The organism is Lentibacter sp., assembly GCF_029254145.1.
Lineage (GTDB): Bacteria > Pseudomonadota > Alphaproteobacteria > Rhodobacterales > Rhodobacteraceae > Lentibacter.
In genome coordinates this window covers 1-40,633 of sequence record NZ_JAQWYD010000088.1, presented here as the reverse complement: position 1 = coordinate 40,633, position 40,633 = coordinate 1, and the positions used below count along the sequence as shown (strand labels likewise).

The 40,633-nt window shown below is 51.1% G+C and carries 40 protein-coding genes, 1 tRNA gene and 1 pseudogene; 13 read left to right on the top strand and 29 right to left on the bottom strand.

Annotation, left to right across the window (positions count from 1 at the left end):
- The 9 genes from P8O11_RS10700 to P8O11_RS10660 form a co-directional block, all read right to left on the bottom strand.
- Positions 1–229, bottom strand: a 229-nt coding sequence (locus P8O11_RS10700; protein WP_300294094.1) for a glutathione S-transferase N-terminal domain-containing protein, incomplete at its 3' end; no start/stop codon positions are given.
- Between the two features lie 64 nt (positions 230–293).
- Positions 294–1,238 (bottom strand): glutathione S-transferase family protein, encoded by a 945-nt coding sequence (locus P8O11_RS10695; RefSeq protein ID WP_300294093.1) that lies wholly within the window; start codon positions 1,236–1,238, stop codon positions 294–296.
- A gap of 130 nt (positions 1,239–1,368) precedes the next feature.
- A complete protein-coding gene (locus P8O11_RS10690; RefSeq protein ID WP_300294092.1) occupies positions 1,369–2,238 on the bottom strand; it encodes an NAD(P)-dependent oxidoreductase in 870 nt (289 codons plus the stop codon).
- A gap of 24 nt (positions 2,239–2,262) precedes the next feature.
- Positions 2,263–3,234, bottom strand: coding sequence for a D-glycerate dehydrogenase (locus P8O11_RS10685; RefSeq protein WP_300294091.1), 972 nt, complete (start codon positions 3,232–3,234; stop codon positions 2,263–2,265).
- Entirely contained in the window at positions 3,231–3,425 is a 195-nt protein-coding gene (locus tag P8O11_RS10680; RefSeq protein WP_300294090.1) for a hypothetical protein, read from the bottom strand. Before P8O11_RS10680 ends, P8O11_RS10685 begins: the two co-directional genes overlap by 4 nt.
- A 14-nt stretch (positions 3,426–3,439) precedes the next feature.
- The gene (locus P8O11_RS10675) at positions 3,440–4,780 is read right to left on the bottom strand and encodes an amidase (protein ID WP_300294089.1); all 1,341 of its coding nucleotides are present in this window, start codon (positions 4,778–4,780) and stop codon (positions 3,440–3,442) included.
- On the bottom strand, positions 4,777–6,144 hold the full coding sequence (locus P8O11_RS10670) for a TRAP transporter large permease subunit (RefSeq protein ID WP_300294088.1): 1,368 nt from the start codon (positions 6,142–6,144) through the stop codon (positions 4,777–4,779). The genes P8O11_RS10675 and P8O11_RS10670 overlap by 4 nt, the downstream gene beginning before the upstream one ends.
- Positions 6,141–6,767, bottom strand: coding sequence for a TRAP transporter small permease subunit (locus P8O11_RS10665; RefSeq protein ID WP_300294087.1), 627 nt, complete (start codon positions 6,765–6,767; stop codon positions 6,141–6,143). The genes P8O11_RS10670 and P8O11_RS10665 overlap by 4 nt, the downstream gene beginning before the upstream one ends.
- A 120-nt stretch (positions 6,768–6,887) precedes the next feature.
- Complete coding sequence (locus tag P8O11_RS10660) at positions 6,888–7,982, bottom strand: TRAP transporter substrate-binding protein (protein WP_300294086.1); 1,095 nt, start codon at positions 7,980–7,982, stop codon at positions 6,888–6,890.
- A 545-nt stretch (positions 7,983–8,527) separates the two neighbouring features.
- Here P8O11_RS10660 and P8O11_RS10655 point away from each other — a divergent pair.
- Positions 8,528–9,268 (top strand): annotated as a pseudogene (locus tag P8O11_RS10655) (transposase); the annotation flags it as partial.
- Positions 9,269–9,426: 158 nt separating this feature from the next.
- Here the strand turns inward: P8O11_RS10655 and P8O11_RS10650 are convergent.
- Positions 9,427–10,203 carry an IclR family transcriptional regulator gene (locus tag P8O11_RS10650; protein WP_300294085.1) on the bottom strand — a complete coding sequence of 259 codons (777 nt, stop codon included), beginning with the start codon at positions 10,201–10,203 and terminating at the stop codon, positions 9,427–9,429.
- 85 nt (positions 10,204–10,288) lie between these two features.
- Between P8O11_RS10650 and P8O11_RS10645 the strand changes: the two genes are divergently transcribed.
- The 3 genes from P8O11_RS10645 (at position 10,289) to P8O11_RS10635 (ending at position 14,010) form a co-directional block, all read left to right on the top strand.
- Positions 10,289–12,421: a malate synthase G gene (locus P8O11_RS10645; RefSeq protein WP_300294084.1), complete on the top strand. Its 2,133-nt coding sequence runs from the start codon at positions 10,289–10,291 to the stop codon at positions 12,419–12,421.
- 21 nt (positions 12,422–12,442) lie between these two features.
- A complete protein-coding gene (locus P8O11_RS10640; RefSeq protein ID WP_300294083.1) occupies positions 12,443–12,880 on the top strand; it encodes a heme-binding protein in 438 nt (145 codons plus the stop codon).
- 206 nt (positions 12,881–13,086) lie between these two features.
- A complete protein-coding gene (locus P8O11_RS10635; RefSeq protein WP_300294082.1) occupies positions 13,087–14,010 on the top strand; it encodes an XdhC family protein in 924 nt (307 codons plus the stop codon).
- A 76-nt stretch (positions 14,011–14,086) separates the two neighbouring features.
- Here the strand turns inward: P8O11_RS10635 and P8O11_RS10630 are convergent, their stop codons facing one another.
- From P8O11_RS10630 to P8O11_RS10595, 8 genes are all read right to left on the bottom strand, one after another.
- Positions 14,087–14,866, bottom strand: a complete 780-nt coding sequence (locus tag P8O11_RS10630) for a xanthine dehydrogenase family protein subunit M (protein WP_300294081.1) — start codon at positions 14,864–14,866, stop codon at positions 14,087–14,089.
- A gap of 13 nt (positions 14,867–14,879) precedes the next feature.
- Positions 14,880–17,249 carry a xanthine dehydrogenase family protein molybdopterin-binding subunit gene (locus P8O11_RS10625; protein WP_300294080.1) on the bottom strand — a complete coding sequence of 790 codons (2,370 nt, stop codon included), beginning with the start codon at positions 17,247–17,249 and terminating at the stop codon, positions 14,880–14,882.
- Positions 17,250–17,272: 23 nt separating this feature from the next.
- The gene (locus tag P8O11_RS10620) at positions 17,273–17,758 is read right to left on the bottom strand and encodes a (2Fe-2S)-binding protein (RefSeq protein ID WP_089887917.1); all 486 of its coding nucleotides are present in this window, start codon (positions 17,756–17,758) and stop codon (positions 17,273–17,275) included.
- 36 nt (positions 17,759–17,794) lie between these two features.
- Positions 17,795–18,331: a CoxG family protein gene (locus P8O11_RS10615; protein ID WP_300294078.1), complete on the bottom strand. Its 537-nt coding sequence runs from the start codon at positions 18,329–18,331 to the stop codon at positions 17,795–17,797.
- Positions 18,332–18,845: 514 nt separating this feature from the next.
- Positions 18,846–18,922: transfer RNA gene (locus P8O11_RS10610), tRNA-Arg, on the bottom strand.
- 43 nt (positions 18,923–18,965) lie between these two features.
- A complete protein-coding gene (locus P8O11_RS10605) occupies positions 18,966–19,913 on the bottom strand; it encodes a Hint domain-containing protein (protein ID WP_300294077.1) in 948 nt (315 codons plus the stop codon).
- A complete protein-coding gene (locus P8O11_RS10600; protein WP_300294076.1) occupies positions 19,914–20,306 on the bottom strand; it encodes a toxin-activating lysine-acyltransferase in 393 nt (130 codons plus the stop codon).
- 220 nt (positions 20,307–20,526) lie between these two features.
- Positions 20,527–20,838 (bottom strand): ETC complex I subunit, encoded by a 312-nt coding sequence (locus P8O11_RS10595; protein ID WP_273499535.1) that lies wholly within the window; start codon positions 20,836–20,838, stop codon positions 20,527–20,529.
- Between the two features lie 180 nt (positions 20,839–21,018).
- On the opposite strand from P8O11_RS10595, the gene uvrB reads away from it, so the two are divergent.
- Positions 21,019–23,217, top strand: a complete 2,199-nt coding sequence (gene uvrB, locus P8O11_RS10590) for an excinuclease ABC subunit UvrB (protein WP_300294075.1) — start codon at positions 21,019–21,021, stop codon at positions 23,215–23,217.
- Positions 23,218–23,451 carry a YdcF family protein gene (locus P8O11_RS13780; RefSeq protein WP_367186873.1) on the top strand — a complete coding sequence of 78 codons (234 nt, stop codon included), beginning with the start codon at positions 23,218–23,220 and terminating at the stop codon, positions 23,449–23,451.
- A gap of 215 nt (positions 23,452–23,666) precedes the next feature.
- Here the strand turns inward: P8O11_RS13780 and P8O11_RS10585 are convergent, their stop codons facing one another.
- The gene (locus P8O11_RS10585; protein ID WP_300294096.1) at positions 23,667–23,837 is read right to left on the bottom strand and encodes a hypothetical protein; all 171 of its coding nucleotides are present in this window, start codon (positions 23,835–23,837) and stop codon (positions 23,667–23,669) included.
- Positions 23,838–24,009: 172 nt separating this feature from the next.
- Positions 24,010–24,468, bottom strand: a complete 459-nt coding sequence (locus tag P8O11_RS10580) for a GatB/YqeY domain-containing protein (RefSeq protein ID WP_273486185.1) — start codon at positions 24,466–24,468, stop codon at positions 24,010–24,012.
- Positions 24,469–24,612: 144 nt separating this feature from the next.
- Here P8O11_RS10580 and carA point away from each other — a divergent pair, with 144 nt between their 5' ends.
- Complete coding sequence (gene carA, locus P8O11_RS10575) at positions 24,613–25,767, top strand: glutamine-hydrolyzing carbamoyl-phosphate synthase small subunit (RefSeq protein WP_300294074.1); 1,155 nt, start codon at positions 24,613–24,615, stop codon at positions 25,765–25,767.
- A 215-nt stretch (positions 25,768–25,982) separates the two neighbouring features.
- Positions 25,983–27,785: a glycosyltransferase family 2 protein gene (locus tag P8O11_RS10570; protein WP_367186872.1), complete on the top strand. Its 1,803-nt coding sequence runs from the start codon at positions 25,983–25,985 to the stop codon at positions 27,783–27,785.
- On the opposite strand, the gene P8O11_RS10565 is transcribed toward P8O11_RS10570, so the two are convergent.
- Complete coding sequence (locus tag P8O11_RS10565; RefSeq protein WP_089887895.1) at positions 27,732–28,379, bottom strand: GntR family transcriptional regulator; 648 nt, start codon at positions 28,377–28,379, stop codon at positions 27,732–27,734. The two genes, P8O11_RS10570 and P8O11_RS10565, sit on opposite strands and share 54 nt — an antisense overlap.
- A 98-nt stretch (positions 28,380–28,477) precedes the next feature.
- Here P8O11_RS10565 and P8O11_RS10560 point away from each other — a divergent pair, with 98 nt between their 5' ends.
- From P8O11_RS10560 to P8O11_RS10550, 3 genes are all read left to right on the top strand, one after another.
- Positions 28,478–29,122 carry a pyrimidine 5'-nucleotidase gene (locus tag P8O11_RS10560; RefSeq protein ID WP_300294072.1) on the top strand — a complete coding sequence of 215 codons (645 nt, stop codon included), beginning with the start codon at positions 28,478–28,480 and terminating at the stop codon, positions 29,120–29,122.
- A gap of 85 nt (positions 29,123–29,207) precedes the next feature.
- Entirely contained in the window at positions 29,208–29,408 is a 201-nt protein-coding gene (locus tag P8O11_RS10555) for a hypothetical protein (protein WP_300294071.1), read from the top strand.
- A 59-nt stretch (positions 29,409–29,467) separates the two neighbouring features.
- A complete protein-coding gene (locus P8O11_RS10550; RefSeq protein WP_300294070.1) occupies positions 29,468–30,670 on the top strand; it encodes a UbiH/UbiF family hydroxylase in 1,203 nt (400 codons plus the stop codon).
- On the opposite strand, the gene P8O11_RS10545 is transcribed toward P8O11_RS10550, so the two are convergent.
- From P8O11_RS10545 to P8O11_RS10535, 3 genes are all read right to left on the bottom strand, one after another.
- Complete coding sequence (locus P8O11_RS10545; protein ID WP_300294069.1) at positions 30,667–31,791, bottom strand: aminotransferase class V-fold PLP-dependent enzyme; 1,125 nt, start codon at positions 31,789–31,791, stop codon at positions 30,667–30,669. The two genes, P8O11_RS10550 and P8O11_RS10545, sit on opposite strands and share 4 nt — an antisense overlap.
- Positions 31,792–31,864: 73 nt before the next feature.
- Positions 31,865–32,320: an Lrp/AsnC family transcriptional regulator gene (locus P8O11_RS10540; RefSeq protein WP_300294068.1), complete on the bottom strand. Its 456-nt coding sequence runs from the start codon at positions 32,318–32,320 to the stop codon at positions 31,865–31,867.
- Entirely contained in the window at positions 32,317–32,772 is a 456-nt protein-coding gene (locus tag P8O11_RS10535) for an Lrp/AsnC family transcriptional regulator (protein WP_300294067.1), read from the bottom strand. Before P8O11_RS10535 ends, P8O11_RS10540 begins: the two co-directional genes overlap by 4 nt.
- Positions 32,773–32,907: 135 nt before the next feature.
- Between P8O11_RS10535 and ilvC the strand changes: the two genes are divergently transcribed.
- Positions 32,908–33,930, top strand: a complete 1,023-nt coding sequence (gene ilvC, locus P8O11_RS10530; protein ID WP_089887882.1) for a ketol-acid reductoisomerase — start codon at positions 32,908–32,910, stop codon at positions 33,928–33,930.
- 119 nt (positions 33,931–34,049) lie between these two features.
- Positions 34,050–34,964: a DMT family transporter gene (locus P8O11_RS10525; protein WP_300294066.1), complete on the top strand. Its 915-nt coding sequence runs from the start codon at positions 34,050–34,052 to the stop codon at positions 34,962–34,964.
- On the opposite strand, the gene glmM is transcribed toward P8O11_RS10525, so the two are convergent.
- From glmM to P8O11_RS10500, 5 genes are all read right to left on the bottom strand, one after another.
- Entirely contained in the window at positions 34,961–36,304 is a 1,344-nt protein-coding gene (gene glmM / locus P8O11_RS10520) for a phosphoglucosamine mutase (protein ID WP_300294065.1), read from the bottom strand. The two genes, P8O11_RS10525 and glmM, sit on opposite strands and share 4 nt — an antisense overlap.
- Positions 36,301–37,311 carry a dihydropteroate synthase gene (gene folP / locus P8O11_RS10515; protein WP_300294095.1) on the bottom strand — a complete coding sequence of 337 codons (1,011 nt, stop codon included), beginning with the start codon at positions 37,309–37,311 and terminating at the stop codon, positions 36,301–36,303. Before folP ends, glmM begins: the two co-directional genes overlap by 4 nt.
- Before the next feature lie 44 nt (positions 37,312–37,355).
- On the bottom strand, positions 37,356–38,279 hold the full coding sequence (locus P8O11_RS10510; protein WP_300294064.1) for a dihydroneopterin aldolase: 924 nt from the start codon (positions 38,277–38,279) through the stop codon (positions 37,356–37,358).
- Between the two features lie 95 nt (positions 38,280–38,374).
- The gene (locus P8O11_RS10505) at positions 38,375–39,007 is read right to left on the bottom strand and encodes a cell wall hydrolase (protein ID WP_300294062.1); all 633 of its coding nucleotides are present in this window, start codon (positions 39,005–39,007) and stop codon (positions 38,375–38,377) included.
- A gap of 165 nt (positions 39,008–39,172) precedes the next feature.
- A partial coding sequence (locus P8O11_RS10500) for a putative PEP-binding protein (RefSeq protein ID WP_300294061.1) occupies positions 39,173–40,633 on the bottom strand: 1,461 nt, incomplete at its 5' end.

The following is a 40,633-nucleotide window of genomic DNA, read 5'->3' as shown; positions in this document are numbered from 1 at the left end:
TGTCCGCCAGATACATCATGATCGCGCCGGACTCCATTAATTGAAGACCGGTCTCTTGATCGACGATCGCGGGGATGCGGTTGTTCGGTGCGATTTTTAGGAAATCAGGCGCGAATTGCTCGTCCTTGGTGATGTCGATGGCATGCACTTTGTAAGGGACGCCAAGTTCTTCGAGGAGGATCGAAACCTTGCGTCCATTTGGTGTCGTCCATGTGTAGAGATCAATCATCTAACCGCCTTTTCCATCTGATAGTTTACGTTTAACATCTTTTGTTCTTTGGTATCGGACTGCTTCACAGCAAGTGTATCCGATAGCCGGATCGTGGGAAATGAACGCATACGGTACCCACATCCTCAGCCGAGCGTTCGATGACTAGCGTCTCGGCATCGGCGTAGCGCAAGGTTCCTGCGACGGGTTGCTCGCCGCCATTCACATCTGGCTGCACAGTTACCGACTGCCCAACCGAAAGCCCCTGTGGATCATGTCGCGCGACGCCGGTCTTAGCGATCGGTTCTAAGCTCTTTGCCCGCGAAATGGCATCCTGCGGATCCATTTCGTAGCAGGTCCCATGACCAATGCCCTGGATATTGGACTCCCATCGGACAAGGTCTTTGAATTCCGACAGAAATGACGGCCCGTCGGCCCATCGGCCCCGTAAAAACCAGACCACGTGGTAGAACTGTGCGTCAATTGCTGCCGGCTTTGGACCGAGCAAGAATGCACGACCGTCAGACATTTGCGTGTTCAGCCATGACAGTGGCGCGCGCACTTGTGACACTAGATGAGGCAGGTCGGCGTTGGCTTGTTTCAACGCTGCCGCCCAATCCTCTCCGAGGTAGAGCCGCCCACGATCCGCCGCAAAATCCTTGTCCAGCTGATCGCCAGCCGCACCCAGAATATGGCGCACAGTTTGGTCGAACAGAGCCCCGTCTGTCCATCGGCTGAGACACCACATCAAGCCCTGATCTGACGTGGGCATGAAGGTCGGAGAAGGGAAACGGCGTTCAAGCTCGCGGATGATACACTGACTGTCACAGTAAATGTCTGCACCAATCTGCATGACAGGCGTGCGTCGATAACCGCCGGTCAGCGCCGTCAACATTGGTTTGGGTGGTAGGCGCGGAATTTCCACCTTGCGCCACGTAAGTCGTTTGATGCCAAGGGCAACCCGAACTTTTTCGGCAACAGGGGATTGCGGGTAGGCGTGGAAGATTACCTCGGACTTTGGATCAAACAATTTGTATTCCTTCTCGGAAGCCGGGTTCGACCATGACTTCAACCCTAGTTTGGGATTGGGTGGTCAGCTGCATGACGTCTATGACTTCGGGCAACTTGATGCAGAAAACGGGTATGGCTTCTCCTTATCTTCAGAAACCTTGCAAACGCTTAAACAGTGCCGAAGTATCCCAACGCCCCCCGCCCATTTTTTGCACGTCCTTATAGAACTGATCGACCAACGCAGTTACCGGAAGGCTGGCGCCGTTCTCGTTTGCAGCCTCAAGGCAGATGCTAAGATCTTTACGCATCCAGTCCACCGCGAATCCATGCTCAAATTGATCGTCCAGCATTGTCTCAAAGCGGTTAATCATCTGCCAGCTTCCAGCAGCGCCTTGACTGATCACCTCGACCACGTCAGCCCCAGAAAGGCCTGCTTTGCTTGCAAAGTGCAGCGCCTCTGACAATCCTTGAACCAACCCGGCGATGGCTATCTGATTAGCCATTTTGGTAAGTTGTCCCGAGCCGCTTTCGCCGATGCGGCGCACGAGCTTTGCGTAGATGTTCATGACGGGTTCGGCACGGTCAAAATCACTTTGATCGCCGCCGCACATGATAGACAGCTGGCCGTTTTCTGCGCCGGCTTGACCACCAGAAACTGGAGCATCTACAAAACTGAAACCATTGGTTTTGGCAGCGGAATACAGCTCTGCAGTTACCTTGGCAGACACTGTTGTGTGGTCTACAAACAGCGCCCCAGAATCCATCCCCGCAAACGCACCTTCCTTGCCGAAACATACCGCACGTAGATCATCATCATTGCCAACACATGCCATAATCATTTCAGCACCTTTGGCAGCTTCGGCAGGAGTTGCCGCACTACGGCCGGCGTTTTGTTTTGCCCATGCATCTGCTTTTGCGGCGGTTCGGTTGAATACCGTCACGTCGTGGCCTGCTGCGGCCAGGTGAGCAGCCATAGGGTAGCCCATTACACCAAGGCCAAGGAATGCAATTTTTGTCATGTGATGTACCCTTATAATAGTAGTTTAAAGAAGATCGCCCGGCAGTTTCCCAGCAAAAAAAGCGTCAAGATTGTCCAATGCGCGAAAGCCCATGGCATCGCGGGTCTGGCGTGTCGCGCTGCCAATGTGGGGCAGCATGAAGATATTGTTATGCGCTGCAAAAGCAGGGTTTCCACCCGGTTCGACCTGAAAACAATCAAGGCCTGCTGCAGCGATCCTGCCCGTGCCAAGGGCCGCCAGCATGGCATCCTCGTCTATTAGCACACCGCGTGCGGTATTCACAATCACAGCTCCCATGGGCAACAGGCCAAAGCGGTCTGCATTCATTAAGTTGGTTGTATCAAGCGTTGCGGGGCAGTGTAGCGAGAGAAAATCAGAAACCTCTAGCAGACTTTCCACCCTATCATGATAGGTCGCTCCTTTTGCCTGGTCAGCAGGCAACTGAGAACGGTTATAATAGTGGATTTCCATATCAAACCCACGTGCTTTGGTAGCAAAGGCGCGGCCGACACGTCCCATCCCAATAATACCAAGTCGGGCACCCGTGACCTGTTTGCCTACCATAAATGCCGGTGACCAACTATCCCATGCTCCGGTGCGCACAATTTTGTCGCCGGCGACAGCATGGCGTGCCGCACCCAGCATCAGCAGCATCGCTAGCTCTGCCGTGGCGTCCGACAGAACATCGGGTGTGTTGGTTACCGCAATGCCACGCCCCTGAAGGGCAGGCAGGTTACAATGATCTACACCAACGGAGTGGTTGGCGATGATTTTCAGACGGTCAGAAAATTGCGCGACAACTTCAGCGCTGAAATGCTCGGAGTGGCAGGGAATGATCGCATCAAACTCCGCACTAGCAGCGATCAGTTGTTCAGCGGTTCCGGGGAGATCATCATGGTTAATGACCACATCATAGTCTCTCACGGCGCGCTCTAGCGTAGCGTCAGACAGACGGCGGGTGATCCAAAGGCGTGGTTTGAGACTGACATTACTCATTTCTTACGGATACTTTCTTCGTAGAAGTCGTAAATGGCCATACAACACACCACGATGGCGATGATCATAAATGGTGCACCACCTATGAAACCAGCAAAACCGCTTGATATACTCTGAGACAAGCCCCCGACAAAAATACACAAGCTCGCCGTGCCAAACAGGGCCACAATTAATTTCGTGATGTATGACATGGTGTTTCCTTTTGTTATTCGGCTATTTCAGCAACATGGGTTTGGAGCCAGCGCGCCGTACGCAACAGCCTGTCGTCTTTTTCAGTGGGGCCAATCAGTTGCACACCAATGGGCAGCCCCGTTTCCCCGACCAGCATCGGCAGGCTAACACACGGCAGTCCCGCCAGCGTCCACAGTGTGCAAAAAATCGGATCGCCCGTTCCATTACCAAAAGTCGGGGCTTCACCTGCCGCCGAGGGCGCTATAATGGCATCGTAGTCCACAAAAAAAGCTTTAAAGAACCCTTCTGCAGAGGCTTTGACGGCCAACGCATCGTCATATTGCGTTTTGGTTATGGCGCGCGCGCGGGTAATAATCGGTTTCAGAGTGTCGCTGATCTGGTCCCAATGCGCATCGAACACCGCTGCTTGGTGCTTGGCGATTTCATATTCGTGAATAGTGGCCTGAACGGCGACAAGATCAGACAGTGTGTCCGCCGCCGTCATGCGCTCCACCGATGACCCAAGAATTTCAAGAACTGCATCAATCCCATCCAAAGCATCGCTAGACAAGCGGTCGTTGAACGGTAGATCAATCCACGCCAGTGCGGGCGTTACAGGCACGTCTGCTGCCGCCCCTTCAGACATATTAGGGCGTGGCCGCGCAAAACTCACAACGTCGCGTTGATCGTACCCACCAATAGCGTCGGTCAGCAAAGCAACATCTACGAGCGAGCGTCCAAAGCACCCGATCTGATCTAGCGACACCGACGTTTGCAAAAGCCCGTCACGCGAAATCACACCGCGCGTTGGTTTGAACCCAAAAATCCCGCAAAACGAAGCCGGTCGAATGACCGACCCATTGGTCTGGGTTCCGATCGCCAAAGGAACATGCATCGCTGCCACCGCCGCCGCCGACCCGCTTGATGATCCACCGGGGGTGTGATCGGTGTTATGTGGATTGCGCGTCTCGTTAGCATGAACAAACGCGAATTCAGTAGTCACAGTTTTACCCATGATCACAGCACCCGCCTCCCGCAGAAATTCAACAATGCGCGCTACTCGATCTGTCTGGCGACCTTCAAAGATCAAGCTACCGCGCTGAGTAGGCATTTTAGCAGTGTCGATGATGTCTTTCAGCCCAACAGGAATGCCGTGCAATGGACCCGTTGCCATCCCTGCAATGCGGATACGGTCACATTCTGCAGCTTGCGCCAATGCCGCGTCTTCATCTAGAAACGCCCATGCCTTGATCGCTCCGTCCGTTTCAGAAATCCTCGCGAGGCAGGATTTCACCAGCTCAACCGACGTTAGCCGACCCGAGGCAATGGCTACCAATGCCTCGGACGCTGTTAAGGTATACCAGTCATTTTTCACGGGATGTACGTTCCAAAGAGATAATCAGGGAACCACAGCGCGATTCCAGGAAATGCGTACATCAAGCACATCGTCAGGATCACAATCCCCAAATACGGCATTATACCACGGAAAATGTCCATCAACTCGATCTGGTTTTTCAACACTCCTTTTAGATAATAGGCCGACATGGCCATAGGTGGTGTCAGGAACGATGTTTGCAGGTTCAATGCGATCAACATCGCAAAGAAATACGGGTTCACGCCGAATACTTCGAGAAGTGGCAGAAAGATCGGTACAAATATGATCAGGATTTCAGACCATTCCAGCGGCCAACCCAACACAAAGATTATCAACTGCGCGAGGACCAAGAATTGCCATGGCTCCATATCAAGACCACCAACAAAGTCAGCAATAATGTCATGCCCACCGAGGTAAGAAAACACTGATGCAAACGTCCATGATCCGACGAACAACCAGCACACCATTGCTGTGGCTTTGGCAGTCAAGAACACACTTTCTTTCAGCTTGGTCCACGTCATCGACCGGTAAAGAATCGCCAAGACAATGCCACCAAGTGCACCCATTGCAGCCGCTTCGGCGGGGGTTGCCAGACCCCCAAGGATCGAGCCGAGAACCAGCGCGATCAACACGGTCAGCGGTACAAAAGATTTCAGTAGATCAAGATAGATTTCACGCGGCGGGGGCGGGTTTTCCATAGATGGTTTTGGGGCCAACGCAGGATTAAAATATACCCGCACGATCACGTAAACAATATACAAGCCCGCCAACAAAAGCCCCGGAAACACCGCAGCAGCATAAAGGCGTAGCGGTGACAGGTCCGCAATCGCAGCGTAAACGATCAACATGATGGAGGGCGGGATCAAAATACCAAGCGTACCACCCGCACAAATCACACCTGAGGCAAAGCTTTTATCATAGTTAGCATTGGCCATCGCAGGAAAGGCCAGCAGGCCCATCAGCGTCACAACTGCGCCTACAATACCGGAGGCCGTGGAAAACACCGCACAGGTCAACAAAGCAGCAATCGCCAGCGACCCGGGCAAATTCCGCGCGGCCATATAGAGCGAGAAAAATAGCTTATCGATAATGTTGGCGCGTTCCACCACATAGCCCATGAATAAAAACAACGGGATCGCCACAAGGATCGGATTTTCCATCACGGAATAGGTGTTCTGGTTCAGTAGGTAGAAGATATTATTATTAAAAATATCGCTGAAAACCTCAACTGATCCTTCACGATAATAGGCATAATATCCAAAGCCAACGCCCATTGCGAGCAGCGTAAAGGCAATCGGAAAACCAAACAGAACCAGAACAATAAACAGCGCCAGCATCAACAGCGCAACTTCGGGATTTGTCATCTTTTTATCTTTCTAGAAGCGCTTCGAACTATTTTTTTGTTTTCAGGAGCTAACGAGTTGATCGTTCCAAAATCAGCGTCAGTCAGCAAGTCTTCTGTCTCACGCACATCGACCAGTCGTTCGGGCCACACACCAGTGCGGAACACCATTACACAACGCAATAGTTCAGCCACACCTTGCAAGGCGAGAAGAAAACCGGCAATCGGGATAAGTGATTTAAAGAAATAAATCTGTATACTGGCGGGACTGTTAAAACTTACTTCTTTGTAACGCCAGCTGTCGGATGCGATTTCCCAGCCATACCACGCCAACGCGATCACGCCTGGAAAGAAGAAAAGTAAATACAATACAAAATCCAATGACGCTTGCACCTTCACCGGAAACAAACGGTATATCACGTCTGCGCGCACATGGTTGTCTTGAGCCAAAGCATAAGCGCCACACATCAAAAATAATGCGCCATACATCTGGATCATCATGTCAAACGCCCAGACTGTAGGTGAGTTGAGGACGTAGCGCACAAACACCTCGTAAGACACAGATAGTGTCAAGATCAGAATGCACCAGCCGAAGGCACGACCGACCCAAAGGCTTAGGCCTTCAATTGCATAGACAAATTTCATGTGTTTACTACTCTCTCCAGAGATCAATCGGGCATCCTTTGTGGCACGCGCCCAATCACATCAAGTGAGCAATATCCAGGCGCCAATGCGCCGCCTGGATATTGCTAAATCTACTCGCGCTTAAGCGAAATAGTGATCATATGCCAGTTTGTAGTCCGGCTGGTTAAGGTTCAGATACCCCATCACTTCTTTGGCATATGCCTTTTGTGATTCCATCACACGCGCAAAGAACGGATCTTCGGATGCGATGCGGTCAGCAACCTTGTCCCATGCCGCCAGCTGAGCTTCTAGAACAGCCTGCGGTGTGCGATGAACGTTCACGCCGTCTTGCTCCTGAAGCTTTATGAGGTCATCGGAATAACGCTTGGTGTTGCCCCAATAGAAGCCAGAGTTTTCAGCCATGGATGCGTTACGGATGATTGCCTGATGCTCAGTCGACAAACCGTTCCAGAGGTCTTTGTTGATAGTAACCTCAAAGCACTCCTGACTCTGATGATAGGATGCAAGCATGTAGTCTTTAGACACATCCTGCATGCCAAAATCACGGTCAGACGTTGGGTTGTTAAACTCGGCTGCATCGATCAGGCCAGATTTCATAGCTGGCTGGATTTCGCCCCCAGGAAGCTGAACAACAGACATGCCCATCTCGAGCATAACGTCCGCGGCCAGACCAACTGTGCGGTACTTTAAGCCGTTCATTTGGGACGCATCCGTAATAGGCTTAGAGAACCAACCAAGCGGTTGAGCTGGCATTGGCGAGTTGAAGAAGGACACAACGTTCAGCTGCAAGTCTTCCATCAGTTCGTCAAACAGTTCTTGACCGCCACCTGCATGGATCCAGCCAAGCATTTCCTGTGAAGACCAGCCAAAGCATGGGCCAGTGCCGAACAGGGATGCTGATTTGGACTTACCATACCAATACGCAGACACGTAGTGTGCTGCATCTAGAACGCCGCGGTGTACCGCATCTTGCATTTGGGATGTTTTAACAACTGAGTCAACGGACAGAACTTCGATGGTCAGTGAGCCGCCGGACATCTCATTCACGCGTGCAGCAAAGGATTGTGCATTCTCAAGGAAGATGCCGCCACCCCACGCAGCTTGCATCTTGATGGTTTTTCCGTGACCGTCTGCGATTGCCGGTGTTGCAAGTGCAGCAGCGCCAACTACGGCCGAGCCGCGCAGGAACTTCCTGCGGTTGATAGAATTTTTCATATAATTTCCTCCCAAGGAATTTGGTGCTGAACCGCCAAAGCGGGTTTACACTCTATTTTTCAGGCACGAACGAATGCCGCGTTTCTCAGTCATATGTCGAGTCTGCGAACGCATCTTCCTACCCCACGAGCATCCTTGACTGAAAGTCTTTAATTAACAAGCTATTCTTGTTGGCAGGGCACTAACTGAAGTTATATTTTTCGGATCAAAAATAACTTGCTATGAGGTCAAAATTTTTTGAGGTGAACTGAAATCCTGAGGCGAAAAATTGCATTAAACCTCTGAAGTTAAAGATACATATACATTAATATTAACTGACTTGAACACCGTTGGGCGCGCAGTATCAATAAGTGATGCTCCCGCTATTTCCCAAAACAAAAGTGGTAAAAAAATTAACCAAATTTTTTTTGGATCCCGTTTTTGGCTTTGCTGCACAAATCCTATGCAAAATTCACGTGATGAATCCAGCATGATAGCTGGGAGTAACGAGTGGTTGGTCCCCTTAAAGATACAATACGACATAATGGTCGTCATACAATGACAGTTTGAAGCGTCGTGGCTCACTGTCAATTTGGTTTGATCCTGAGATGGTTTGCGTACCGCCACCGAACGGCAAGCGTGGTCAACAACAGGACTTTAGTGACGCTGCTATCTAAGCCATCTCACTTTGAAAAAGTAGTTCGGGCTACGATTGCGACATACTACAGGCTTTGTGCAAAGCCTACTGCAACTCATCGGGCTGCATTGGACACTACCAGTCTTAAGCACACTTTGCCGTCGTCAATGAACGTTGAACATAAGCCCACCGCATCGCTGTGGAACTGATACACTGAACCTCTTGATTGAGAGCACAGGCACCAAAGCAGAGGGCGAAGTTGAGTGGAACGCTCGCAGACATGACGGCTCGAAACGACGTATCTGGCGCAAGATACACATACGCATTTCTGCCAGAAGCGCTCACGCGGTGATCCCACCACGCAAAAATGCAAAACCTTTGAAAATCCCTCTCGCGCATGCTGGCATGCACTGCCAGGAAGTGGACGAGCACCGGAGCCATAGCTCGTAACAACGCGGTCAGCGCAAAACAATATCTGGGCCGCACTGTGTAGCGGCGCTGAAGCGGATACCACCGACGAAGCCGCGTCGGAACCAAAATTCACTGCCTGAAACTAATGCGACAATCGCTCATGGCACGGGACTTCGACAGACAGTTTGCAGAAATCCAAATCCGTATCGCCGTGCTCAAACGCTATACTGCGCTTGGCATACCTTTCACTGAGACCATAGCCTTAATTCGTCTGGGGTCAGGAAGAGAACGTCCTACACCCGATTTTTGTAACAAAACCTTCACATGGGCTAATCCCACGAATAATTACGACAGGCGGGAACCTGTAAAGACTAATGCGATTTTTAAAATTCTCTCCCAGTTCGGAAAAATATAAAATCACGGTGACCCACGAAGCGATTGCGTCAAAGACTGTGCCATATTGCGTATCCTAACACCCACTTCGTTGGTACGACTAATAGACAATCGCGACGACAAGGCAGAAACCGAAATGGCGCAAACTGCATCTTCAGATCGTGACAGCACAACGGCCGCCACACAGCGCAAACCAGCTGCATATTCTTCATCATCAATGGCATAACTGACATTTCGGATGTGGTAGATTTCGGCCATCAGAGTCTCAAGGCTTCGATGCGAATTTCGAGTCATCGGGTGGAACCCTGCACGCTCTGCAAACCTTTCTATTTGGATATCGGACCATGTTGCCAAAATGGCTTTACCCATACCCGAACAAAAGGCCGGGACCCGCCCACCCGTGGGCGAAATCGCACGGACAATTTCACGACTTTCCACTTGAGAAATTGTGATAATTTGTTCTCCATCTAGGATACCAAGATTTGCGGTTTCCCGCGTCTCGTCACGCAGTTTTCTCAAGTACGGCAGAGACGGTGTGACAAAGTTATATTTTTGCACATAGGCCGCCCCCACAGAGTAAGCCTCTCGGCCAATATGCCAGAGCCTGCGCTCTGGATCGAAATAGGCAAAGTTCTCGATCTCAAGCGTGGTGAGAAGACGGTGCGTGGTCGAGACAGCAAGCCCAGCACCCATTGCAAGGTCACTCAAACGTTGTCCGTCATCAGAGGCTGAAAGGGCCCTAAGCAAGGTCATAGCCCGCTGAACAGATTGGACGTAGCCAACTTTTGATTTCACCGGCATTTTCCGCATCGTGAAAAAATATTTCCAGAAAACTAACATAGCACCCCATATCGGTCTAGGGCTTTGTAAAAATTTGGAGTCCAATATGTCATATGTCAAACGATCCGAACTAGAAGTGTCTGCTGATCTGGCAGCTCTTGTCGAAAATGAAATTCTGCTCGGTATTGATGCCGACACATTCTGGAACGGCTATTCCGATCTACTCAAGGATCTCGCGCCAGTAAACCGAGACTTGTTAGCGAAACGTGTTGACCTCCAGTCGCAAATCGACCGCTGGTATAAGGCACAAAGCGGTAAAGCTTTTGACGTAGCCGACGCCAACACTTTCCTAAGCAAAATTGGCTATCTTCAGCCCGCACCTGCAGCGTTTGCGATCAAAGTTGAAAACGTGGACCCCGAGATCGCAAGCGTTGCAGGTCCGCAGTTGGTTGTACCCGTCATGAACGCACGGTTTGCACTAAATGCAGCTAATGCACGATGGGGGTCACTCTATGATGCGCTCTACGGCACTGACGCAATAGAAGCAAAACATGCAGGCGAGCACTATGATGCAACACGTGGCGCGCAGGTAGTAGGGTGGGCGCGCGCCCATTTGGATAAGATTGCCCCGCTGGCAAACGGCTCTTGGACAGATGTTATGGCGCTTGAAGCGGGAGAAACGCTGACGATCAATGCTGGCGGCGAAGCGACGAAATTGGCCGATGAAAAACAATATGCAGGCTTCCGTTCGAATGGCGATGTCATGCTACGCATCAACGGTTTACTAATTGAGATTAAGATTGATCATGAGAGCGCGATTGGTGCGTCCGATCCGGCTGGCATATCAGACATTATCCTGGAAAGTGCATTGACCGCCATTCAGGACTGCGAAGACTCTGTTGCCGCTGTAGATGCTGAAGACAAATGCATTGTCTACGCGAACTGGCTGGGCCTGATGAAAGGCACGCTAACAGAGAGTTTTAATAAAGGTGGAAAAGTTGTAACCCGTCGCTTGAACGACGATGTAACCTACTCGACCCCGAACGGTGACATTGTCATCCATCCCGGCCGTGCGCTTATGTTGGTGCGCAACGTCGGTCACCTCATGACCAACGATGCGGTTATGATGGACGGTAAAGAGACACCCGAAGGCATCATGGATGCGGTGATCACCGTAGCTTGCGCGATGCATGACCTGGCCAAAACAGAGGGTCTGCGCAATTCGCGCGCCGGTTCAGTCTATGTGGTAAAGCCAAAGATGCATGGCCCCGACGAAGTCGCGTTTGCCAACACACTTTACTCACGGGTTGAGGATTTGCTCGGCCTGCCGCGCAACACTGTTAAGCTCGGCATCATGGACGAAGAGCGACGCACCTCGGCGAACCTTGCAGCTTGTATTCACGCAGTTAAAACACGCTGCGTGTTCATTAACACGGGTTTCCTCGATCGTACGGGTGATGAAATCCACACAATGATGCAGGCTGGCCCTGTTATCCCACGCGACAAAATGGCGGCCAGCCCATGGCTCGGCGCGTATGAGAACGGAAACGTGGATACAGGCTTGGCTGCTGGACTAACAGGTCAAGCACAGATCGGCAAAGGCATGTGGGCACGTCCTGACGACATGGCTGATATGCTTAAAGCAAAGATCGCTCACCCCAAGGCTGGCGCGAACACTGCGTGGGTTCCCTCGCCCACCGCTGCAACCCTGCACGCGACACATTATCACCAGGTAAATGTGTCTGAAGTTCAGAATGATCTGCGGTCGCGTGACTATGCTTCACAGAACGAATTGCTCACCCCGCCTGTTATGATTGGCCACAATATCTCTGACGAGTATGTGGCCCGCGAGTTAGATAACGCCTGCCAATCCATTCTAGGTTATGTGGTGCGTTGGGTTGATCAGGGTATTGGCTGTTCAAAAGTACCAGACATCGACGATGTCGCGCTGATGGAGGACCGCGCAACTCTGCGGATTTCGTCCCAATACCTCGCCAACTGGCTCGAGCATGGCATCTGCACTATTGATCAAGTCGAAGCCTCCTTCCGCCGCATGGCACCTAAAGTTGACGCACAAAACACGGGCGATGCGGCTTACAAACCAATGGCACCATCGTTTGATGGTGAGGCTTTCAACGCCGCGCGTTCTTTGGTGTTCGAAGGGATTTCGCAGCCATCAGGTTACACAGAACCGCTCCTTTACAAGGCACGCTTGCGTGTCAAACAAGCGGTAAAGTAATAGAATAAAGGACTAAATGTCATGCAAATCATCAAACGACTGGACATTAATGACGCGCGCATCCTGCTTGAGGGTGCGAGGTCCAAAGCGCGCGAAATTAACGTACCCATGTGCATCGCTATAACTGACGAAGGAGGTAATCTAGTTGCTTTTGAACGCATGGATGGGGGCAAGGTGACATCAATCACTATCGCAATCGACAAAAGCTTTACCGCGTCGGCAGCGAAAAAGGCTACTCATGATTATGGTTCGATCAGCCAACCAGGTGGCCCGACATATGGAATAGACTCCGCAATTGGGGGCCGTCTGATGGTCGTCGGTGGCGGTTTACCTGTTATCGTGGATGGCGATGTCGTTGGCGGAATTGGCGTATCATCCGGCACACCTGCGCAGGATCTTGAAGTCGCACAGACGGGGATTAGTCACTTCCTCGATACCCTCAAACGTCAACCCCTCTGACGGCTAAGTAGAGCGGTCATAGTTATCATAAAGCTACGGGAAAAACCAAGAAACGGGCACTCTAAAATGCCGCTTGCAACATAAAAAACAAGCCGCATAATCAATAACACAAAGGATTGAAAGCCCGAATGCTCAAACAGCTCGGGTGTCTCATTTTACATAATGATAGGCACGCAACTTTAAAGTGCCAAAAGAAAGAGAGAGCCATGTCTTTGCCCGCGCTGGACGCAAGCACGGTGATAGAGCCAATCCGCCAGCTGTATGCTGCGGGGGGCAAGGGCGTGCTCTGTGTGACCACCCATGTTGACGGCCCGTCTTATCGCCCGCTCGGCGCGATGATGGCCGTGCTCGCAAACGGGCGGCGTATTGGCACGCTCTCCTCGGGCTGTGTCGAGGCCGATATCGCGCTCCACGCGGCCAAAGCGCTGGAAAACGGCGCGCCCTATCGGGTCCGCTACGGGAAAGGCTCGCCTTTTGCCGATATCGTGCTGCCCTGTGGCGGCGGGCTTGAAATATTGCTGCTGCCGCAACCTGATGTGAGCGTGCTAGACGCACTCTTAAGCCATCACGCCGCGCGTCAAACCTGTGTTTTGGAAGTGGATCAACGCAGTGGCATACTCTGCGCTGTGGCAGAGGGGGAAACAGAATTGACGGGCGATATCTTCAGCGTCAAAATCAAACCTGAGATTTGCTTTTTTATCTTTGGCAAAGGCCCCGAAACCGCAACATTTGCAGGGCTTGCTCAAGCGGCGGGCTATGCCAATCTTGTGCTCTCCCCCGATACAGAAACGCTTGAGGCCGTGGCGCGAGCGGGCTGCGCCACGCAGCACCTGACCCACGCACACTGCCCTAAAGACCTGCCAATTGATGCGCACAGCGCTGTTGTGCTGTTTTTTCATGACCATGAATGGGAGCCGCCCATTCTGGCCCAGGCCCTGACGACAGAGGCCTTTTATATTGGCGCTCAAGGCAGCATCCGCGCCGCCGAAATGCGGCGCATGGAGCTTGTGAGACTCGGAACCAAGGGAACCGCACTGGCGCGCCTCCACGGTCCCATCGGCCTTGTCCCCTCCGCCCGCGATGCCCGTATACTCGCAGTCAGCGTTCTTGCCGAAGTGCTGAGTATGTGAGCCGTTGGTGAGCAAGCAATAAAAAAAAGAGGCCCTGCAAAACGGGCAGAGCCTCTTTTCAATAGTTCTGAGGCCACTACGCAGCCGCAGTTACGGCTCTTTGCGTCATGACTTTGACCAGATGCGCACGATACTCTGAAGAGCCGTGTAAATCTGAGATCATATCATCTGCCCCAAGAGCTAGTCCTCCGAGTGCGGCGGCAGAGAATTCAGCTGATAAAGCAGCTTCGGCCTCTTTCCAGCGGAAAACGCCTTTGTTTGACGCCCCTGTCACTGCCACACGCACGCCATCAGTCGTTTTGGCAACAAAAACCCCAACCATTGCAAACCTTGAGGCTGGTTGAACAAATTTTTGATAATTTGCCTTCTCAGGGATGGGAAATTTTACGGCAGTTACAATTTCGCCTTCGTCCAAAGCCGTTTCAAACATTCCCTGGAAAAAGTCATCTGCCGAAATTTCGCGCGTATTTGTCACAATCGTTGCACCAGCCCCCAAGGCGGCCGCAGGGTAGCAAGCCGCCGGATCGTTGTTTGCGATCGAGCCTCCAATTGTGCCACGGTTCCGCACGGCAGGGTCGCCAATATGCGCGGCCAGATCCGACAGGGCCTTGAAGGTTCCGTCTGAGGCCACGTCGGCATGACAGGTTGCGCCGCCAATGGTGAGAACACCGTCAGAAGAGCACAGGCCCTTCAGTTCGGTAATCTCGCTGAGCGAAACCAGCTTGGAAGGGCTTGCAAGCCGCGCCTTAAGTGTCGGAATCAGCGTTTGCCCGCCGCTCAAAGCCTGCGCGTCCTCAGTAAGCGCTGCGACAGCCTCCGCAAGTGTTTTAGGGCGCTCTATGTCAAATGCATACATTTGCTTTTTCCTCTCAAGCGTTTTGCATAGCCATCCACACCCGGTGAGGTGTAACAGGCATATCAATATGGGTTACGTTTTTGCCACCAGATTGCATGGCATCAATCACCGCGTTGATGACTGTGGGCGGGGAGCCGATTGCGCCAGCTTCACCACAGCCCTTTACACCCAAAGGATTGTGGGTGCAGGGCGTACCCTGACTGTGATCTACCTTGAAAAATGGTAGGTCGTCCGCGCGCGGCATTGTGTAATCCATATAGGACGCACTTAACAGCTGACCGTCTTCATCATAGGTAGTGTTTTCCAGCAGCGCTTGGCCAATACCTTGTCCAAGCCCACCATGGACTTGCCCTGTCACAATCATCGGATTGATCACATTGCCAAAGTCGTCAACTGCGGCAAAACGGTCAACACGAACTTTGCCTGTTTCTGGGTCAAGCTCGACTTCACAGCAATAGGCCCCGGAGGGGTATGTGAAGTTGGCAGGGTCATAAAACGCAGTTTCCTCCAGACCGGGTTCAATTTGTTCAAGAGGGAAGTCATGAGGAATATAGGCTTTTAAGGCGACTTCTCCGAACGGCACCGACTTATTGGTTCCGATGGCAGAAAAGACTCCATCCTCAAAGCTGATGTCCTTATCGGTGACTTCTAGCATATGAGCCGCAATCTTTTTGGCCTTTGTGATGACTTTTTCAGTGGCGCGCACAACCGCCGATCCACAAACCGCAAGAGAACGCGACCCATATGTGCCCATTCCAAACGGAATTTTGGAGGTGTCGCCGTGTACGATATCAATGCTCGCGGCATCAATACCCAGCATATCGGCAACCACTTGGGGAAAGGCTGTTTCGTGGCCTTGCCCGTGACTATGAGCTCCAACCATGACGGAGATATTGCCTGTCGCGTTGACCCGCACAGTCGCTGCATCATAAAGGCCAACGCGTGATCCAAGGACACCCACAAGATTTGAAGGCGCAATGCCACAAGCCTCGATATAGGCATTTACACCCAATCCACGCAAAAGCCCTTTGGCCTCAGACGCTTTGCGACGGTCTGCGAACCCCGCAAGATCGCCAACCGCTTCCATTTTGTCCATCAACGCGTCGTAATTGCCGCTGTCATACTCAAGACCTGCTGCTGAAGCATATGGGTATTGGTCTGGTTTTATAAAGTTTTTACGGCGCAAAGCGATCGGATCCATGCCCATTTCACGGGCAGCCATATCAATCACTCGCTCTAGAGAATAAGTGGCCTCGGGGCGGCCAGCACCTCGGTATGCATCCACCGGTGCCGTATTGGTAAACACGGCTTTCACGTTTACATAAACGTTAGGCACTGTGTAGTTACCGGCCATGAGCGTGCCATGCAAAAACGTTGGCGTGGCTGTCGAAAAGTTCGACAAATAAGCGCCCACATTGGCCAAAGTCTCTGTGCGGAACGCCAGAAAATTACCGTCCTTATCAAGCGCAAGTTCAATTGTCGTTACATGGTCCCTCCCATGCGCATCAGTAAGGAAGGCTTCCGTCCGGTCTGCCGTCCAAGTTACGGGGCGATTCAGTTTTTTCGCCGCTGCCAAGACCAGGGCTTCCTCACCATAGTGATATATTTTTGAGCCAAAGCCACCACCAACATCGGGCGCAATCACGGTGAGCTTGTTTTCGGGAATGCCCAAAACAAACGCCGAAATAAGCAGGCGGGTTAGATGTGGGTTTTGGCTGGTGGTGTGTAGGATATACTCATCATTGCCCCGGTGATATTCGGCGCGCGAACTGCGTGGCTCCATTGCGTTTGGCACCAGACGGTTATTCACCAATTCAAGTCGCGTAACATGATGCGCGCTCTTGATTGCGGCATCAGTTGCCGCACGGTTGTCTTCGATCCAACCCCAGTCAAAGCATTGGTTGGTGCCGATTTCGTCATGCACAAGGCTATTGGCGCTTAAAGCATCTTTCATGTTTACGACAGCAGGGAGCTCTTCAATATCCGCCTCGATAGCTTCAATTGCGTCCATCGCCTGCTCTTTGGTTTCGGCAATAACGGCGGCATAAGCATCGCCCACGTGGCGCACTTTACCGTGGGCCAGAACGGGGCGCTTTGGCTCGTGCATTGGTGTGCCATCTCGCGAGTTGATGAGCCAACCGGCAGGGTTTCCACCAACTTCTGTGAAGTCATCACCTGTAAAAATTGCGAGAACACCAGGCATGGTGGACGCATGGCTGATGTCAATGTTTTTAATAACGCCATTTGCCACATTCGAACGGGCAAACATGGCCACTGCTTCACCAGAAGCCTGAATATCATCCGTGTAACGTCCCGCGCCAGTCAAGAACCGAACGTCTTCTCGACGCACTGTTGCTGCGCCAATTCCATCATCTTTGGGCATAATATATCCCCCCTCTAAAGTTGTTATTCGGCTGCGATGCTGGAAACGTCTTGTCCAGACGCCGCAAGCACCGCTTTGACGATATTGTGATAGCCTGTGCAGCGGCAGATATTGCCCTCCAGATACGCCCGCACTTCTGCTTCACTGGGCTTCGGATTTTCCTTCAACAGGGCCGCCGTTGTCATCACCATCCCCGGTGTGCAAAAGCCACATTGCAGCCCGTGGTGGTCTTGAAACGCTTGCTGAATAACATTGAGCGACCCGTCTTCATTGGCCTGCCCCTCAATTGTTGACACATCCGCGCCGTCGGCTTCTGCAGCAAACATTGTGCAGGACTTAATAGCCCGACCGTTTACATGGACCAAGCAAGCACCACATTGTGAAGTGTCACAGCCAATGTGTGTTCCGGTCAGCCTCAGATCTTCGCGCAAAAAAGCGGAGAGCAGGGTATTGCCCCCGACATCACGAGAAACAGACACCCCATTCACGCTCATTGTTACTTTCGTCATCACATTCCTCCCATCAAATCTTTTTATAAAATTATCTCAGCCTCTTAGCCGTTTGAACCAGCCTTTTTTCTTGGTATCTCCAACACTATGATCACTCTCACTATCCCCAGCCTCCGTGTCGTCAGACGGGTCGGGCTCGCCAACGGCGCTTGAGAAATTTTCAAAAAATTGATCCGCCATCTTCTTGGCAAAACCGTCAATAATACGGCTGCCCAATTGTGCCAGTTTCCCCCCGACTTTGGCTTCTACATCATAGTGTAAAACTGTTGTTTCATCGACAAGTTCAAGGCGCACATCTGCGCTGCCCTTGGCAAAGCCTGCTGCGCCGCCCTTGCCTTCGCCCGTAAGCGTCAAGCTTTTGAGTTTGATCATGTCACTTAGCACCACACTGCCCTTGAATGTGGCTTTGACGGGGCCAACCTTTTGAACAACTGTGGCCTCATATCCGTCTTCGGCAGATCCACTTATCTCAGTGCATCCTGGCACAGATGCTTTCAATACATCTGGGTCAAGCAGTGCAGTCCAAACGGTATCGATATCAGCCATAATAACCTGACGGCCGTTTAACTTCATTATGCATCCTCTTATTCAGGTATTAAGGTTAGGCAGACCAGCTGTATGTGTCAAATACAACCGGACCTTACTATCGATTATGGCTATGGGTGAACTTGTGTCATGGCTTAATTGACGAATGTGCCAAGGAGTGATCTGGTGAATTAGGTAACGCGCTGAGATTTATCAAATCAAAACATAACTCTGAAAATGGTTTCAACAACCCGCCTCACTGGACAACTGCAGTATGACACACATTGTATAGTAGACGACCAGTTTGGAGTTTATCGTCGAGAGGGCAACAAGCTGCCCAGAAAGTACACAGCTGCTCGACCCTCGTCATTAGATTAATAGCTTCGGGTGTGACGACAAACAAAGACACGTTGTCGCCTGCGGGCGCGTGCGTGCCATGACCAATCGCTGGAAACAAGCAGATGTAACGCTAGATTCGAAGATATGACGCCAAATTGTCTCGCTGAATGTCTCGCTGAAAAACAGAGAGCTCAGAAATAATAGCGCTAAGCCCCTGATTTAATGGCGATCCCGGAAGGACTCGAACCCTCAACCTGCTGATTAGAAGTCAGCTGCTCTATCCAGTTGAGCTACAGGACCGCATGGGCCCGTATTGCGCAAAGCGCAGGCCAAAGGCAAGGCCTCAGGCGGCTTCCGCCGTGAGTCGGGCCAAGAATTTCTGCTCAGGGCTGAAAAATTCACGTAAAATCGCCCCTTCATGCTGCTTTAGAACAGGCCGAGCAGTCTCTCCATAGCCCGCTCCACCCCCGCAGTTCAAAATCAAAATCTCCATCACTTCCCGCCGTGCCTCTTCTTCAAGGCTGTTAAGTCCAATCTCTCCAGGGAAAAAGCTCTCACTCTCGCATCCACTCGAGAACACGATTTCATGCTTGTCAAAGAGGATGTGATGATACGTAATTTCCCCCAAGGGTTCGCGTACGATCGTCTGTCCGTTGAGCAGGAATTGTGCAGCACAAAGCACTTCTTGCTGCCCCGTGATGATCTCAACCACGGGGTCATTTAGCAAAATACGGTGATTTGGGGAGACCAACACATCCCTTTGGGGCACACCTGATCCCAAGCAATTCTTGCGCAAACGCACAGGCTGAAAGGCTTTGTCAGCAGGATCGTGAAGCCTGATATGGCGCTTTCCAGCCCAGCGAAGAGGTTGAAAACCACTGTCACGGGTCAAAACACGATCTCCCGCGCGCAGGAGATCTACGGGCCGCGCGCCCTCAGGCGTCTCAATCAGCGTCCCAGCTGCAAAACACGGCGGCTCATCAAGCCCGTTGATCGTGATCGTAATTGTCGTATTGCCAGCCGCCGAGACGACTGTGAAAACCTCCGTCAGCGTATCACCCGTATTGAGCGCCTGAAGCGTTCCATTAGCGTTGGTCGCCGTATAGGTCCAGACACCGTTTGTATCGATCGTGAGCGCACTTCCATAGAGGCCAGTGATGGTTTGCGCCGTCCATTGGCCCGCGTCCGAACCAAAAAGGTAGTCCGCATCCCCAGTCGAGGTCAGCAGTCCACTGCCTGAAACACTCGTGTCCTCCGTGACACTGCCGGTGCCTGCCAACGGGATACCCACTTAAAATCCCTCCGCTAGCGACGTATCAGCATCGACAAAATAGGCTTTCACACGCTGCTTGCGGTTGTTCGCATCCCCCCGCACGATCTTGCGCACCTGCCCATCGGGCCCCAAACGCGCAAAGAAAAACGGGCCGTCAGGCGGCTGCCGCGCGATGTGACGCGCAATCAGTGTTCCGTGATTGAAAGGCGCAAGAATATCAAGAAACCAAAGGTTTTTTCCACTCGTCCATTCAGATGCTTGCGGCGGCTTACGATCAAACACCATCCGCTCACTGACTTCGTCTGACAAGCGCGCCCAAATCAGCGCCGCACAAATTTGTCCCGCATCATTCTTAAAAAAAACGCACACAGTCATTGTTGATTGCGGGAATAAAGAGCTCTGCCAATGCACCGCCCTGATAGCTGCGGTGAAGCGGGCAAAAGGACGCCAAAAAGCTCAGCCACCCAAGCGCGCTGATCTGCTTTTCCATAGCTTCATATTGACACTCGCCCAGCTGCCTTGCTGGAAAGATCGCTCGATTTGACTGCCCATATCACCAATTTTCTTGGTTTTTATGAGTAAATCATACCTATTGAACGGGGTTTTCGAAACAAAAAGCGCCCTAAAGGGCTCAGTGCGTCCAAACTGTGCGGCGGTGTGTGGCAAAATTCTCGCCATAGCCACCCGCGCGAATATTGGCTTTTCGTGTCTTAGGCTCGGACACAACCGCTTCAATGCCGTTCTCTTGAGCATACTCAAGCGCTGCTTCTTTGCTGTCAAAGCGCAGCTTTACTTGCGATTGCGTATCGTTTGAGGACGTCCAGCCCATCAAAGGGTCTACTTCGCGGCGCGACGCAGGCGCAAATTCAAGCACCCAGCGCTTTGATTTTGCACTGCCAGATTGCATTGCGTTACGGGCGGGTTTGTAGATACGTGCACGCATGAGGCCAGCTCCTTTGACTTGCGCCCGTTTATCAAGGATTTGCCGCCGTCCCGCAAGATACAAAAGCAAGCAACCTTATGCTTTCTCCGCCAACGACAGCTGAGAAAGCCCCTCACTTGGCCTTGCAATTTGCCCTCGATCCATCAAGTTAGAAGACTGCACCAATCGCGAGCGCCCAGAATGCCCCACGTCCATACAGATGCCTCTCCCGCCCTGACAAACGCCCCCTCAGGTGATGTGCGCAGCCGTGAAAAGCTCGAAGGTGGAAAGCGTTTCGTAATGCACACCCCGTTTACCGCAGCAGGTGATCAGCCCCGCGCTATCGCGGAGCTGAGTGAAGGCATCAAGGACGGCGAGCGCAACCAAGTTCTGCTTGGCGCAACCGGGACTGGCAAGACATTCACAATGGCCAAAGTCATTGAAGAAACTCAACGCCCAGCGATCATCCTTGCCCCAAACAAAACCCTCGCAGCGCAGCTATATGGCGAAATGAAAGGCTTCTTCCCCGACAACGCAGTCGAATATTTCGTCAGCTTTTATGACTATTACCAGCCCGAAGCCTATGTCGCCCGCTCTGACACGTTCATCGAGAAAGAAAGTCAGATCAACGAACAGATCGACCGCATGCGCCACTCGGCCACGCGCGCTTTGCTTGAGCGCGACGATGTCATCATCGTGGCATCTGTCTCCTGCATATACGGGATTGGTTCTGTCGAAACCTACGGCGCAATGACACAAGACCTTGTCGTCGGCGAAAGCTATGACCAGCGCTCTGTCATGGCCGACCTCGTGGCGCAGCAATACAAGCGCAACGATGCTGGCTTTCAGCGTGGCTCCTTCCGTGTGCGCGGCGACAGCCTCGAGATATGGCCCGCTCACCTTGATGATCGCGCATGGAAACTCAGCTTCTTTGGCGAAGAGCTCGAGAGCATCCAAGAAATCGATCCGCTCACAGGCGAAAAAGCCGGCAGCATGGACAAAGTCCGCGTTTACGCGAATTCACACTACGTGACGCCCAAGCCAACGCTCCTTCAAGCCATCCAGCAAATCAAAAAAGAGCTGCGCGTGCGGCTGGATCAATTCACGAACGAAGGCAAGCTCCTCGAAGCGCAGCGCCTTGAGCAGCGGACCAATTTTGACCTTGAGATGATAGAGGCCCAAGGCTTCTGCAACGGGATCGAAAACTACTCGCGCTATCTTACGGGTCGCCTGACAGGTGAGCCGCCCCCCACTCTTTTCGAGTTTATCCCAGACAATGCAATCGTCTTTGCTGACGAAAGCCACGTTTCTGTACCCCAAATTGGCGGCATGTATAAGGGCGACTACCGCCGCAAGTTCACGCTTTCTGAGCATGGCTTCCGCCTGCCGTCTTGCATGGACAACCGCCCATTGAAGTTTGAGGAGTGGGACGCGATGCGCTCCCAATCCGTCTTTGTTTCGGCAACTCCGTCAAAATGGGAGCTTGAGCAGTCAGGCGGGGTCTTTGCCGAGCAAGTGATCCGCCCCACAGGGCTTTTGGACCCGATGATCGAGATACGCCCTGTTGAAACACAGGTGGACGACCTGCTGGATGAAGTAAAACGTGTGGCCGCCGCTGGCTACCGCGTGCTCTGCACCACCCTCACCAAGCGCATGGCTGAGGACTTGACCGAATACATGCATGAGCAAGGTGTGCGTGTGCGCTACATGCACTCTGAAATCGACACTCTCGAACGGATCGAAATCCTACGTGATCTGCGACTTGGCGCGTTCGATGTACTGATCGGGATCAACCTTCTCCGCGAGGGCCTCGATATTCCCGAATGCGGCCTTGTTGCCATTCTGGACGCCGACAAAGAGGGTTTTTTGCGCTCCGAAACGTCGCTCATCCAGACAATCGGTCGCGCCGCGCGCAACGCCGAGGGCCGCGTGATCATGTATGCCGACAAAATCACCGGCTCCATGGAGCGTGCCATGGGCGAGACAGACCGTCGCCGCGAAAAGCAGATTGCCTATAATATTGAACATGGGATCACACCCGAAACTGTGAAGAAGAACGTCGATGACATCCTCTCTGGCCTCTACCAAGGCGATGTCGACATGAACCGCGTCACCGCACAGATTGACACTGCCCTGCAAGGTAGCAACCTCAAAGCAATCCTCGACGGCCTGCGCACCGACATGCGCAAAGCCGCGGAAAATCTGGAGTTCGAAGAAGCCGCAAGGCTGCGCGACGAGGTGAAACGGCTCGAAGCCGTCGATTTGGCCGTCCACGATGACCCCTTGGCGCGCCAATCCGCCATCGAGGCCGCTGGCGCCGAAGCCACCAAAGCACGCGGCCGCTCAACGGCTGGCAAGCCAGGGCAACGGGGTGGAAATGTGAAACGTAGGGGGCGGTAGATGCGCACTGCAATCATGCTAGGCGCAGCCGTAGGGCCCAATGGATTGGCTTCGCCCACACTTGAGCGGCGCGCCAAACATGCCGCAGCGCTGTATCTGGATGTTCAGGTAGATCGAATTTTATTGACTGGTGGAATAGGCCAAAACCCACCTAGCGAAGCACATGTTGCCGCGCAGATATGCTACTCATGTGGGATCAATCCTTCAAACGTGCTATTGGAGGAAAACGCTTAAACAACTTTAGAAAATTTTGTCTGCGCATTAGACCAGCACCCCAGCATTCAATGGGATCAGCTCATAATCGTCACAGATAAATATCACGCTTTACGCGCCAGCATGACAGCGCGCGCTCTCCGTTTAAATTACAAAACAGACTGCCCTCCCCTTAAGGGCTCCAATCGCCGCAAGATTATCAAATCCTATCTACGCGAAATACCAGCGATCTTATTTTATGCGGTAAAACATCCACCAAAGTCTGAATCTGCGGGGACAAACGCCGCATTCAAATTGTTCGCATATGTATCCGAACCAGGTGTTCCGTCCTGACTTGACAAGACACCAAGCCCTGCTGCGAATTTTGGCGGCATCAAAAGCACACCATCTGTAACTACTTTATTCATGCGTTCCCTTTCTTCGTCCAATATTTATGGTCGAACACCATGTTTGAGCGACCGCTCACATGGCGAAAGGAACTATCAACGACTTATTAACACACACTCACTCGAGCGTGCGTTGTGCGAAGTTATAGTTTGATGAGATCGTACTTCGGCATTTCAGGCTTAGTAGTGGTAATTAGTTTTTGGTCAAAGCGGCCTTTACAAGTGCACCCGCTGCACCAAAATCAATTTGGCCCGTGTATTTGGATTTGAGGATACCCATGACTTTCCCCATGTCGCGAATGCTCTCGGCACCAGTATCAGCAATCGCTTGAGCAATCACAGCCTCGGTCTTCTCTGCGCTGAGTTGGCGAGGCAAAAACTCTTCAATGATCACAATCTCAGAAAGCTCGCGTTCTGAAAGATCAAGCCGGTTTCCTTCTTCATATACCCTAGCGCTCTCTTGGCGTTGCTTGACCATCTTTACTAAGATCGCAAGGACGTCCTCATCGCTTACTCTAGCATCATTACCATCACTTCTGGCAGCAATATCACGGTCCTTAATTGCAGCACTGATAAGGCGTAGCGTTGATAGTCGGTTACTATTTTTGTCTTTCATCGCTTGCTTTAGAGCAGCATTGATCTCGTCGCGCATCTGTTATTGGCCCTTGGCTTTGGTTGCATTGCAGCTAAATGACATTAACGAAATGCGAGGAGACTGACAACCGCTGCATGAGCCCTTGACCCTCGGTCCCACCAGACGTAGGACTACGCAAATTTACCAGACGGAGTGACTCACATGGCGCAGGCAACCCCCTCGCATCCAACCGCATGTCTAGCGCTTGCTGATGGAACAATTTTTTACGGCCACGGCTTTGGGGCAACAGGCCGATGCGTAGCAGAACTATGCTTCAACACTGCAATGACGGGTTATCAAGAGATAATGACGGACCCTTCATACGCTGGGCAGATCGTTACGTTCACCTTTCCTCACATCGGAAACACGGGAGTAAACGCCGAGGACGATGAAACAGAAGAGCCTGTTGCGGAAGGAATGATTGTAAAGTGGGATCCGACGTCGCCCAGCAGCTGGCGCTCCACTGAAACTCTGTCTAGCTGGCTTGCATCACGCAAGCGCATTGCAATCGGCGGCGTTGATACTCGGAGACTAACACGTGCGATCCGACAGCAGGGAGCACCGCACGTAGCGCTTGAGCACAGCGAAAGCGGAAATTTTGACACAGATGCTCTCGTTAAGGCTGCTCGTGATTTTGCAGGTTTGGAAGGCATGGACCTTGCAAAGCAGGTTACATGTTCACAATCCTACCGGTGGGACGAAATGCGCTGGGCTTGGCCTGAAGGCTACCAAACCCAAACCGAACCAAAGCATAAAGTCGTTGCGATTGACTACGGTGCAAAGCGCAACATTTTGCGGTGCCTCGCTTCCACTGGCTGCGAAGTGGTAGTGCTTCCAGCCGATGCGACTGCTCAAGACATTCTGGCCCACAATCCTGATGGCGTTTTCCTTTCAAATGGCCCTGGCGATCCTGCAGCGACAGGCGTCTACGCTGTTCCCATGATCAAGGAAATTCTTGAAACAACAGACCTACCAGTGTTCGGAATTTGTCTTGGCCACCAGATGCTTGCACTAGCTTTGGGTGGGAAAACGATAAAGATGAATCACGGTCATCATGGCGCAAACCACCCTGTAAAGGACTTAGAAACAGGCAAGGTCGAAATCACCTCGATGAACCACGGCTTTGCAGTAGATGCCCAATCTCTTCCCTCAGGCGTAAGACAAACTCATGTCTCATTGTTTGATGGTTCAAATTGTGGGATCGCTCTTGATGGAAGACCAGTCTACTCAGTTCAACACCATCCAGAAGCAAGCCCTGGTCCTCAAGACAGCTTTTATCTTTTTGAAAAGTTCGCAGATTACATGTCAAAGTCTTAACAGAGGTAGCTCACGTTAACCCACTGTTAAGACTTGATTAACATCAAGTTAACCAAGTTTGAATACTCTATGAACGTTAGTTTTGCGTTTTCAGAGTAATCAGTATGTACATCTCTAGACATCACGGATGTGAAGCCCCGTCGAGCTTTGGGCGTTTTCTAGTTTCGGCTGGATACATTTCCTCTCGAGAGCTTTTAGAGGCCCGCACCGAAAGCATGCGTCTTAATTGCTCGGTTATCAGCTCTCTTGAATCCACGGGTAGACTAAACAAAAACACACTTTCCCAAGCGAGTGCTCGTTTCTTAAAGCTTGGAATAGTCGATATCGTAAAGACACCCCCTGATCCAAGTCTAGCAACTCTATTTGACCCCGCTTTGCTTTTGCGTTTCGGGGTGCTGCCATGGCAAAAAGAAGCAGATAAAACTGTACTGCTCTGCGCAAACCACGAGAACTACAGCTCATTTCTCTCTCACGTCGATATCGATCCTAGTCAGTTTGAAATCGGCATCGCAAAGCATGACGCGATTTTCGAGTGGTTGATCCACTATCACAATGGAACCTTAGTCTCTCGGGCCTCCACGCGCGTATCCGAAAGCGAAAGCTGTCGAACATGGGAAGTGCACACGAGCCGGCGAAGGTTGGCGATGACACTGTTTGGAATATCGGCGCTCTTAATGTTGGTCGCGATATTCCCCCATGTCATCTTAGGGTTCTTTTCTATTTGGGCGATAGCAACCCTATTTATCTCAGCCATAATGCGCCTCTCAGCCTATGTCGCCGAAGTCTCTACCGAACCCGATGAAACACCGCCTCCGTGCCCTCAAGATCAACTGCCAACAATTTCGATACTAATCCCTTTATTTAAAGAGCGAGAAATAGTTTCAGATCTTCTGAAACGGCTGAGCACACTGAGCTATCCCAAGGCACTACTTGATATAAATCTGGTTGTAGAAGTAAACGATGCGCTCACTAAGTCTGCATTGGCAGACTACAAATTTCCACAATGGATGCAGGTCATTGAAGTTCCTGAAGGTGCGCCAAAGACGAAGCCACGAGCGATGAACTATGCTCTCGACTTCTGTAAGGGTGATGTTGTCGGCATTTGGGATGCAGAAGATTCACCAGCGCCCGACCAGCTAGAAGTGGTGGCAAGTCGCTTTCACGTAGCGGGAACAGATCTTGTCTGCTTACAGGGGGTATTGGACTACTATAACAGTAAACAAAACTGGCTGGCTCGGTGCTTCACAATTGAATACGCAGCTTGGTTTCGCTTGATTTTACCCGGGATGTCAAACCTTGGCCACGCAATACCGCTGGGTGGAACAACGCTATTTTTTAAGCGAGATGTTCTCGAAGCTTTAGGGGGCTGGGATGCTAACAATGTAACGGAAGATGCGGACCTAGGGTTCAGGCTTGCGCGGCACGGCTATCGCACAGATGTAATCCCAACGCGAACTGGGGAAGAGGCAAATTGTCGACTTTGGCCATGGGTTCGTCAACGTTCTCGTTGGCTCAAGGGGTACATGGTCACTTATCTTGTCCATATGAGAAAGCCATCAAAGCTGCTGAAACAGCTTGGTCCTTGGCGCTTTATTGGCTTTCAAGCACATTTCTTAACGGCATTGTCACAGTTCGTACTAGCCCCTGTATTGTGGAGTTTCTGGCTCGTTTTGTTTGGCCTTCCCCACCCTCTGGAAGCTTTCGTTTCTCACAATACTCTTGTTGTCTTAGGGCTCTCGTTTCTGGCTATGGAGCTAATTAACGCACTGGTAAACGCGACAGCTGTTTCAAAATCAGAGCTTCGGCACCTGTTCTTTTGGGTCCCAACCATGCATTTTTACTACCCACTAGGTGCACTCGCCGCATACAAGGCCTTGTTCGAGTTGTTTGTGAAGCCATTTTACTGGGACAAAACCCAGCATGGGCTTTCTGTCAAAAACGCACGCAGAGCAAAGTGTAACGATTCACCCGCTAGTTTTGGCGGCATCAAGTTTGAGTCGCGTAACAAAAGCTTTTGATATGTGGGCCTTCAGAGCTTCTCGTGCCTTCTCTTCATCGCGTGCTTCAATGGCTTTGACAATCATGTCATGTTCTTCAAGAGCCTTGGTGCTGCGTCCCTCTGCAGCGAGAGATGTTGTTGCCATAAGCGCCATAGATTGATGCACCAGATTGAGCTGTTGGACTAAAAACCTGTTGTGAGACGCTAAATGTATCTGCCTATGAAAACGACGATTGGCTTGTGCGAGCGCATTCGGGTCATCCAACAACAAACGGTCTTCTTCCATCATGTCGCGTAGTACTCGCATTTCTTCGTCCGTGGCGTGTCGGGCTGCCAGTTGAGCCGCCAAACCTTCAAGCTCCGCACGCACAGAATACAATTCGGCCATCTGGTTGTGGTCAAGAGAGGCAACAATCAGGCTACGCCCGTCACGGGTTAGCAAGGATTGCGTTTCTAGACGTTGCAATGCCTCACGGATTGGGGTGCGAGACACGCCAAAGCGTTCGGCCAGTTCGTTCTCGACCAACCTATCACCCGGACGGTACACCCCCCGATCAATCGCTTCCAAAATAAGACCGTATGCATCTTTTTGGTTCGGTTTTGGCTCTTTCATATCGCGTCCTTCTATCGTCAGTCTGGACTTACCTTGAAGTCACTAGGCTAACAACGCACCGCTTGCACATTAATTCAACCCTGCATAACACTACGTCGATGACACGCAAACTTTTCTCAAAAATAGATACTTGGGTCTTTGATCTTGATCAGACCCTGTACCCAGTCGAAATGGGGCTGTTTGATCAAATTGAGATTAAGATGACTAACTTCATCGTAAGAACACTCAAAGTATCGCAGATTGAAGCAAACGATTTGCGTGCAAAGTATTGGGGGAAATACGGAACGACACTCGCAGGATTAATGAAACATCACGCAGTGGAGCCAGAACCATATCTACGGGAGGTTCATGACATTTCGTTTGTTTCACTTGAGGCCGACCCTCTTTTAAGAGACCGCATTGCCAACCTTCCAGGACGCAAAATAGTGTATACCAACGGCAGCAAGCCATATGCTGAGAAAGTACTACAGGCCCGCGGACTAAATGCTTTGTTTGACGATATTTTTGGAATTGAACACGCAGACTATGCGCCAAAGCCAAATATAGAAGCGTATAGAATAGTTTTTCAAAAAGCCGGCTTAGTACCTGAAACATCTGCAATGTTTGAAGATGATTGCAGAAATCTTAAAATACCGCACTCGTTTGGTTTGCGTACTATTCACGTTGCACCAACTTCAAGCCCTGCTCCTCACATTATGCATCACACCGACGACATCTCAGCGTTCCTAGCAAAGCTGAGCTGAGATGTGTCCCACTGCGTCATTCTGCGCCTTTACCGCAGAAAAGCATCGCATAGATGTACTCCAACTATACCTTATGGAGTTCAGAATGACACAAGCCTCACAAATCGCCCACACTTGCACAATGACGGAGCGCCGCAATACACGCGTCATTCTCGCCATCACCTTTATCGCCTTGGTCACGTGGGGTTTAGCGATTGCCAAGTGGGGCCTACCAGCGCTGTTCTTACCTGCGGTTTGTCTTGTCCCGATACTGATGTTCTTGCTTGTGCTGATTTCACGCGGCTAGCGCACTTGGAAACCACCGCACCGCAAGCTATCGTAGGATAGGGTATAGGGAACGCTGAGATGTCGGTAAGTCAAACGGATGTGTGCGTCGCAGGAGGTGGCATAGCTGGGATGATCGCAGCTATTAGCTTCGCTTCGCTTGGATACAAAACCGTTTGTGTAGATCCGACCGCTCCCGTTACAAATAAGCTATGCCAAGATGCCGATATGCGCTCAACCGCATTTTTGCAGCCTGCGAGAAAGCTTCTCCTCGAAATAGGCCTATGGGAACACCTTCAGCCCTTTGCGTCACCATTGCAAATTATGCGAATTATTGACGCTGGGGGAGATAAGTCAGAACCACGCATAAGGTCTGAGTTCGACGCAAGCGATATCTCTGACCTACCATTTGGTTGGAATTTTCCAAACTGGCTGCTGCGGCGAGAATGCCTTATAAAAATTAGTGACCTAGAGAACATAACCTTTTTGACGGGCGTCGCAGTCGAAGGTGTTCTCACGCGACATGATTGCGCCAAAGTCGCACTATCTAATGGTGATAGCCTCGAAGCAAAGCTACTTATTGCTGCCGATGGGCGCAACTCAGCTGCAAGAAAGGCTGTCGGAATTGAGACAAAAACTGTTCGGTATGGTCAGCACGCGCTTGCATTCACCGTAACACATCCAATCCCACACAATAATGTTTCCACCGAGATTCACAGGTCAGGTGGCCCCTTCACTATGGTTCCATTGCCAGATCACGAAGGATCACCGGCCTCTGCAATCGTATGGATGGAGCGAAGTCCTGACGCTCTACGTCTTCAACAAATTTCAGTTAAAGACTTCGAGCAAGCGATGAATGAGCGCTCTTGCTTGTTGCTGGGGCCACTTTCACTGAACAGCCCAAGAACAGCTTGGCCCATTATCTCCCAATATGCCAAAGCGATGTCAGCCGAACGGACTGCTCTCGTAGCGGAAGCGGCCCATGTCGTCCCTCCGATCGGAGCACAAGGCCTAAACATGTCATTAAATGATATCAAATCGCTCTATGAGTTAGCCAAAGCCTCTCCCAGTGAGATCGGCGACAGTACGATGCTCACAAAATACCATAGCTCACGCCACCCCGACGTTCGCATGCGTTTTTTGGGAATTGATGCCCTGAACCGAGCATCGATGCTGTCTTCCAGACCGCTGCGCGATATCAGGGCACTAGGACTTAATCTAATTTACGGCTTTTCTCCACTGCGCAAATCCTTAATGAAAGTAGGCCTAGGCGCCAAAGACTAGAGAACCTTGTCTATGACCGTTTTCAGACGCGCTAACGTGCCGTCCACATCATATAGTTTGTCTAGGCCGAATAGGCCAAGACGGAAGGTCATAAAGCCTTCAGGCTCATCGCAAGCAAGAGGCACACCAGCTGCAATTTGCATGCCTTCCTCCGAAAACTTCTTACCATTCTGAATGTCCGGATCGTTGGTATAGCTTACAACAACCCCAGGCGCCCCAAATCCATCTGCGGCGACCGAATTAATGCCTTTCGCCTTTAACATCTCCCTAACGCCCTGCCCGAGAGCCCACTGTGCCTCTTCCAACTTGTCGAAGCCAAAATCACGTGTCTCAACCATTGTGTCACGGAAATTCACCAACGCATCCGTTGGCATCGTGGCATGATAGGCATGCCCGCCACCTTCATAGGCCTTCATGATTTCACGCCATTTTTTCAAATCAATTGCGAAGCTATCCGAAGTTGTCTTTTCAAGCCGTTCCACAGCTCTTTGCGACATCATCACAAGGCCTGCCGACGGGGCGGCTGACCAACCCTTCTGGGGCGCCGAAATTAGAACATCTACACCGGTCTTTTTCATATCGACCCACGCACAGCCAGATGCGATGCAATCAAGAATCATAAGTGCGCCGACATCGTGCGCGGCTTTGGCCATAGCGTTAATATAGTCATCGGGCAGTATAAGCCCCGCCGACGTTTCAACATGCGGCGCGAACACAACATCTGGTTTTGTATCTTGAATGGCAGCGACAACGTCTTCGATCGGAGCAGGTGCAAAGGGTGTTTGCGCGCCATTTCCAGTCTGACGGGCTTTATAGACACTTACCTCAGAAGCAAACTTGCCAGCGTCAAAGATTTGGCTCCAACGGTAGGAAAACCAACCATTACGGACGACAAGTGCATGCGCTGAAGCTCCGAATTGGCGTGCAACAGCCTCCATTGCAAATGTACCTCCGCCTGGGACCAGCGCAACGGCATCAGCAGCATAAACATCTTTAAGCATTGCCGAGATATCTGTCATGACACCTCTAAAGCGAGCGCTCATATGATTTAGCGAGCGGTCGGTAAAAACCACTGAAAATTCATCGAGTCCTTCAGGGTCAACTGTTTTGAGCAATGCCATATTGGCCTCCAATTTTGAAGCTTCTCAGCCTTCTTAGCAACAAGGCACCACCCCGACCAGCCTGTTCTGTGTCCTATAGCGGACCGTATCTATACTCTTCACTCAAAAGAACATTTGCTTCCACTTGGCCTGCGCCTGGAAGAGTCATAATACGGCGCCTTAACACTCGTTCAAAATCGGGTATATCACGTGCGACAACTTTGAGCCGATAATCGTAAAGCCCAAGAACATGCTCCACACTGACGACTTCAGGAATGGCTGAAACTGCTCGTTCAAAATCCTCGAGACTGACCCGCCCCTTAGTCGCAAGCTTCACCCCAAGAAACACCATAACGCCTAAGCCAAGTTTTTCACGATCAAGTCGCAACCGCCTCCCAACAATCGCACCGTTGTCCTTGAGGCGCTTGATGCGTCGCCAAACAGCTGGTTGAGACAACCCCAACTCTTCCCCGAGAGACTTGCTGCTCTTGCTTGCGTCACGAACCAAAGCGCGCAGAATTTTTCGATCTATCTCGTCTACCTCAATCATACTGGCAAAGCCTCATGAGACTTTATCCTAGCGACATGCATAAGCGCTTCGATATCCGCTATATGCGGGAGCGAAAGAATACGTGAGCGATAAACTTCCTGATAGTGCGTCATGTCTCGTGCGATCACCAAAAGGCGAACATCGACTCTCCCCAAGAACGTCTGAATTTCCAAAACTTCAGGAACCGTGCGCGCCTTCGCCAAAAACTCATCAAATGCTGTTGTTTGGGTCTTATCAAGCGTAATGCGCAGGCTGACCTCCACCGCAAAACCAAGCGCCTGCCAATCAACGACGATTTCTTGGCCAAGAATTACACCGCTACTTTCCAACTTTTCAAGCCGACGCCAGCAACTCGCTGTTGTTAAAGAACAGCGGTCAGCAAGTTCAGCGATCGACACATCGGGCGCTGCTTGAAATTGCCTTAGGATACGGCGATCCACATCATCAAGCATAAAAAATCCGTAAATTAAGAAATTAAAACATAAATATATTAAAAATAGACAATTTTCAATCGAATCTGGCAGCCCGATCAATTCGGGTGTAGGTAAGCTCGACCTAATATTTTCTAAGCACAAAAGGAACACACCATGCGCGTTTACTACGACCGCGATTGCGACATTAATCTCATCAAAGATATGAAAGTAGCCATCCTTGGTTACGGTTCACAAGGTCACGCCCATGCGCTGAACCTGCGTGACAGCGGCGCCAAAAACCTTGTTGTTGCCCTGCGCGAAGGCTCTGCCTCAGCAAAAAAAGCTGAAGGTGAAGGCCTCAAAGTTATGGGGATTGCTGAAGCTGCCGCTTGGTGTGACGTAATCATGTTCACAATGCCTGATGAGCTTCAGGCCGAAACTTACAAGAAATACGTCCACGACAACATCAAGCCAGGTGCGGCGATTGCCTTTGCTCACGGCCTCAATGTCCATTTCGGCCTGATTGAGCCGAAAGAAGGCGTAGACGTTATCATGATGGCACCTAAAGGCCCAGGCCACACTGTGCGTGGTGAATATACCAAAGGCGGCGGAGTTCCATGCCTTGTTGCCATTGACAACGACGCCTCAGGAAAAGCTCTCGAGATTGGCCTATCATATTGCTCCGCCATCGGCGGGGGCCGCTCAGGCATCATCGAAACGAACTTCCGTGAAGAATGCGAAACAGACCTGTTTGGTGAGCAGGCAGTTTTGTGCGGCGGTCTTGTAGAATTGATCCGTTGTGGTTTTGAAACACTTGTTGAAGCTGGCTATGCGCCTGAGATGGCCTACTTTGAATGCTTGCACGAAGTGAAACTGATCGTAGACTTGATCTATGAAGGTGGCATCGCCAACATGGACTACTCGATCTCAAACACTGCTGAATATGGTCAGTATGTCACTGGTCCGCGGATCCTGAAATACGACGAAACCAAAGCTCGCATGAAAGCTGTTCTAGAAGACATCCAGCAAGGTAAATTTGTTCGTGACTTCATGCTTGAAAATGCCGTTGGGCAGCCAACGATCAAAGCATCACGTCGTGCCAACGACGAGCACATGATCGAAGAAACAGGAGCGAAATTGCGCGGCATGATGCCCTGGATTTCGGCTGGGAAAATGGTCGATAAAGAAAAGAACTAAAGGGTGCAAATCCTACCATCGAAAAAGGCGCCCATTGCGGCGCCTTTTTTGCTCTAAACACTTAGACAGTGCGATGCGCATCCACCAAGAGCCGCGTGATCTGCCCGAAAAGGAAAAGAATGTCAGACAGCCCAAACATTACGGCCACCAGCTGGCTTTCAATTTTGCTTCTAGGCTTTGTTTGGGGTGGAACATTTTTAGTAATCGAGCTGGCGTTGCAAACAATGACACCCTTCTGGATTGCTGCGGCGCGCATCGCGTTCGCGACGCTCTTGACGCTTGTCGTTTGGAGCATTTTGGGTCGAAAGCTTTGGCTGAGCTCTTGTCAAGCATGGGGCTCCCTCATAATTGTCGGGATAGCCTCCTCTGCACTTCCCTTCATGTTACTAAGTTGGGGGTTACAATATGTAACCTCGGGCTTCGCAGGTGTTTCGATGGCTGCTGTCGCACTCCTGGTTCTTCCATTGTCCCATTTTTTGGTTGCTGGCGAGCGAATGACACTAAGAAAAACTCTTGGGCTGACAGTCGGTTTTTGCGGAGTGGTTATCTTAATCGGTGGAAACGCGTTTACATCTACTGGCTCGGAACTAGAAACACTTGGGCGTCTTGCCTGCTTAGGAGCTGCCGCGTGCTATGCAGTAAGCTCAATTGTAATGCGCCGTCTGCCAGCAGTGGATCCGATAGGTCTTGCCGCAGTCCCTCTTGTCTTTGGTTCATTGGTTGTCATACCTGTCGCATATGCGAGCGAAGGTTTGCCTGAATTACCTGACAGCCAAACTCTTCTGATATTAGCCTTTCTGGGCCTCATTCCAACAGCTGGTGCAAATTTTTTGCGTGTTTGGGTAATCCGAACAGCGGGCCCTGTGTTTATGAGCCTAACAAACTATCAGGTTCCAATTTGGTCGGTTCTTTTGGGAGCCTTAGTCCTGTCAGAGGCTTTACCCAGCAGTCTAATTTTGTCCCTCACGCTTATCTTACTTGGCGTTGGCTTGACACAATATGGCCCTCTGACTCGGCTCTTTAGTCGCTCCTAGAGTACGGCCTCAACTGCCGATACGATCGCATCAACAGATTGATGAAGCAGCCCTTCATCTTCGCACTCTGCCATAACACGAACCAACGGCTCGGTGCCTGATTTGCGTATCAAAAGACGTCCGCGGCCAGCAAGTGCACTTTCCACACGCAATATCTCCGTTTGAACTGATTCATCATCAAGAGGTGTCTGACCCTTTTCAAACCGAACGTTTTTTAACAATTGCGGTACTGGCTCAAAAACATTCGCCAGCTCAGACGCGCGGAGACCAGACTGTACCAATGCCGCAAGAAATTGGAGCGCAGCCATCAAGCCATCACCCGTCGTAGCATAATCAGTCATCACGATATGACCTGATTGCTCGCCTCCAAGATTAAACCCGCCTCTACGCATGCGTTCCACAACGTACCTATCACCTACATTTGTCCGCTCAAGCCCAATGCCTTCACCACCTAGAAACTGCTCAAGGCCTAAATTTGACATTACGGTCGCGACCAAAGAATTGCCTTTCAGGCGACCCTCGCGCGCCCATCGAGAGGCAAAAAGTGCCATAATTTGATCGCCATCAGCCACTGCACCTGTTTCATCAATTAGGAGCACACGATCAGCATCTCCATCGAGGCAAATGCCCAAATCAGCGCCATTAGAAACAACAGCCTCAGCTGCCATACGCGGCTGCGTTGAACCGCAATTTTGGTTGATGTTGAAACCGTTTGGAGACGTGCCGACCGTAATAACTTCGGCGCCCAGCTCCCAAAGAACCTCCGGTGCAGCCTTATAAGCCGCGCCATGAGCACAATCGATGACAACCTTTATGCCATCCAGCCGCATACCGTTGGGGAAAGTCGACTTAACTCTTTCAATATACCGAAAAAGCCCATCATCAATTCGCTTGGCCCGTCCAATATTGCGTGATTGAGCAGGCTCTACGCCAGCTTGCACCAATGCTTCTATTTCGAGTTCAGCCTCATCAGAGAGCTTAAAACCATCTGGCCCAAAAAACTTTATTCCATTGTCGACAGCAGGGTTGTGGCTAGCAGAAATCATCACACCCAAGTCAGCGCGCATCGAGGTTGTCAGTAGGCCAACAGCAGGCGTCGGAATTGGTCCAAGCAACAATACGTTCATGCCTGTGCTCGTCAGGCCCGCCGTTAGAGCGCTTTCAAACATGTAGCCAGAGAGACGCGTATCTTTACCAATCACCACCCGATGCGCGACTGAACTGTCTTTGCGAAAGTAACGACCGACAGCGGCGCCTATTTTCAGAGCCATCTCAGCAGTCATCGGGTAAGTGTTTGCCGTTCCGCGCACACCATCTGTTCCAAAAAGCTCTCGTGTCATCGTAAATTTCCTTTTATGACTGCCAACCAAAGTTGCAGTGCCTGCTTCGTCTCAAAAACATCATGTACACGGAGCAGCTGTACCCCTTGGGAGACACCTGCCAAAGCTAAAGCAACGGAACCAGGCATGCGTGCACTAGGTTCTTCACCGCCACCAATCGTGCGAATAAAGCCCTTGCGTGATACGCCCAACAATATGGCACAACCGAGCCCATGAAAAATGCTCAAGTTAGACATCAAGGAAAGATTATGCTCGATCTTTTTTCCAAACCCAATTCCCGGGTCAATGACAATACGTTCACGTGCTATCCCAGCCGCAACCAAAGCATCCACTCTCGCTTCGAGAAAATCATACACATCGAAAATTACATTTTCATAAATAGGGTTGTTTTGCATCGTCTCAGGCTCACCTTGCGAATGCATCACAAAAACTGGCAGATCGTTTGATGCGCAAAAAGGACCGAGTGCGGAGTCAAACGTAAAGCCAGACACGTCATTCACCATGTTTGCACCGGCATCATAGGCCGCCTCAGCAACTGCTGCCTTGCGTGTGTCGATGGAGATCGGCACATCCAAAATACCTCTGAGAGCCTGGATCACAGGCGCAGTCCGCGCGATTTCAGCTTCTCTTGGAACCTCTACCGCACCAGGTCGAGTACTTTCGCCACCAACATCAATAATGTCAGCACCCGCTTCGACCATATCTTTCGCATGCAAAAGAGACATTGCAGCGCCATTGAAGCGCCCACCATCGCTGAAACTATCTGGCGTTACGTTCAAAATTCCCATGAGCCTCGGGGTTTCAAATGTTAGCCCACAAATTTCTTTCCGCGCTGCCGTAAGTCTCGCCAACACGTCATCTGGTAGCCTCGATGCTGGAACAAAAACGGACGGCTTGTTCCGTTCAAGCAATTCGACAGTCGTAAACCAACAGATACCACCAGCAAGAGGCAAAGCGCCTTGAGGCCGTTGAGAGCCTGTTTGAACCAATGGCCGATAATAGTATATGCTCATTTTCTATCTCTACACAAACCCACTAACTCGATCTAGGCTTACAGCTCGACTTCGGTCACTTTTCGCAAGTCAACTTTCATAGAAGAATTCACAGGGTTCACAATTTCACCAACGGCAATAAAACGCTCGGCTTCCATTTCTTGCGCAAACCACAGCGCAAGATCGAGAGCATCACTCACATCGCTCGAGGGTCCGTCTACCGCATCAAGAACAATCTTTGATGGAGCCCAAACACTCACTTGAGCGTTTTTCATAGCCCAATCAAGTTCTGTTCTTGTCTCCACAACGACACAACGTGTTTCATTGGCTGCTAAGACCCACGCATTCTGCTCGATCGCCAACAGTTCTATCCTACGCTGCGCCAAAGCTGCTTGGGCTTTTGGTGTCGCAACTTGAGGCGCACCAACACAAATGAGAGTAGGCGTATGAGTTGCTTCAAGTTGATCAATCCACCCTTTCAAATGAGCAGATCCAATTGCCTCATTGGTCATAAAAATAACTGTCGGTCTTACAATTGTCTCTTCTGAGCAAACAACATTCTGCTTGGACTTTGAGCGTACAATTTCAACACCGAGCGCTCCAGAACCACGATCGAGCTTCTCAATTCGTACAAAAGTGCGCTGTGCTTGAGGTTCCCATAGAATACGCTCGGCGACACGGTCCGCTAACGTTTCAAGAAGATTTAGGCGTTCTTCTCTAAGCGCAATTGTGATCGCTTCAGTGACCTTGTCATAAGACAGTATCTTATCGACATCATCGTCAACATCATCACTTGTTGGCAAAACCTCAACCACGACATTAAAGCTAATTCGCTGCGTCGCTCCACGCTCGGCTTGGAACGCGCCGATTTCGACATCAACAATATGATCTCGTAGCGAAATACGGTCCAAAGGCGAATCGAGCAAAGTCGCCCGAGACCGCGCGTCAGGATGATCAAAAGCTTGTGCTATTTCGCTACTCACTGTGCTGGGCTCCCCAAATTAGGCTTGTCCCGCCTATACACTGCACAGACGTCAGGTAAACCCCAAGCGAACACACATAACCGCTTAGCATCGCGTCAGTTGCTGGAAATGCGTTTGGGCTGCTTGTAAAAATGATGATACCCAATCGTTGCGGTCCGAGGGAATTTACTCGCCCAACGTGGATTAACTGACTTCGTATGATAGTGCGTAGCGCCCTTCGTTAAGGGGCGCTCTGCCCCTTTTGCCATCACTTTGGCAATTTTTCCTACGCGCTCAAAAGCCTTTGGCTCTGAAATAATTTCTGCATTGCCATCACACGTGTAAGTGAACTGACAAGCATATTTTCGCCCTGTTCCTTGGTGAACCACCCCACAAATAGTATCAGGATATCGAGCGCTTTTCACACGGTTCATGATAACTTCGGCAACGGCAAACTGCCCTTTCACACTCTCACCACGCGCCTCAAAATACAGTGCTTCTGCAAGGCAACGCCATTCTTTGCCACCACTTGCTCGAGGCTGATTGGAGAGCCACTCGTGAGTATAGTTAACTCCTCCGTAGGAGGCTTTGGCTTCGTTTGATCTTTCTAGAAGAGTTGCCAAACGATCTTGAGGAATAGCATTTAGTGATTTTTGCTCTCTATCAAACAAGCGCTTAATCGAAACATCAGCCGCAGCAGGGAGACCTAAAAAGGCACCCAAAGCAATAGCACAGATAAGCCTCAGCATCCGTAGGCCTCCTAATAATATCATAGTCTCATGAAAGACCGGCTGATCTTTAAGCAGTTTGCAACAATGACGCAAGTTCACTGGCTCACGCGCGGCATCGTGATGTTGCGGATTTACGCCGATCACAAAAACCAACCAGTCATTTAGCGTTTGAGTGGAAAGTGCCTACCCTATCTTGTCCCGCAACGCGAGCTGCGCTGCAGCCAATCGAGCGACAGGCACGCGAAACGGTGAACAAGAAACATAATTGAAGCCCGCGTTTCTACAGAAAGCAATCGACTCAGGGTTTCCCCCGTGTTCCCCGCAAATAGAAAGAACAAGGTCAGGCTCTGCTTTACGTCCTCTTGTCGCTCCAATTTCGAGAAGCTCACCGACACCTTCAATATCCAACGTGTGGAACGGATCTTCTGGATAAACTCCCTGCTGAACGTAAGTAGACATAAATCGCCCGGCATCATCTCGCGACAATCCATAAGTCATTTGAGTAAGATCGTTTGTTCCAAAACTTAGAAAGGAAACATATGGGGCGATTTCTTCTGCTCTCAGAGCTGCTCGCGGCGTCTCAACCATCACACCCAAACGAAACTCGAAATCCTCGCCTGTTTCGGTACGCACGGCGGCAGCCACAGCATCAATGCGTGTTTTGACAAGTTCAACCTCGCGCATCGCAGACACCAGGGGAATCATTATTTCTGGTACGACTGGATCGCCATCTCGACTGGCGGCGATCGTTGCCTCAAAAATGGCTCGCGCTTGCATATCGTAAATTTCTGGAACGGTCACACCCAAACGGACCCCACGCATACCAAGCATAGGATTGTACTCGCCGAGAGCTTCAACACGGCGCGTCACATCAGACAAAGGTAGGTCCAAAGCTTCGGCGAGCTCTCTGCACCCAACTTTATCATGGGGCAAAAATTCGTGGAGTGGAGGATCAAGCAATCGAATACATACAGGTTTTCCCTGCATGATACGAAACAGCTCGGTGAAATCATCGCGCTGCATTGGCAAAAGACGTTCGAGCGCAGCGCGACGGTCTTGTGGCTTATCCGCAAAGATCATTTCCCGCATCGGTGTCAAACGATCGGCTTCAAAAAACATATGTTCTGTTCGGCAGAGGCCAATACCTTCCGCACCAAAATTGCGAGCAGTTATCGCATCATTTGGTGTATCTGCGTTCGCCCGCACTCCAATATCACGTACCGCGTCAGACCAATCCATTAACTCTAGAAAAGCATCATCATGAGTCGCCTCGAGCATAGCGGGTTCGCCAACCAATACATCTCCAGAGGTCCCATCAACCGTTATAGTGTCCCCTTCTTTAAACACGCGGCCATCCGAAGATGTCAGTGTCTTTTTTTGAAGGTTGAACACCAGGCTTGACGCTCCAACAACGCAAGGGAGCCCCATACCACGTCCAATAACTGCCGCGTGGCTTGTCATCCCGCCCCGCTCTGTCAGCACTGCGACTGCAACATGCATTCCCCGGATATCTTCAGGTGATGTTTCCCGACGCACCAAGACACAAGGCTCGGCTCTTGCGGCGCTGGCCTGTGCTTCGGAAGACGTAAAGACAATACGGCCAGTTGCGGCTCCTGGACTTGCTGCAACTCCTGTTGCGATACG

Coding starts and splice junctions, on each gene's coding strand:
- ilvC (WP_089887882.1), top strand. CDS start 32,908: ATGCGCGTTTACTACGACCGCGATTGCGACATTAATCTCATCAAAGAT.
- P8O11_RS10625 (WP_300294080.1), bottom strand. CDS start 17,249: ATGCCCAAAGATGATGGAATTGGCGCAGCAACAGTGCGTCGAGAAGAC.
- P8O11_RS10555 (WP_300294071.1), top strand. CDS start 29,208: ATGACACAAGCCTCACAAATCGCCCACACTTGCACAATGACGGAGCGC.
- carA (WP_300294074.1), top strand. CDS start 24,613: ATGGCGCAGGCAACCCCCTCGCATCCAACCGCATGTCTAGCGCTTGCT.
- P8O11_RS10595 (WP_273499535.1), bottom strand. CDS start 20,838: ATGCGTGCACGTATCTACAAACCCGCCCGTAACGCAATGCAATCTGGC.
- P8O11_RS10580 (WP_273486185.1), bottom strand. CDS start 24,468: ATGCGCGACGAGATCAATGCTGCTCTAAAGCAAGCGATGAAAGACAAA.
- P8O11_RS10665 (WP_300294087.1), bottom strand. CDS start 6,767: ATGAAATTTGTCTATGCAATTGAAGGCCTAAGCCTTTGGGTCGGTCGT.
- P8O11_RS10540 (WP_300294068.1), bottom strand. CDS start 32,320: ATGATTGAGGTAGACGAGATAGATCGAAAAATTCTGCGCGCTTTGGTT.
- P8O11_RS10565 (WP_089887895.1), bottom strand. CDS start 28,379: ATGAAAGAGCCAAAACCGAACCAAAAAGATGCATACGGTCTTATTTTG.
- P8O11_RS10570 (WP_367186872.1), top strand. CDS start 25,983: ATGCGTCTTAATTGCTCGGTTATCAGCTCTCTTGAATCCACGGGTAGA.
- P8O11_RS10645 (WP_300294084.1), top strand. CDS start 10,289: ATGTCATATGTCAAACGATCCGAACTAGAAGTGTCTGCTGATCTGGCA.
- P8O11_RS10660 (WP_300294086.1), bottom strand. CDS start 7,982: ATGAAAAATTCTATCAACCGCAGGAAGTTCCTGCGCGGCTCGGCCGTA.
- P8O11_RS13780 (WP_367186873.1), top strand. CDS start 23,218: ATGCGCACTGCAATCATGCTAGGCGCAGCCGTAGGGCCCAATGGATTG.
- P8O11_RS10670 (WP_300294088.1), bottom strand. CDS start 6,144: ATGACAAATCCCGAAGTTGCGCTGTTGATGCTGGCGCTGTTTATTGTT.
- P8O11_RS10505 (WP_300294062.1), bottom strand. CDS start 39,007: ATGCTGAGGCTTATCTGTGCTATTGCTTTGGGTGCCTTTTTAGGTCTC.
- P8O11_RS10680 (WP_300294090.1), bottom strand. CDS start 3,425: ATGTCATACATCACGAAATTAATTGTGGCCCTGTTTGGCACGGCGAGC.
- P8O11_RS10635 (WP_300294082.1), top strand. CDS start 13,087: ATGTCTTTGCCCGCGCTGGACGCAAGCACGGTGATAGAGCCAATCCGC.
- P8O11_RS10690 (WP_300294092.1), bottom strand. CDS start 2,238: ATGACAAAAATTGCATTCCTTGGCCTTGGTGTAATGGGCTACCCTATG.
- P8O11_RS10545 (WP_300294069.1), bottom strand. CDS start 31,791: ATGGCATTGCTCAAAACAGTTGACCCTGAAGGACTCGATGAATTTTCA.
- P8O11_RS10585 (WP_300294096.1), bottom strand. CDS start 23,837: ATGAATAAAGTAGTTACAGATGGTGTGCTTTTGATGCCGCCAAAATTC.
- P8O11_RS10525 (WP_300294066.1), top strand. CDS start 34,050: ATGTCAGACAGCCCAAACATTACGGCCACCAGCTGGCTTTCAATTTTG.
- P8O11_RS10685 (WP_300294091.1), bottom strand. CDS start 3,234: ATGAGTAATGTCAGTCTCAAACCACGCCTTTGGATCACCCGCCGTCTG.
- glmM (WP_300294065.1), bottom strand. CDS start 36,304: ATGACACGAGAGCTTTTTGGAACAGATGGTGTGCGCGGAACGGCAAAC.
- P8O11_RS10640 (WP_300294083.1), top strand. CDS start 12,443: ATGCAAATCATCAAACGACTGGACATTAATGACGCGCGCATCCTGCTT.
- P8O11_RS10630 (WP_300294081.1), bottom strand. CDS start 14,866: ATGTATGCATTTGACATAGAGCGCCCTAAAACACTTGCGGAGGCTGTC.
- P8O11_RS10550 (WP_300294070.1), top strand. CDS start 29,468: ATGTCGGTAAGTCAAACGGATGTGTGCGTCGCAGGAGGTGGCATAGCT.
- P8O11_RS10615 (WP_300294078.1), bottom strand. CDS start 18,331: ATGAAGTTAAACGGCCGTCAGGTTATTATGGCTGATATCGATACCGTT.
- P8O11_RS10535 (WP_300294067.1), bottom strand. CDS start 32,772: ATGCTTGATGATGTGGATCGCCGTATCCTAAGGCAATTTCAAGCAGCG.
- uvrB (WP_300294075.1), top strand. CDS start 21,019: ATGCCCCACGTCCATACAGATGCCTCTCCCGCCCTGACAAACGCCCCC.
- P8O11_RS10620 (WP_089887917.1), bottom strand. CDS start 17,758: ATGACGAAAGTAACAATGAGCGTGAATGGGGTGTCTGTTTCTCGTGAT.
- P8O11_RS10650 (WP_300294085.1), bottom strand. CDS start 10,203: ATGCCGGTGAAATCAAAAGTTGGCTACGTCCAATCTGTTCAGCGGGCT.
- P8O11_RS10560 (WP_300294072.1), top strand. CDS start 28,478: ATGACACGCAAACTTTTCTCAAAAATAGATACTTGGGTCTTTGATCTT.